Annotated in this window: 53 protein-coding genes and 5 tRNA genes (2 of these 58 running past the window's edge); 34 read left to right on the top strand and 24 right to left on the bottom strand. The window is 61.8% G+C overall.

Annotated elements, in window-relative coordinates:
* The 4 genes in view from ileS to ispH are tightly spaced (at most 16 nt apart) and all read left to right on the top strand, a layout consistent with a single transcriptional unit that may run on beyond the window.
* Positions 1–2674 carry the 3' portion of an isoleucine--tRNA ligase gene (gene ileS, locus IFT44_RS09775; RefSeq protein WP_122475329.1) on the top strand. The gene continues 158 nt to the left of window position 1, outside the view, so 2674 of the gene's 2832 nt are visible here — the last part of the coding sequence; its start codon lies off the left edge, out of view; it ends in the stop codon at positions 2672–2674.
* Positions 2667–3188, top strand: a complete 522-nt coding sequence (lspA, locus tag IFT44_RS09770; protein ID WP_122475327.1) for a signal peptidase II — start codon at positions 2667–2669, stop codon at positions 3186–3188. Before ileS ends, lspA begins: the two co-directional genes overlap by 8 nt.
* Positions 3181–3618 carry an FKBP-type peptidyl-prolyl cis-trans isomerase gene (gene fkpB / locus IFT44_RS09765; RefSeq protein WP_122475325.1) on the top strand — a complete coding sequence of 146 codons (438 nt, stop codon included), beginning with the start codon at positions 3181–3183 and terminating at the stop codon, positions 3616–3618. The genes lspA and fkpB overlap by 8 nt, the downstream gene beginning before the upstream one ends.
* A gap of 16 nt (positions 3619–3634) precedes the next feature.
* Positions 3635–4582: a 4-hydroxy-3-methylbut-2-enyl diphosphate reductase gene (ispH, locus tag IFT44_RS09760; protein WP_192175823.1), complete on the top strand. Its 948-nt coding sequence runs from the start codon at positions 3635–3637 to the stop codon at positions 4580–4582.
* On the opposite strand, the gene IFT44_RS09755 is transcribed toward ispH, so the two are convergent.
* Complete coding sequence (locus tag IFT44_RS09755) at positions 4575–5099, bottom strand: GspH/FimT family pseudopilin (protein WP_192175822.1); 525 nt, start codon at positions 5097–5099, stop codon at positions 4575–4577. The two genes, ispH and IFT44_RS09755, sit on opposite strands and share 8 nt — an antisense overlap.
* Before the next feature lie 123 nt (positions 5100–5222).
* On the opposite strand from IFT44_RS09755, the gene IFT44_RS09750 reads away from it, so the two are divergent.
* Genes IFT44_RS09750 through thiO form a run of 7 tightly spaced genes read left to right on the top strand, consistent with a single transcriptional unit; the run spans position 5223 to position 12025 of the window.
* Positions 5223–5693 (top strand): GspH/FimT family pseudopilin, encoded by a 471-nt coding sequence (locus tag IFT44_RS09750; protein ID WP_192175821.1) that lies wholly within the window; start codon positions 5223–5225, stop codon positions 5691–5693.
* Positions 5690–6169, top strand: coding sequence for a type IV pilus modification protein PilV (gene pilV, locus IFT44_RS09745; RefSeq protein WP_192175820.1), 480 nt, complete (start codon positions 5690–5692; stop codon positions 6167–6169). Before IFT44_RS09750 ends, pilV begins: the two co-directional genes overlap by 4 nt.
* Positions 6166–6894 carry a PilW family protein gene (locus IFT44_RS09740; protein WP_192048619.1) on the top strand — a complete coding sequence of 243 codons (729 nt, stop codon included), beginning with the start codon at positions 6166–6168 and terminating at the stop codon, positions 6892–6894. The genes pilV and IFT44_RS09740 overlap by 4 nt, the downstream gene beginning before the upstream one ends.
* Before the next feature lie 56 nt (positions 6895–6950).
* The gene (locus IFT44_RS09735; protein WP_244650930.1) at positions 6951–7421 is read left to right on the top strand and encodes a pilus assembly PilX family protein; all 471 of its coding nucleotides are present in this window, start codon (positions 6951–6953) and stop codon (positions 7419–7421) included.
* Positions 7405–10500 carry a pilus assembly protein gene (locus IFT44_RS09730; protein ID WP_192175819.1) on the top strand — a complete coding sequence of 1032 codons (3096 nt, stop codon included), beginning with the start codon at positions 7405–7407 and terminating at the stop codon, positions 10498–10500. Before IFT44_RS09735 ends, IFT44_RS09730 begins: the two co-directional genes overlap by 17 nt.
* A gap of 2 nt (positions 10501–10502) precedes the next feature.
* Complete coding sequence (locus tag IFT44_RS09725; RefSeq protein ID WP_274604400.1) at positions 10503–10904, top strand: type IV pilin protein; 402 nt, start codon at positions 10503–10505, stop codon at positions 10902–10904.
* A gap of 20 nt (positions 10905–10924) precedes the next feature.
* A complete protein-coding gene (gene thiO / locus IFT44_RS09720; protein ID WP_192175818.1) occupies positions 10925–12025 on the top strand; it encodes a glycine oxidase ThiO in 1101 nt (366 codons plus the stop codon).
* Between the two features lie 691 nt (positions 12026–12716).
* Here thiO and IFT44_RS09715 read toward each other — a convergent pair.
* From IFT44_RS09715 to IFT44_RS09700, 4 genes are all read right to left on the bottom strand, one after another.
* Positions 12717–14063: a sigma-54-dependent transcriptional regulator gene (locus tag IFT44_RS09715; RefSeq protein WP_192137706.1), complete on the bottom strand. Its 1347-nt coding sequence runs from the start codon at positions 14061–14063 to the stop codon at positions 12717–12719.
* 2 nt (positions 14064–14065) lie between these two features.
* Complete coding sequence (locus IFT44_RS09710; RefSeq protein ID WP_446730946.1) at positions 14066–15661, bottom strand: sensor histidine kinase; 1596 nt, start codon at positions 15659–15661, stop codon at positions 14066–14068.
* Entirely contained in the window at positions 15651–15884 is a 234-nt protein-coding gene (locus IFT44_RS09705; RefSeq protein ID WP_122475309.1) for a PP0621 family protein, read from the bottom strand. The genes IFT44_RS09710 and IFT44_RS09705 overlap by 11 nt, the downstream gene beginning before the upstream one ends.
* Positions 15885–15996: 112 nt before the next feature.
* Positions 15997–17019 carry an outer membrane protein assembly factor BamD gene (locus IFT44_RS09700; protein ID WP_185795218.1) on the bottom strand — a complete coding sequence of 341 codons (1023 nt, stop codon included), beginning with the start codon at positions 17017–17019 and terminating at the stop codon, positions 15997–15999.
* 150 nt (positions 17020–17169) lie between these two features.
* Between IFT44_RS09700 and rluD the strand changes: the two genes are divergently transcribed.
* The 7 genes from rluD (at position 17170) to IFT44_RS09665 (ending at position 22481) form a co-directional block, all read left to right on the top strand.
* Entirely contained in the window at positions 17170–18132 is a 963-nt protein-coding gene (rluD, locus tag IFT44_RS09695; protein ID WP_122475306.1) for a 23S rRNA pseudouridine(1911/1915/1917) synthase RluD, read from the top strand.
* Complete coding sequence (gene pgeF, locus IFT44_RS09690) at positions 18129–18866, top strand: peptidoglycan editing factor PgeF (RefSeq protein WP_192175817.1); 738 nt, start codon at positions 18129–18131, stop codon at positions 18864–18866. The genes rluD and pgeF overlap by 4 nt, the downstream gene beginning before the upstream one ends.
* 251 nt (positions 18867–19117) lie before the next feature.
* Positions 19118–21682, top strand: coding sequence for an ATP-dependent chaperone ClpB (gene clpB, locus IFT44_RS09685; RefSeq protein ID WP_122795378.1), 2565 nt, complete (start codon positions 19118–19120; stop codon positions 21680–21682).
* A 380-nt stretch (positions 21683–22062) separates the two neighbouring features.
* Positions 22063–22138: transfer RNA gene (locus IFT44_RS09680), tRNA-Asn, on the top strand.
* 10 nt (positions 22139–22148) lie between these two features.
* Positions 22149–22225, top strand: a tRNA-Pro gene (locus IFT44_RS09675).
* 5 nt (positions 22226–22230) lie between these two features.
* A tRNA-Lys gene (locus tag IFT44_RS09670) sits at positions 22231–22306 on the top strand.
* Positions 22307–22404: 98 nt separating this feature from the next.
* Positions 22405–22481: transfer RNA gene (locus tag IFT44_RS09665), tRNA-Pro, on the top strand.
* Between the two features lie 253 nt (positions 22482–22734).
* On the opposite strand, the gene IFT44_RS09660 is transcribed toward IFT44_RS09665, so the two are convergent.
* Both IFT44_RS09660 and IFT44_RS09655 read right to left on the bottom strand, forming a co-directional pair.
* On the bottom strand, positions 22735–24036 hold the full coding sequence (locus tag IFT44_RS09660; protein WP_122795377.1) for an NAD(P)/FAD-dependent oxidoreductase: 1302 nt from the start codon (positions 24034–24036) through the stop codon (positions 22735–22737).
* Positions 24037–24365: 329 nt separating this feature from the next.
* Positions 24366–24995 (bottom strand): DUF1780 domain-containing protein, encoded by a 630-nt coding sequence (locus IFT44_RS09655; protein WP_122475299.1) that lies wholly within the window; start codon positions 24993–24995, stop codon positions 24366–24368.
* 100 nt (positions 24996–25095) lie between these two features.
* Here IFT44_RS09655 and IFT44_RS09650 point away from each other — a divergent pair, with 100 nt between their 5' ends.
* Complete coding sequence (locus IFT44_RS09650) at positions 25096–25521, top strand: DUF3830 family protein (RefSeq protein ID WP_122795376.1); 426 nt, start codon at positions 25096–25098, stop codon at positions 25519–25521.
* Positions 25522–25710: 189 nt separating this feature from the next.
* Here the strand turns inward: IFT44_RS09650 and yacG are convergent, their stop codons facing one another.
* Genes yacG through pilB form a run of 5 tightly spaced genes read right to left on the bottom strand, consistent with a single transcriptional unit; the run spans position 25711 to position 30325 of the window.
* Positions 25711–25914, bottom strand: coding sequence for a DNA gyrase inhibitor YacG (gene yacG, locus IFT44_RS09645; protein WP_122715126.1), 204 nt, complete (start codon positions 25912–25914; stop codon positions 25711–25713).
* Positions 25911–26534, bottom strand: a complete 624-nt coding sequence (coaE, locus tag IFT44_RS09640) for a dephospho-CoA kinase (protein WP_122475295.1) — start codon at positions 26532–26534, stop codon at positions 25911–25913. Before coaE ends, yacG begins: the two co-directional genes overlap by 4 nt.
* Entirely contained in the window at positions 26531–27403 is an 873-nt protein-coding gene (locus IFT44_RS09635; protein WP_192175816.1) for a prepilin peptidase, read from the bottom strand. Before IFT44_RS09635 ends, coaE begins: the two co-directional genes overlap by 4 nt.
* Before the next feature lie 3 nt (positions 27404–27406).
* Positions 27407–28621 carry a type II secretion system F family protein gene (locus IFT44_RS09630; protein ID WP_192175815.1) on the bottom strand — a complete coding sequence of 405 codons (1215 nt, stop codon included), beginning with the start codon at positions 28619–28621 and terminating at the stop codon, positions 27407–27409.
* A 3-nt stretch (positions 28622–28624) separates the two neighbouring features.
* Positions 28625–30325: a type IV-A pilus assembly ATPase PilB gene (pilB, locus tag IFT44_RS09625; protein ID WP_192175814.1), complete on the bottom strand. Its 1701-nt coding sequence runs from the start codon at positions 30323–30325 to the stop codon at positions 28625–28627.
* A gap of 375 nt (positions 30326–30700) precedes the next feature.
* Between pilB and IFT44_RS09620 the strand changes: the two genes are divergently transcribed.
* Together IFT44_RS09620 and IFT44_RS09615 are read left to right on the top strand one after the other, a co-directional pair.
* Positions 30701–31123, top strand: a complete 423-nt coding sequence (locus tag IFT44_RS09620) for a pilin (protein ID WP_192175813.1) — start codon at positions 30701–30703, stop codon at positions 31121–31123.
* A gap of 74 nt (positions 31124–31197) precedes the next feature.
* Positions 31198–31273, top strand: a tRNA-Thr gene (locus IFT44_RS09615).
* 75 nt (positions 31274–31348) lie between these two features.
* Here IFT44_RS09615 and IFT44_RS09610 read toward each other — a convergent pair.
* Entirely contained in the window at positions 31349–31654 is a 306-nt protein-coding gene (locus tag IFT44_RS09610; protein WP_192175812.1) for a DUF1484 family protein, read from the bottom strand.
* Positions 31655–32125: 471 nt separating this feature from the next.
* On the opposite strand from IFT44_RS09610, the gene IFT44_RS09605 reads away from it, so the two are divergent.
* Entirely contained in the window at positions 32126–32536 is a 411-nt protein-coding gene (locus tag IFT44_RS09605) for a VOC family protein (protein WP_192175811.1), read from the top strand.
* On the opposite strand, the gene IFT44_RS09600 is transcribed toward IFT44_RS09605, so the two are convergent.
* On the bottom strand, positions 32533–33300 hold the full coding sequence (locus IFT44_RS09600) for a hypothetical protein (protein WP_192102637.1): 768 nt from the start codon (positions 33298–33300) through the stop codon (positions 32533–32535). The two genes, IFT44_RS09605 and IFT44_RS09600, sit on opposite strands and share 4 nt — an antisense overlap.
* A gap of 166 nt (positions 33301–33466) precedes the next feature.
* Between IFT44_RS09600 and IFT44_RS09595 the strand changes: the two genes are divergently transcribed.
* The gene (locus IFT44_RS09595; RefSeq protein ID WP_192175810.1) at positions 33467–33712 is read left to right on the top strand and encodes a hypothetical protein; all 246 of its coding nucleotides are present in this window, start codon (positions 33467–33469) and stop codon (positions 33710–33712) included.
* A gap of 55 nt (positions 33713–33767) precedes the next feature.
* Here IFT44_RS09595 and IFT44_RS09590 read toward each other — a convergent pair whose 3' ends face one another.
* Positions 33768–33947: a hypothetical protein gene (locus IFT44_RS09590; protein WP_122475279.1), complete on the bottom strand. Its 180-nt coding sequence runs from the start codon at positions 33945–33947 to the stop codon at positions 33768–33770.
* Positions 33948–34071: 124 nt separating this feature from the next.
* Between IFT44_RS09590 and IFT44_RS09585 the strand changes: the two genes are divergently transcribed.
* The 5 genes from IFT44_RS09585 (at position 34072) to IFT44_RS09565 (ending at position 37411) form a co-directional block, all read left to right on the top strand.
* Positions 34072–34290 (top strand): hypothetical protein, encoded by a 219-nt coding sequence (locus tag IFT44_RS09585; RefSeq protein ID WP_192058563.1) that lies wholly within the window; start codon positions 34072–34074, stop codon positions 34288–34290.
* Between the two features lie 260 nt (positions 34291–34550).
* Positions 34551–35150: a LemA family protein gene (locus tag IFT44_RS09580; RefSeq protein WP_122475276.1), complete on the top strand. Its 600-nt coding sequence runs from the start codon at positions 34551–34553 to the stop codon at positions 35148–35150.
* Complete coding sequence (locus IFT44_RS09575; protein WP_122475274.1) at positions 35147–35911, top strand: TPM domain-containing protein; 765 nt, start codon at positions 35147–35149, stop codon at positions 35909–35911. The genes IFT44_RS09580 and IFT44_RS09575 overlap by 4 nt, the downstream gene beginning before the upstream one ends.
* Positions 35912–35929: 18 nt before the next feature.
* Positions 35930–36547, top strand: a complete 618-nt coding sequence (locus tag IFT44_RS09570) for a TPM domain-containing protein (protein ID WP_192175809.1) — start codon at positions 35930–35932, stop codon at positions 36545–36547.
* Between the two features lie 90 nt (positions 36548–36637).
* Positions 36638–37411 (top strand): EAL domain-containing protein, encoded by a 774-nt coding sequence (locus tag IFT44_RS09565; RefSeq protein ID WP_122475272.1) that lies wholly within the window; start codon positions 36638–36640, stop codon positions 37409–37411.
* Between the two features lie 31 nt (positions 37412–37442).
* Here IFT44_RS09565 and IFT44_RS09560 read toward each other — a convergent pair whose 3' ends face one another.
* From IFT44_RS09560 to nadC, 5 genes are all read right to left on the bottom strand, one after another.
* Positions 37443–37799, bottom strand: a complete 357-nt coding sequence (locus tag IFT44_RS09560; protein WP_192054727.1) for a type II toxin-antitoxin system HicB family antitoxin — start codon at positions 37797–37799, stop codon at positions 37443–37445.
* Positions 37796–38047 carry a type II toxin-antitoxin system HicA family toxin gene (locus tag IFT44_RS09555; protein WP_122795362.1) on the bottom strand — a complete coding sequence of 84 codons (252 nt, stop codon included), beginning with the start codon at positions 38045–38047 and terminating at the stop codon, positions 37796–37798. Before IFT44_RS09555 ends, IFT44_RS09560 begins: the two co-directional genes overlap by 4 nt.
* A gap of 221 nt (positions 38048–38268) precedes the next feature.
* Positions 38269–38853: an SMI1/KNR4 family protein gene (locus tag IFT44_RS09550; protein ID WP_122475267.1), complete on the bottom strand. Its 585-nt coding sequence runs from the start codon at positions 38851–38853 to the stop codon at positions 38269–38271.
* Positions 38854–39032: 179 nt separating this feature from the next.
* On the bottom strand, positions 39033–39287 hold the full coding sequence (locus tag IFT44_RS09545) for a hypothetical protein (protein WP_122475266.1): 255 nt from the start codon (positions 39285–39287) through the stop codon (positions 39033–39035).
* A gap of 44 nt (positions 39288–39331) precedes the next feature.
* A complete protein-coding gene (gene nadC, locus IFT44_RS09540; RefSeq protein WP_192054725.1) occupies positions 39332–40180 on the bottom strand; it encodes a carboxylating nicotinate-nucleotide diphosphorylase in 849 nt (282 codons plus the stop codon).
* A gap of 276 nt (positions 40181–40456) precedes the next feature.
* On the opposite strand from nadC, the gene IFT44_RS09535 reads away from it, so the two are divergent.
* The 3 genes from IFT44_RS09535 (at position 40457) to ampE (ending at position 44169) form a co-directional block, all read left to right on the top strand.
* Positions 40457–42679, top strand: a complete 2223-nt coding sequence (locus tag IFT44_RS09535; protein ID WP_122475262.1) for a DUF1631 domain-containing protein — start codon at positions 40457–40459, stop codon at positions 42677–42679.
* Between the two features lie 93 nt (positions 42680–42772).
* Positions 42773–43336 carry a 1,6-anhydro-N-acetylmuramyl-L-alanine amidase AmpD gene (ampD, locus tag IFT44_RS09530; protein WP_192175808.1) on the top strand — a complete coding sequence of 188 codons (564 nt, stop codon included), beginning with the start codon at positions 42773–42775 and terminating at the stop codon, positions 43334–43336.
* Positions 43333–44169 carry a regulatory signaling modulator protein AmpE gene (ampE, locus tag IFT44_RS09525; RefSeq protein ID WP_122475259.1) on the top strand — a complete coding sequence of 279 codons (837 nt, stop codon included), beginning with the start codon at positions 43333–43335 and terminating at the stop codon, positions 44167–44169. Before ampD ends, ampE begins: the two co-directional genes overlap by 4 nt.
* Positions 44170–44274: 105 nt before the next feature.
* Here the strand turns inward: ampE and IFT44_RS09520 are convergent, their stop codons facing one another.
* Both IFT44_RS09520 and cra read right to left on the bottom strand, forming a co-directional pair.
* The gene (locus tag IFT44_RS09520) at positions 44275–45063 is read right to left on the bottom strand and encodes a TatD family hydrolase (protein WP_192054937.1); all 789 of its coding nucleotides are present in this window, start codon (positions 45061–45063) and stop codon (positions 44275–44277) included.
* A gap of 2 nt (positions 45064–45065) precedes the next feature.
* Complete coding sequence (gene cra, locus IFT44_RS09515; RefSeq protein ID WP_122475257.1) at positions 45066–46061, bottom strand: catabolite repressor/activator; 996 nt, start codon at positions 46059–46061, stop codon at positions 45066–45068.
* A 334-nt stretch (positions 46062–46395) separates the two neighbouring features.
* On the opposite strand from cra, the gene ptsP reads away from it, so the two are divergent.
* Genes ptsP through IFT44_RS09500 form a run of 3 tightly spaced genes read left to right on the top strand, consistent with a single transcriptional unit; the run spans position 46396 to position 51952 of the window.
* Entirely contained in the window at positions 46396–49269 is a 2874-nt protein-coding gene (gene ptsP, locus IFT44_RS09510; protein WP_192175807.1) for a phosphoenolpyruvate--protein phosphotransferase, read from the top strand.
* Positions 49269–50210 carry a 1-phosphofructokinase gene (pfkB, locus tag IFT44_RS09505; RefSeq protein WP_122475254.1) on the top strand — a complete coding sequence of 314 codons (942 nt, stop codon included), beginning with the start codon at positions 49269–49271 and terminating at the stop codon, positions 50208–50210. Before ptsP ends, pfkB begins: the two co-directional genes overlap by 1 nt.
* A gap of 11 nt (positions 50211–50221) precedes the next feature.
* Positions 50222–51952 (top strand): PTS fructose-like transporter subunit IIB, encoded by a 1731-nt coding sequence (locus tag IFT44_RS09500; RefSeq protein ID WP_122715150.1) that lies wholly within the window; start codon positions 50222–50224, stop codon positions 51950–51952.
* 276 nt (positions 51953–52228) lie between these two features.
* Here the strand turns inward: IFT44_RS09500 and IFT44_RS09495 are convergent, their stop codons facing one another.
* Both IFT44_RS09495 and IFT44_RS09490 read right to left on the bottom strand, forming a co-directional pair.
* A complete protein-coding gene (locus tag IFT44_RS09495; RefSeq protein ID WP_192054718.1) occupies positions 52229–54754 on the bottom strand; it encodes a PepSY domain-containing protein in 2526 nt (841 codons plus the stop codon).
* A gap of 159 nt (positions 54755–54913) precedes the next feature.
* Positions 54914–56345, bottom strand: the 3' portion of a protein-coding gene (locus IFT44_RS09490) for a TonB-dependent receptor (protein ID WP_192175806.1). It continues 878 nt past the right edge of the window; 1432 of the gene's 2310 nt are visible here — the last part of the coding sequence; its start codon lies beyond the right edge, outside the window; the stop codon is at positions 54914–54916.

Raw genomic sequence — 56345 nt, 5'->3', positions numbered from 1 at the left:
GCACGACGGTCCGCCCTATGCCAACGGCAATATCCACATCGGTCATGCGGTCAACAAGATCCTCAAGGACATGATCACCCGTTCCAAGACCCTGGCCGGCTTCGATGCGCCGTACGTGCCGGGCTGGGACTGTCATGGCCTGCCGATCGAGCACAAGGTCGAAGTCACCCACGGCAAGAACCTGGGCGGCGACAAGACCCGCGAACTGTGCCGCGCCTATGCCAGCGAGCAGATCGAAGGGCAGAAGGCCGAGTTCATCCGTTTGGGCGTGCTGGGCGACTGGGCCAACCCGTACAAGACCATGAGCTTCCCCAACGAGGCCGGCGAGATCCGTGCCCTGGCCGAAATGGTCCGCAACGGCTTCGTGTTCAAGGGCCTCAAGCCGGTGAACTGGTGCTTCGATTGCGGCTCGGCCCTGGCCGAGGCCGAGGTCGAGTACGCCGACAAGAAGTCGCCGACCATCGACGTCGCTTTCCCGATCGCCGACCAGCAGGCCCTGGCCGACGCCTTCGGCCTGCCCGGCCTGGAGAAGCCGGCCAGCATCGTGATCTGGACCACCACCCCGTGGACCATCCCGGCCAACCAGGCGCTCAACGTCCATCCAGAATTCACCTACGCCCTGGTCGACGTCGGTGATCGCCTGCTGGTGCTCGCCGAAGAACTGGTCGAGAGCTGCCTGGCGCGCTACAGCCTGCAAGGTACGGTGCTCGCCACTACCGTGGGTGCCAAGCTCGAGCTGATCAACTTCCGACATCCGTTCTATGACCGCCTGTCGCCGGTGTACCTGGCCGACTACGTCGAACTGGGCGCGGGCACCGGTGTGGTTCACTGCTCGCCTGCCTATGGCGTGGACGACTTCAACATCTGCAAGCAGTACGGCCTGACCAACGACGACATCATTGGCCCGGTGCAGAGCAATGGCGTGTATGTCGAATCGCTGCCGTTCTTCGGCGGCCAGTTCATCTTCAAGGCCAACCCGAACATCGTCGACAAGCTGACCGAAGTCGGTGCGTTGATGCACACCGAAGTGGTCAGTCACAGCTACATGCACTGCTGGCGGCACAAGACCCCGCTGATCTACCGCGCCACGGCGCAGTGGTTCGTCGGCATGGACAAGCCACCCGTCGAAGGCGATACCCTGCGCGAGCGCGCGGTGAAAGCCATCGAGGAAACCAAGTTCGTCCCGGCCTGGGGCCAGGCACGCCTGCACTCGATGATCGCCAACCGTCCCGACTGGTGCATCTCGCGCCAGCGCAACTGGGGCGTGCCGATTCCGTTCTTCCTCGACAAGGCCACCGGTGAGCTGCACCCACGCACCGTCGAGCTGATGGAAGAGGTGGCCAAGCGCGTCGAAGTCGAAGGCATCGAAGCCTGGTTCAAGATGGACGCCGCCGAGCTGCTGGGCGATGACGCCGCCAACTACGACAAGATCAGCGACACGCTGGACGTCTGGTTCGACTCGGGCACCACCCACTGGCACGTGCTGCGCGGCTCGCACCCGATGGGCCACGAAAGCGGCCCGCGTGCCGACCTGTACCTGGAAGGTTCGGACCAGCACCGCGGCTGGTTCCACTCTTCGCTGCTGACCGGCTGCGCCATCGACAACCATGCGCCGTATCGCGAGCTGCTGACCCACGGTTTCACCGTGGACGAAAACGGCCGCAAGATGTCCAAGTCGCTGGGCAACGTCATCGCCCCGCAGAAGGTCAACGACACCCTGGGTGCCGACATCATGCGGCTGTGGGTTTCGGCCACCGACTATTCGGGCGAAATGGCCGTGTCGGACACCATCCTGCAACGCAGTGCCGACGCCTACCGTCGCATCCGCAACACGGCGCGCTTCCTGCTCTCCAACCTCAGCGGCTTCAACCCGGCCACCGACCTGCTGCCGGCCGATCAGATGATCGCCCTGGACCGCTGGGCCGTCGACCGGGCGCTGCTGCTGCAACGCGAGCTGGAAGAGCACTACGGCGAATACCGCTTCTGGAACGTCTACTCCAAGGTGCACAACTTCTGCGTGCAGGAGCTGGGCGGCTTCTATCTGGACATCATCAAGGATCGCCAGTACACCACCGGCGCCAACAGCGTTGCCCGGCGTTCCTGCCAGACCGCGCTGTACCACATCAGCGAGGCGCTGGTGCGTTGGATCGCGCCGATCCTGGCGTTCACCGCCGACGAGCTGTGGCAGTACCTGCCGGGCGAGCGCAACGAATCGGTGATGCTCAACACCTGGTACCAGGGCCTGAGCGAGTTGCCCGAGGGCTTCGAGCTGGATCGCGCCTACTGGGAACGCGTGATGGCGGTGAAGACCGCAGTCAACAAGGAAATGGAAAACCTGCGCGCCGCCAAGGCCATCGGCGGCAACCTGCAGGCCGAAGTGACCCTGTACAGCGAAGACGCGCTGAACACCGACCTGGCCAAGCTTGGCAACGAGCTGCGCTTCGTGCTGATCACCTCGGGTGCCACCTTGGCACCATTCGCCCAGGCTCCGGCCGATGCGGTGGTCACCGAGGTCGCTGGACTGAAGCTCAAAGTGGTCAAGTCGAGTGGCGTGAAGTGCGCGCGTTGCTGGCACTTCCGTGACGACGTGGGCGTGGACCCCGAGCATCCGGAAATCTGTGGGCGCTGCGTCGACAACATCAGCGGTGACGGCGAGGTGCGCCACTATGCCTGATTCGTCGGCGTCCTTCGGTCGCTACGGCCACTTGAAGTGGCTGTGGCTCAGCGTGTTGGTGATGGTGCTGGACCAGGCCACCAAGTTCTATTTCGACGGCACCCTGCAGATGTACGAGCAGATAGTGGTCATTCCCGACCTGCTCAGCTGGACCCTGGCCTACAACACCGGCGCCGCCTTCAGCTTCCTGGCCGACAGTGGCGGCTGGCAGCGCTGGCTGTTCACCCTGATCGCCGTGGTGGTCAGCGTGGTGCTGGTGGTCTGGCTCAAGCGCCTGGGGCGCAGCGACACCTGGCTGGCGATAGCGCTGGCCCTGGTGCTGGGTGGCGCGGTCGGCAACCTGTTCGACCGTGTCGTGCTCGGCCATGTGGTCGACTTCATTCTGGTGCATTGGCAGGATCGCTGGCGGTTCCCGGCGTTCAACCTGGCCGACAGCGCCATCACCGTCGGTGCGATCATGCTGGCGTTGGATATGTTCAAGAGCAAGAAAACCGGAGAAGCGGTGAATGACTGAGCAGCGTATCAGGGAAAACACTGAAGTGACCTTGCACTTCGCCCTGCACCTGGAAAACGGCGACACCGTCGACAGTACGTTCGACAAGTCGCCAGCGACCTTCAAGGTCGGCGATGGCAACCTGTTGCCGGGTTTCGAAGCCGCCTTGTTCGGCTTCAAGGCCGGCGACCGACGGACCGTGAAGGTGCTGCCGGAAAACGCTTTCGGCCAGCCCAATCCGCAGAACGTGCAAGTCATGCCGGCCTCGCAGTTCGCGAACATGGAGCTGTCCGAAGGGTTGCTGGTGATCTTCAACGACGCGGCCAACACCGAGCTTCCGGGCGTGGTGAAAGCATTCGACGACAACGAAGTGACGGTAGACTTCAACCACCCGTTGGCAGGCAAGACCCTGACCTTCGAGGTGGAAATTCTTTCGGTCACCGCCCTTTAAGGGCACCGAGGCAAGCATGCAAATCAAACTCGCCAATCCCCGTGGCTTCTGCGCGGGTGTGGACCGAGCGATCGAGATCGTCAACCGCGCCCTGGAAGTCTTCGGCGCACCGATCTATGTCCGCCACGAAGTGGTGCACAACAAGTTCGTGGTCGAAGACCTGCGCAATCGCGGCGCTATCTTCGTCGACGAACTCGACCAGGTGCCTGACGACGTCATCGTCATCTTCAGTGCCCACGGCGTTTCCCAGGCCGTGCGCCAGGAAGCGGCCGGGCGCGGCCTGAAGGTGTTCGATGCAACCTGCCCGCTGGTCACCAAGGTGCACATCGAAGTGGCTCGCTACAGCCGCGACGGCCGCGAGTGCATTCTCATCGGCCACGCCGGGCATCCGGAAGTCGAAGGCACCATGGGGCAGTACGATGCCAGCAACGGCGGCGCCATCTACCTGGTCGAAGACGAGAAAGACGTTGCCAGCCTGAACGTGATCAACCCTGAAAACCTTGCCTTCGTGACCCAGACGACCTTGTCCATGGATGACACCAGCCGGGTCATCGACGCGTTGCGCGCGCGCTTCCCCGCCATTGGCGGGCCGCGCAAGGACGACATCTGCTACGCCACGCAAAACCGCCAGGACGCCGTCAAGATCCTGGCCGACGAGTGCGACGTGGTACTGGTAGTGGGCAGCCCGAACAGCTCCAACTCCAACCGGCTGCGCGAGCTGGCCGAGCGCATGGCCACCCCGGCGTACCTGATCGACGGGGCGCAGGACATGCAGCAAGGCTGGTTCGACGGCGTGCAGCGTATCGGCATTACCGCTGGTGCCTCGGCGCCCGAGGTGCTGGTGCGCGGTGTCATCGAGCAACTGCACGCCTGGGGTGCGACCGGCGCCGACGAGTTGATCGGTCGGCCGGAGAACATCACGTTCTCGATGCCCAAGGAATTGCGGGTGAAGACGATTACTTGAGTGACTTGCGGCACTGATCGTCGCGATTGCGTACGTAGCTTTTGTCTAGCCTGAGCCTTCCGGCCCAGCTGAGGATAAGGCGCGTACGCGCCTTGTTGTTGCGATCGCACACGTAGAGCGTTCCGGGGTTGCCGGCGCCGCTTACTCCGGCAACAGCGCCGAACGTGTTGAAACGCACCTCCTTGCGTATCCATAGGTTTCCTTCGATCCTGATCGCGCCGTCCAACACGCGCTCGCGCAGGACAGTGCTCGAGCTGGAAGGCAGCCCGCGCCTGTCTGGCATTACCTTCCATCCCCAGCCCCACCCCTTGTCCGACGCGCGGACGACCATAGGGGTATGCCTCACAACCGCTTCGGTTCGGGCCATTTTCAGGGTCGCGACCAGCTCGCTGACGATCATCTGACGCCGCTGCTCCTGCAGCATCGTGCGGAAGGCGGGCACCGCGATCGCCGCCAATATCCCCGCCACTGCCAGCACCGCCACCAGCTCTACCAATGTCATTCCCTTGCTGTTCATGCCAACCCTCCCTGGGTTTCTGTGCAACAGGCGCTGATCCCTCTAGAACAACCGTATATCCTGTGCGCCCAGCGAACTGCGCGAGCGCTGGTTTATAGTCAGTGCTCCTGGGGGGGGCGTCCAATGCGGCATGGTTACAAGGGGTTTACGCTGGTCGAGCTGATGGTGACGATTGCGGTGTTGGCCATCCTGGTAACCGTGGGTATTCCCTCGTTCGTTGCCTTGATGAACAACACCAAAGCGGACACTGAGTCGACGGATTTGTATCGGGCACTCAACTATGCGCGGCTCGAGGCGATCAATAGGGGCATGAATGTGCGGGTCAGACCACAGACAGCGAACACCTGGACCAGCCAGCTGAATATCCAGTCGGTTGCCAATGGCGCCGTGGTCGATACGCTCAGGGTGATCGCCCCCATGGCCACCTCCGCCGTGGTACTTCCCAACGACCTGGCTTTTATCGAATACAGCAGTCTGGGCGCACTGGTGATGCCGGCCAGCAAGTTTGAGTTTGTCTACACGCGCGGAAGCTTCAGCAGGACTCTGGGCGTCTGTGCGAACGGTCGCATAGTGCCGACTGGGGCTTGTCCATGACTGGGCCTGCGAAACAGAAGGGTGCCAGCCTCATCGAGGTTCTGGTGTCGCTATTGGTGCTGGGCATCGGACTGCTTGGCGCGGCGGCCCTCCAGCTCAATGCCTTGAAGTTCACTGATAGCTCCACCTTGAGCAGCCAGGCCAGTTTCCTCGCCTATGACATGATGGATCGAATCCGTGCCAACCCCAATGCCAACTACGCGCTGTCCGCCCTGAGTGCCGCGCCGACCAGTGCCGGTGGTTCCACTCGCAATCAGGATCTGGTCGACTTCGCCGCCAACGTCACCGCGCTCGGGGGAGCAGATGCCGCAACCAGCAGCATCGACGTCAATGGTCGGTTGGTGACGATCACCATCAGATGGTCCGATGCTCGTGCAGCGGGCGCGTCCAATGTTTCCAACGTAGCCGGCACCGATGCCGCCGTTCAGGAGTACAAGCTCGTCAGCCGCGTGGCAATGGACAAGGACATCAAATGAGACGGAGCATGGCCGGTATCGGTCTGATCGAGCTGATGGTGGCAATGACCCTGGGTCTGGTCATCACACTGGGCGTGACGCAGATATTCCTGACGGCGAAGAACACCTACCGCTCGCAAAGCGCGGCAGCCGCTATTCAGGAGGACGCGCGGTTCATACTGAGCAAGATGATTCAGGAAGTCCGTTCCGTGGGGATGTTTGGTTGCCTGGCCACGGTGCAGGACAGCAGTAAGGAGGGGGATTTCGCCGCTGCCTTCGCGACACCTATTACCGTTACCAGATCTTCGAATGGCAATGTGGTCCTGACGCTAGTGTACGCAGATGTCGGCGAGAATGGCCCGTTGCCCACTTGGCAGATTCGTTCGGATTGTAGGTTTAGCGCGACCGCGTACACCGGCGGACAGACGCCTGCATTGACGGCAGGGCAACTGACTTTCCCCATCCGCAGGGTGGTTTACTCCTACAGCAGTAACTCGATCAATGTCGGCCCAAAGGCTGATAGCGTTTCTCCTTTGATCAACAATGTCAGCCAGTTCGATGTGACCTTCGGCATGGCCTCCAACGACGCCGACGAGTTTGCTTCCAGCTATGTGGCGACGCCTACCAACTTCGCCCTCATTCGCAGCGTGCGCATTGCTCTGAAGGTCACCGATGGCAATGCGACTGCATTGGCGAAGGAGCAGTCGTTCAGCATCGTGGCTTCCATTCGGAACCGTCTATTGTGAGGAGGCCTGCGTTGGGTTCAATTTCGATGAGGCGACGCCCTGGTCCACAGCGAGGCATGACGCTGATCATCGCGTTGGTATTTCTTCTGCTGCTGACATTGATCGGTATCTCGTCCATGCAAAACGCAACGCTGCAGGAAAAGATGGCTGGCAGTGTAAAGCTGCGCAACGAGTCCTTTCAAATGGCCGAAGCGGCGTTACGACTGGGTGAAAATGCGGTTGCAGCGTCGGGTTATACGTTGGCGGTCTGCGCCGATGTGACCCGGTGTGCGCCTCCTGTCCTGGCCAATACCGGTCTCCCCGCAGCAGGCAATGATGCCAGTTCCGGGGTGGTATGGACCGCTGCAGCCAGTGGTGGTCTGTACGGGGTTCAAAAACTGGGCATCACCAAAGACCCTGCCATTCTTGCTGCGAGTATTCCCGTGACGGAAAACGGCGTCTCATTCACGCTTTACAGAATCACGGGCGTCGGATTGCAGGGCACATCCCGTACAGTGCTGGAGACCCTCTATGCCAAGCAGCAATAAATCGATGCAGCGCCTGGCATGGTGGCGTAGCTGCCTGCTCGGTGCATTGGTGAGCAGCTATGTGGCGATGCCTGCGTATGGTTTTACGCCATCGAGTTCACCCTTGCTTAGCGCCGGCGCTGTGACCCCAAACGTGGTGCTGCTGGTGGACAACTCCGGGAGCATGAACAGTCTCATCAGATCGACTGCGTTCAATCAGTTGGACGCCCAGACAGCTGTTTACACCTGTAATGCAAACAACGACTGCCAATATGTAAACGCGCTGGACATGAGCAGCGAGAACGTTTTCTACAGCAGTTTCAACCAAGGCACCTGTACAAACAGGGGCCTGATCGGCTACAGGATGTTCTACAAATTCACTACGAACCGTCTTGTCTGCATGAAACTGCCTGATCCCGTCGGCTCGGGCAACACGCGTTACTCGGCCAACTATGTTTCCTACCTATACGACCAAGTTCCGGCCAGTAATCCAAACAGGGACTACACCGATGGTGTTGTCATTCCCAATGACTACCGAATCAACGTAGCTCGCAAGACGGCGGTCGACTTGGTAGGCGCCAATCGCAATCTTCGGATCGGTCTGGCGACGTTCAATCCGCCTGCTACCGGCAACCCTGGGCCGGGTGGCAACATTGCTCGAGCCGTCGCGGACATCTCGGCCACCTCGGACACGACCAAAGCCAACTACACCGCCTTGGTCAATGCCATCAATGGTTTGGGTGCTGTAGCAAACACGCCGCTGGCTGAAACCTACTATGAGGTTACGCGCTACTTTCGTGGCATGGCGCCATACTACAATTCATCGCCTTCAACCTATACCAGCCCCATTCAGTACCGCTGTCAAAAAAACTACGGCGTCGTGATCACCGACGGTCTGCCGACCTATGACCGTACCTTTCCCAAAGACGATCCCCTGGGCGGTAGCAACTTGCCCAACTGGGATGGGATCAGTGCGAACGACGGCAACAACATCAACGGCGACGGTGAGGGCGACACCCTCTACCTTGACGATATTGCCAAATTCGCCTATGACATCGACATGCGCTCGGGCGGTACCGACCTGGCTGGCAAAAGTTGGGACTCGAGTGATTTCGTCCAGCAGAACATGTTTACCTACACCGTGGGCTTTACGGCCAACAACGACATGCTTTCGGACGCTGCCGACTACGGCAAAGGCCAGTATTACCAAGCCACCGATGCTGCCGGACTAACGGCGGCACTGGGCTCCGCGCTCAATGCCATTTCTTCGGTCGCGGGCTCAGGTGGGGCGGGGGTTTCCAGTTCGGCAACGTTGACGACAGGCGCGCAGTATTACGAGACGTTCTACGACCCAACTGATTGGCGCGGCACGATCAAGGCGTTCAACTACAACGCCAATGGTACGGTCAACACCAGCAAGTACAACTGGAGTACCGACGATTTGATCAAGCCCGGTACGACATCGGTCTATCAATCCTGGAATACGGCCAGTAACGCCGCCGTCACGCTGGCCTTCGATAACTTCTCCACTGCACAGAAAGCATCGCTGAATGCCAATTTACCTCGCACCATTACAGGGGCTGACTTGGTAGAGTGGAGCAAGGGGACCAATAAAGCAGGATTGAAAACGCGCACGGTGCTGTTGGGCGATATCATCAACTCGCCGCTCGTCTATGCGTCCCCTACCGCCAATGCGGCCTCAGACTCAGTGGATGACAACAGCTATTCAACCTATTTGACCAACAAAGCCAAATCGATGAATCCCAACTTGCTGGTCAATACCAACGATGGGTTCGTCAATGTCATCAGCACCAGCGGTCGCCGGGTCTATGCGTACATGCCTTCGAGTGTACTGCCCAACCTGCATTACGTGGCCGACACCGATTATGTCAATGGCACGTCCCATACCTTTCTGGCCGATGGACAAATCACGGTAGCTGACGCGCCACAGGGCAAGACATGGAGAACCGTTGCTTTGGGCGGAGTCGGCGCCGGTGGCAAGGCGTTCTACGCTTTGCAGTTGTTCGACGACTCGGCAGGCAACACCATCAAGGCACTGTGGGAGATTCGTGCGCCCGATACCGCCGACACCAGCAATACTTTCAATGATCTGGGCTACGCCTATGCCAAACCGGAAGTGGGGAGATTGCAGGACGGTACCTGGGCGGCTTTCATCAGTAACGGATATGGCAGCGCTACGGGACGAGCGGCCCTCTATGTCGTGAACTTGAACACAGGGGCCTTTATCAGCAAACTCACAACACCCATCGTGAAGGCTGGAGAAACCGATAACGGTTTGTCTTCGGTCAAGTTGCGGCTGGACGCACAAGGCTATGTTCAGTATGCCTATGGCGGCGACCTCAAGGGACGGCTCTGGAAGTTTAACTTCACGACATCAACCAAAGGTGTCGATCCAACCACACCCTTGTTCACAGCCGCTGGCGAAGCCACACAACCGATCACCGCCCAACCCGTCATAGGCAACTACACCAACGGCCGCAAGTTGATTTTCTTCGGTACCGGAAAGCTCAACGAGTCGGCCGATAAAACCACCAAGAGCCCGCAAGCCTTTTACGCCATCCTGGACAGTGATGCTTCCACGACCAACTACACCCAATCGCAGTTGCAGCAGCAGACCATTACCAACATCACGGGGCAAACTGTTTACACCAGCCAGAACAGCGTCGACTACACGTCTCGTATGGGCTGGTACATGCCGCTCACCTATCAGGGCATCAATGCCGGTGAGCGCGTGATTTACGCTGCGCGTTTGATCGAGGGTCGTATCTATTTCAGTACCGCCATTCTGGATACTACGGATCCTTGCTCCAGCTCCGGTTCGGGCAAAATCATGGAGGTGGATGCCGCTACTGGTAAAATGCTCACCAACTTTGCAGTGTTTGGAAGTACGACCTCGATCAGTGGCTATACCATCAGTGGCGGATTACCCAATTTCTCTGCCTTCGTAGGCAGCGATAGCAACAGCACCGACTCACCCAGTCAAACCATCACGGTGCAGGATTCCAATGGTAACCTTTTCACCTATATCGAGCCCGGCGCCGTACAGAATCGGCGGATCATGTGGCGACAACGACAGTGAGCATGCCTATGGAAAAGCAGCAGGGTTTTACCTTGATAGAATTGATGATCGTAGTCGCCATCGTCGGCATCCTTGCCGCCATCGCCTACCCCAGCTACACCGAGTACGTGAAGCGCACGCACCGGGTGGAGATCGGCCAGGTGCTGGCCGAAGGTGCGCAGAATTTCGAGAGGGGGTTCACACGGACCGGCAGCTACGCCAACGTGCCCGACGTGGCGGGCAATGCCTGGTACAACATCGTGACGGCAAAGGACGCCACAACGTTCAGCCTGACGGCCGCGCCGAAGCCCGGCAGCATGATGGTCGGTGACAAGTGCGGCAGTTTCGTCATCAATCAAACCGGCGCGCGGACCAACACCGGCATGGCTGCCGGCAACACCTCTGCCACCTGCTGGGGCCGCTGAGCCTTCTTTGGAATCGTTTCATGTCTGACCATGTGTTGGTTGTCGGCGGCGGCGTAATGGGCCTGCTGACGGCCTACAATCTTGCTGCCCATGTGGGTCGCATTACCCTGATCGACCGCAGCGCGGTCGGCCAGGAGTCTTCCTGGGCCGGCGGTGGCATCGTTTCACCGCTGTATCCCTGGCGCTACAGCCCGGCGGTTACGGCGTTGGCGCATTGGTCGCAGGATTTCTATCCGCGCCTGGGGCAGCGCCTGGCCGTTGATACAGGCATCGACCCGCAGGTGTACACCACCGGTTTGTACTGGCTGGACCTGGACGATGAAGCCGAGGCGCTTGCCTGGGCACGGGCCAATGGTCGGCCGCTGGCGGCAGTGGATATTTCAGCTACCTACGAGGCCGTGCCGGTGCTGGGGCCCGGGTTCGGGCGTGCGATCCATATGGCCGATGTCGCCAATGTGCGCAATCCACGCTTGATCAAGGCTTTGAAAGCGGCCTTGTCGGCGCTGCCCAACGTGACGGTGCGCGAGCAGTGTGAAGTGCAGGGTTTTTTGCTCGATGGCCAGCGGGTGGTCGGCGTGCATTCAGCGCAGGGGGAGGTGCTGGCCGACGAGGTGGTGCTGACCGCGGGTGCCTGGAGCGGTGAGTTGTTGCAGACCCTGGGCATCGACTTGCCGGTGGAGCCGGTTAAGGGGCAGATGATCCTGTTCAAATGCGCAGCCGATTTTTTGCCGAGCATGGTACTGGCCAAGGGGCGCTATGCCATTCCCCGCCGCGATGGGCATGTATTGATCGGCAGCACGCTGGAGCATGCGGGCTTCGACAAGACGCCAACGGTAGAGGCGCTGAACAGCTTGCAGGCCTCGGCGGTCGATCTGCTGCCGGCCCTGGCCGAGGCCACGCCGGTGCAACAGTGGGCTGGGTTGCGTCCGGGGTCGCCGGAGGGGGTACCGTTCATTGGTGCGCTGCCGCGGCATCCGGGTTTGTGGTTGAACTGCGGTCATTACCGCAACGGGCTGGTGCTGGCGCCGGCTTCGTGTCGTCTGCTGGCCGACCTGCTGCTGGGTCGCGAAGCCGTGATCGATCCAGCCCCCTACGCGCCGCAAAACCGAATCCCCTTGTAGCAGCGGCTCAAGCCGCGTCCGGCCTCACCGCGTTCATTCAGGCACACCGCGTACACCGCCGACGCGGCTTGCGCCGCTGCTACAGGGATCGCGTCGTCCTGTAGCAGCGGCGCGAGCCGCGTCCGGCCCCACCGCGCTCATTCAGGCACACCGCGCACACCGCCGACGCGGCTTGCGCCGCTACGGGGATCGCGTTGTCTTGTAGCAGCGGCGCGAGCCGCGTCCGGCCTCGCCGTGTTCATTCAGGCACACCGCATGCACCGCCGACGCGGCTTGCGCCGCTGCTACGGGGATCGCGTTGTCTTGTAGCAGCGGCGCGAGCCGCGTCCGGCCTCGCCGCGTTCATTCAGGCACACCGCATACACCGCCGACGCGGCTTGCGCCGCTGCTACAGGGATCGCGTTGTCTTGTAGCAGCGGCGCGAGCCGCGTCCGGCCCCGCCGTGTTCATTCAGGCTCACCGCGTACACCGCCGACGCGGCTTGCGCCGCTGCTACAGGAATCGCGTTGTCCTGTAGCAGCGGCGCAAGCCGCGTCCGGCCCGGCCGCGGTCATTCGGGCATACCGCGAGCACCGCCGACGCTTCTGTTCGGGCACACCGCGTGCATCACCGATGCGTTCAATCACGCGCACCACACAAACCCTGTAGCAGCGGCGCGAGCCGCGTCCGGGTTTGACGCGGTGGCACGGAATCAATCCAGGCCCAGCTTTTTCAGGCGGTAGCGCATCGAGCGGAACGACATGTTCAACCGCTGCGCCGCTGCCGTGCGGTTCCAGCGGGTTTCTTCCAGCGCTTGCAGGATGAGCTTGCGCTCGACGCTTTCCAGGTAGTCTTCCAGGTTGTCGACCTGGGCCAGGCTAGGTTCGCCGGACTCCACGCTGACTGCCGTTTCGCTCAGGCGCAGGTCGCTCGCTTCGATGCGATCGTCTTCGCACAGGGTGTAGGCCCGTTCGAGCATGTTTTCCAGTTCGCGCACGTTGCCCGGAAAGCGGTAGCCCTTGAGGGTTTCCAGTGCCGCTGGGGTCAACTGCGCGGGCGGCAGGCCACTGCCCTGCGCCAGGCGTGCCAGCACGCTGGCAGCCAGCAGCGGAATGTCTTCACGGCGCTCGCGCAGGCAGGGCACGCGAAGCTCGATCACGTTGAGTCGGTAGTAGAGGTCCTGGCGAAAACGCTGCGCCGCCACCTCGGCTGCGAGGTCCTTGTGGGTCGCGCTGAGAATGCGCACATCGACCACGTTTTCGGTCTGCCCACCCACGGCGCGCACGGCCTTTTCCTGGATGGCGCGCAGCAGCTTCACCTGCATGGTCAACGGCAGGTCGGCCACTTCGTCGAGAAACAGCGTGCCGCCATTGGCTGCCTGAAACAGCCCCGGCTTGTCTTCGGTGGCACCGGTGAAGCTGCCCTTGCGATGGCCGAAGAATTCGCTCTCCATCAGCTCGGCGGGGATGGCCCCGCAGTTGACCGGAATGAACGGCCGATCCGCCCGCGGGCCCTGTTCGTGAATCAGCCGGGCGACCAGCTCCTTGCCGCTGCCCGACTCACCGCTGATGTAGACCGGCGCCTGACTGCGTGCCAGCCGGCCGATCTGCTTGCGCAGCCCCAGCATGGGTGGCGAGTCGCCAAGCAGGCGCTGGTCGATGCTCGGTTCCTTGCCGACCGGGGCGGGCGCCGGCATGCGCAGCGCGGTGCCGACCAGCTCGCGCAGGCGCGGCAGGTCGACCGGCTTGGTGAGGAAATCGAAGGCACCGGCCTTGAGCGCATTGATGGCGGTGTCCAGGCTGCCGAACGCGGTGATCATCGCCACCGGCACATGCGGGTAGCGCTGCTGGATGAACTGCACCAGCTCAAGACCGGTGCCGTCGGGCAGGCGCATGTCGGTCAGGCACAGGTCGAACGATTCGCGACCCAGCCATTCGCGGGCCTCGTTGACGTCGCGTGCGCTGCGGGTTTCCAGTTTCATGCGGCCGAGGGTGATCTCCAACAGTTCGCGGATGTCCGGCTCGTCATCCACGATCAGAATTTTTTGCCTGGCGCTCATAGTCATCCCTGTTTGCGCGGGTGGGCGAAGGTGATGCGCATGCAGCTGCCCCCTTTTTCACGTGCTCTGTAGTCTAGGTGGGCCTGGTTGCTTTCGCACAGCTCGCGGGAAATATACAGGCCCAGCCCGGTGCCGTTGCTTTCGGTGGTGAAGAAAGGCTCGAACATGTGCTGCAACTGATCGGCGGCAAAGCCCGGCCCATCGTCCAGCACCTCGAGGATCGGCAGGCCGTCGGTCGGCTCCACGAAAAGATTCAACCAGACCTGCGCGCGACCCTGTTGCTGGGCGCTGTAGCGCAGGCCGTTTTCCACCAGATTGTTCAATACCTGGGTCAGCTGGTTGGCATCCATGCGGGTTTCCAGGGTGCCGTCGCTGACATACATGTGCAGTTGCTGGCCCGGGCGCGCGGTGGTGCGAAAGTCACTGACGAAGTTTTCCAGCCACGCCTTGAGGTCCAGCGGGTGCGGTGCGCTGGGGCGCCGGCGCGACAGCTGCAGCACGTTCTCGATGATCAGGTTCATGCGCTTGCATTGATCCTGAATGATCTGCGTCAGACGCCGGTCGGCTACCGGCAGGTCTTCGGATTCCTGCAGCAATTGCCCGGCATGGCTGATGGCGCCCAGCGGGTTGCGGATCTCGTGGGCGATACTGGCCGTGAGGCGGCCGAGCGCGGCCAGCTTGAGTTGCTGGGCCTGCTGCGCGATCTGCGACAGGTCTTCGAGAAACACCAGGGTCTGCTGCTGTTCACCGCCGCGACGCAGGGCAATGAAGCTGGCCTGGATCGACGGCCCGGTAGGGGAGAACTTGAGGCTTTTCACGCGCAGGGCAGGGTTGGTCTGCCACTGCAGCAACCGTTCGATCAGGTCGGGTGAGTGGACGGCGATCAGCTCACCATTGAGTGTCATGCGGCCAAAAAGCCCCAAGGCGCCCTGGTTGGCCAGTTGCACCCGCAGTTCGGTGTCCAGCACCAGGATGCCGGTGCGCATGCGCTGCAGAATCAGCGCGTTCAGGGCTTCCAGACTGGTGACGTCGCTGGCGCGCTGCTCGGCCAGGTTCTCACTGGTGCGCAGCAGGCGACTGAGGCCTTGAACCACGAACCACACGGCGAAGCAGAGCACACCCAGAGTGCTGGCCTGCAGGTAGTCGTTGGCGGCAGTGGGGCGCGAGATGCTCAGGTAGAACGTCAGGTAGATGATGCCGATGGTGGCCAGCGCGGCGATCAACAGGCCCAGGCGGTTGCGCAGCAGCAGATTGCCCATGGCCACCGAGGCGATCATCAGGTTGCCGATACCGCTGGGTGTACCGCCGCCGGCGTAGAACAGGCCCGCGAGCATGATCACGTCGGCAGTGGCCAGGCTGAACACCGGCAAGACCCGACGCGGGTTGCCCATCAGCACCACGACCAGGATGTTGAGGATCAGGTACAGCCAGCTGCCGGCGCGAAACAGTTCGCCATCGGCCACTTCCAGCAGGCGGTTGTCCATGTTGCTGGAAATCAGCAGGACCAGCGACAGGCCGATGGTCAAGCGGTAGAGGTGGTACAGGCGCAGCATCCGCTGCGCCTGGGCGCCGCCGAGAAACTGCGCTTCAGCGGGCACCGTTGCCGGGCCCTTGCTCCAGGTGCGGCTTGCTGCAATACCAGTGGCTGTCGCGGCGCAGCGCGCTGTCTTCTGGCAGATGCACGCCGCACTGGGCGCATCGAACCATGCTCAGCGATGCCGGCTTGTCATCCTGGCGAGGCGCGCGCGCCGGGTTCTTGAATTTGCGCCACAGCCAAATGGCGGCGAACACGACGGCGATCCAGAAAATCAGGCGAATCATGGGATGGTCAGCTTTGCCAGGGGAGATGGCGCAGTGTAGGAGCGCGCCCGATGCGGAGCAAGCGGCGAAAAAAAAGGGGCCGTCAGGCCCCTTTTTTCAATGCAACCCAGCTTCAGTCGAACAGACCGAAGGTGGCGTAGCTGAACCATGAACGGCTCTTGCCTTCTTCGGCGTTTGGCTGCTGCTGGTCGGCGGTGCCGCCGTCTTCAGGTGGCAGCAGTTCTTTCGGAATGGCGTCGCGCGCTTCCTGATACTGACGCTGCACATCCTGGTTGGCGCGGGTTTCGCCCGGCGGCAGCGGGTCGGTGTTGTTGCCGATCCAGCCCAGGGTAGCCTTGGAGATCCATGAGCGGTTGTCGGCTTCGTCCTGCTGGGGCACGAACTTGCCGTCTTCCAGGCTCGGGTGATCCGGGTAGTTGGTTTTCAGGGTGTCGAGGCTGGTCGCGGCCAGGTCATCCAGGTGCAGACGCATGTAGGCTTCGGTCATCACCGCCAGGCCGTCGCCGACGGACGGCGTTTCCTGGAAGTTTTCCACCACGTAGCGGCCACGGTTGGCAGCAGCGACGTAGGCCTGACGGGTCAGGTAGTAGTCAGCCACGTGGATCTCGTAGGACGCCAGCAGGTTGCGCAGGTAGATCATGCGCTGCTTGGCATCGGGCGCGTAGCGGCTGTTGGGGTAGCGGCTGGTGAGCTGGGCGAACTCGTTGTAGGAGTCGCGGGCAGCACCCGGGTCACGCTTGGTCATGTCCAGCGGCAGGAAGCGCGCCACCAGGCCACGGTCCTGGTCGAACGAGGTCAGGCCCTTGAGGTAATAGGCATAGTCGACGTTCGGGTGCTGCGGGTGCAGGCGAATGAAACGCTCGGCAGCCGACTTCGCCGCTTCCGGCTCGGAGTTCTTGTAGTTGGCGTAGATCAGCTCGAGCTGCGCCTGGTCGGCATAGCGGCCGAACGGATAACGCGACTCCAGCGCCTTGAGCTTGGCCGTGGCACTGGTGTAGCTATTGTTGTCCAGGTCGGCCTGCGCCTGCTGGTACAGCTCGACTTCGCTGAGGTTTTCATCGACCACTTCCTTGGTCGAAGAACAGGCCGCGGTGAATCCGAGGATGGCGATCAGCAGCAGGTGTTTCACTTGCATGGCGGCTAGCGTCCCTATAAACGGCCGCTGTCTCGGGCGTGGCCGTCCTGTTATGATGAGCACCCCGTGGAACCACCGGGGCAAAAGACGCCGTATTTAACCACAAGCGTGCAGCCGAAACCAAAGGCTGTGCCGCCGCCTAGTCCGAGCATGTCCGAGATCATACAACTTCGCGCAGAGGTACCGTCCGATTTGGGCGGACAACGCCTCGACCAAGTCGCCGCCCAATTATTCGCTGAGCACTCGCGCTCGCGCCTTTCCGCCTGGATAAAAGAGGGCCGCCTGACCGTGGACGGGGGCGTTCTGCGCCCGCGCGATACCGTGCATGGCGGTGCCCTGCTCGAGCTCAATGCCGAACAGGAAGCCCAAGGTGAATGGGTGGCCCAGGACATCGATCTGGACATCGTCTACGAAGACGACCAGATCCTTGTCATCAACAAGCCGGCCGGCCTGGTGGTCCATCCGGCCGCCGGCCACGCCGACGGCACGCTGCTCAACGCACTGCTGCACCACGTGCCGGACATCATCAACGTGCCGCGTGCCGGCATCGTCCACCGCCTGGACAAGGACACCACCGGTCTGATGGTGGTGGCCAAGACCATTCAGGCGCAGACGCAGCTGGTGACCCAACTGCAGAGCCGCTCGGTCAGCCGCATCTATGAATGCATCGTGATCGGCGTGGTTACCGCAGGCGGCAAGATCAACGCGCCGATCGGTCGGCACGGCCAGCAGCGCCAGCGCATGGCGGTGATGGAAGGCGGCAAGCAAGCCGTCAGCCACTATCGCGTGCTCGAGCGTTTCCGCTCCCACACCCATGTGCGGGTCAAGCTGGAAACCGGTCGGACCCACCAGATCCGCGTGCACATGTCGCACATCAACTTCCCGTTGGTGGGCGATCCGGCCTACGGCGGCCGCTTCCGCATTCCCCCTGCGGCCAGCGCCACCATGGTCGATGCGTTGAAAACCTTCCCGCGCCAGGCCCTGCATGCGCGCTTCCTCGAGCTGGATCATCCGACGACCGGTGAGCGCATGGGCTGGGAATCGCCCTTGCCCGACGACTTCGTCTGGCTGCTGTCGCTGCTCAAGCAGGATCGCGAGGCCTTCATCGGGTGACCACGTTCGCGCAGGGCCTGCTGTTTCCCGACTGGCCGGCTCCGGCGTCGGTGAGGGCCTGCGTGACCACCCGTGAAGGCGGCGTCAGCCCGGCGCCGTATGCCAGTTTGAACCTGGGCGCGCATGTGGGCGACGATCCACAGTGCGTGGTGCAGAACCGCCTGCGTCTGACTGCCCACTTCGGTATCCTGCCGGCCTGGCTGAGCCAGGTGCATGGGATCCGTGTGGTCGAGGCCGACCCGAGCCGCGTGCTCGAGGCGGATGCGAGCTGGACCACCACCCCCGGCATTGCCTGTACCGCCATGACTGCCGATTGCCTGCCTGCGTTGTTCTGCAACCAGGCAGGTACCCGCGTGGCAGCGGCCCACGCCGGGTGGCGCGGGTTGGCGGCCGGGGTGCTGGAAGCCACTGTCGATGGTTTCCAGCAACCGCCCGGGCAACTGATGGCCTGGCTGGGGCCAGCCATCGGTCCGCGTCGGTTCGAGGTCGGCGCCGAGGTGCGTGAGGCGTTCATGGTCACCCACCCGCAAGCGGGTGAGGCATTCGTGCCAGGTGCTGCGCCTGGCAAGTTCCTGGCTGATATCTATGCCTTGGCGCGGATTCGCCTCGCTGCGGTGGGGGTGACGGCGGTGTATGGCGGGGGGATGTGTACCGTGGAAGATGAGCGGTTCTTTTCCTATCGTCGCGCGTCGGTCACCGGGCGCTTCGCTTCACTGGTGTGGCTGGAACCCTAGCTTCGCAGCCGATGGCCCCTTCGCGGGCAGAGCCCGGCTCCCACACTGGGCTCGCTGAGAGGCCATCAATCTGCATTTGTGGGAGCGGGGCTCTGCCCGCGAAGAGGCCGGCACTGACACAACCTATCTAGATCTGCAACCCCCGTCCTTGAATCTTCACCAACACCCCCCATCTAACTGTCATCCCCGGCAGGTTTTCTTCATCAGGTGTGTCCATCGCTCCGGCCTGCCCCTTTTCAGGAAGGTGACTCATGCGTATAGACCGTTTGACCAGCAAGCTTCAACTCGCGTTATCCGACGCACAATCCCTGGCCGTTGGCATGGACCATCCGGCCATCGAACCGGCGCATCTGATGCAGGCGCAGCTCGACCAGCAGGGCGGTTCGATCCGTCCGTTGCTCATGCAGGTGGGCTTCGACGTCAACAGCCTGCGCAAGGCGCTGAGCAAAGAGCTCGACCAGCTGCCGAAAATCCAGAACCCGACCGGCGACGTCAACATGTCCCAGGACCTGGCGCGCCTGCTCAACCAGGCCGACCGGCTGGCGCAGCAGAAGGGCGATCAGTTCATCTCCAGCGAACTGGTGCTGCTGGCGGCCATGGACGACAACAGCAAACTGGGCAAGCTGCTGTTGGGCCAGGGCGTCAGCAAGAAGGCGCTGGAAAATGCCATCAGCAACCTGCGCGGTGGCGAGGCGGTCAACGACCCCAACGCCGAGGAGTCGCGCAAGGCCCTGGAAAAATACACCGTCGACCTGACCAAGCGCGCCGAGGAAGGCAAGCTCGACCCGGTGATCGGCCGTGACGACGAGATCCGTCGGACCATCCAGGTGCTGCAGCGCCGCACCAAGAACAACCCGGTACTGATCGGTGAGCCCGGTGTGGGCAAGACTGCCATCGCCGAAGGCCTGGCCCAGCGCATCATCAATGGCGAAGTCCCCGATGGCTTGCGCGGCAAACGCCTGCTCAGCCTGGACATGGGCGCGCTGATCGCCGGCGCCAAGTTTCGCGGCGAGTTCGAGGAGCGCCTGAAATCGCTGCTCAATGAGCTGTCCAAGCAGGAAGGGCAGATCATTCTGTTCATCGACGAACTGCACACCATGGTCGGCGCCGGCAAAGGCGAAGGCTCGATGGATGCGGGCAATATGCTCAAGCCGGCACTGGCCCGTGGCGAGCTGCACTGCGTAGGTGCCACCACGCTCAACGAGTACCGCCAGTACATCGAGAAGGATGCCGCCCTGGAGCGGCGCTTCCAGAAGGTGCTGGTCGAGGAGCCGAGCGAGGAAGACACCATCGCCATCCTGCGTGGCCTCAAGGAGCGCTACGAGGTTCACCACAAGGTGGCCATCACTGACGGCGCGATCATCGCGGCAGCCAAACTCAGCCATCGCTATATCACTGACCGCCAGTTGCCCGACAAGGCCATCGACCTGATCGACGAGGCGGCCAGCCGCATCCGCATGGAGATCGACTCCAAGCCCGAAGTGCTCGACCGCCTGGAGCGCCGTCTGATCCAGCTCAAGGTCGAGTCCCAGGCCTTGAAGAAAGAGGATGACGAGGCCGCGATCAAACGTCTGGAAAAGCTGACCGAGGAAATCAACCGACTGGAGCGCGAATACGCCGACCTGGAAGAGATCTGGACCTCGGAAAAAGCCGAAGTGCAGGGGTCGGCGCAGATTCAGCAGAAGATCGAACAATCGCGGCAAGAACTGGAAGCAGCGCGTCGGCGCGGCGACTTGAGCCGTATGGCCGAGTTGCAGTACGGGGTCATCCCCGATCTGGAACGCAGCCTGCAGATGGTCGACCAGCACGGCAAAAGCGAGAACCAGTTGCTGCGCAGCAAGGTGACCGAGGAAGAAATCGCCGAGGTGGTTTCCAAGTGGACGGGGATTCCCGTGTCGAAGATGCTCGAAGGCGAGCGCGACAAGCTGCTGAAGATGGAGAGCCTGTTGCACCAGCGCGTGATCGGCCAGGAAGAGGCCGTGGTGGCGGTGTCCAACGCAGTGCGGCGCTCGCGTGCCGGATTGTCCGATCCCAACCGCCCCAGCGGCTCGTTCATGTTCCTCGGCCCGACCGGTGTGGGCAAGACCGAACTGTGCAAGGCGCTGGCCGAGTTTCTCTTCGATACCGAAGAAGCAATGGTGCGCATCGACATGTCCGAGTTCATGGAGAAGCATTCGGTCGCTCGCCTGATCGGTGCGCCACCCGGCTACGTTGGCTATGAAGAGGGCGGCTACCTGACCGAAGCGGTGCGTCGCAAACCGTACTCGGTGTTGCTGCTCGATGAAGTCGAAAAGGCTCACCCGGACGTGTTCAACGTGCTGTTGCAAGTGCTGGAAGATGGCCGTCTGACCGACAGTCACGGACGTACCGTGGACTTCCGCAACACCGTGATCGTCATGACTTCGAACCTGGGGTCGGCGCGCATCCAGGAGCTGGTCGGCGACCGCGAGGCGCAGCGCGCGGCGGTCATGGATGCGGTCACCAGCCATTTCCGGCCCGAGTTCGTCAATCGGATCGACGAGGTGGTGATCTTCGAGCCGCTGGCGCGCGACCAGATCGCCGGGATCACGCAGATCCAGCTGGCCCGCTTGCGCAGCCGTCTGGCCGAGCGCGACCTGAGCCTGGAGCTGAGCGATGAGGCGCTGGATAAGCTGATCGCGGTGGGCTACGACCCGGTGTATGGCGCGCGTCCGTTGAAGCGTGCGATCCAGCGCTGGATCGAGAACCCGCTGGCACAGCTGATTCTCTCGGGCAAATTCCTGCCAGGGACATCAGTGCAGGCGTCGGTGGTGGATGATGAGATTGTGTTTGCTTGAGTGATGAGTGGCGGTGAGGGCCTCTTCGCGGGCAGAGCCCGCTCCCGCGGGCGCTCACGTCATTGTGGGAGCGGGCTCTGCCCGCGAAGAGGCCCTCACTAACCCACCCCATTGATTTGCCGTTGCATTTTCGTTTCAAGGCTTGTAAAGTGCGCCCCGCTGTACGTCATCCCGCAGAGCCACTGGCTTCACCGGTTCTGAAAAAAAGTTGCAAATCAGTGTCTTGAAAGCAATTTAAAGGGTTGACAGAGGTTTTGAAAATTGTAGAATAGCGCGCCTCAGAGACATGAACGCAGCGATGCGAACGGGTCGAAGAGTTCAAGGCGGTAGTGATACAGGCTTGAAGCTGCAGCGGTTGTAGATGTACTGAAATTGATAGTTCCGTGATAGCTCAGTCGGTAGAGCAAATGACTGTTAATCATTGGGTCCCAGGTTCGAGTCCTGGTCACGGAGCCAAATTTCATATCGGGGTATAGCGCAGTCCGGTAGCGCGCCTGCTTTGGGAGCAGGATGTCAGGAGTTCGAATCCCCTTACCCCGACCATATTTGGGTCGTTAGCTCAGTTGGTAGAGCAGTTGGCTTTTAACCAATTGGTCGTAGGTTCGAATCCCACACGACCCACCATTTTTGATTCCGGTTCGCTGGATCGAATCTTAAAAAGCCCCACCGATTAACACCGGTGGGCAGCAGAAAAGGCGCCTTCCGGGGTGCCTTTTTTGTACCGGGGTATAGCGCAGTCCGGTAGCGCGCCTGCTTTGGGAGCAGGATGTCAGGAGTTCGAATCCCCTTACCCCGACCATATTCATGAAAAAAGGCGCCTGTCATGGGCGCCTTTTTTTGTTCCCAATTTAATACACCACCCCCTGTAGCAGCGGCGCAAGCCGCGTCCGACCACACCGCGTTGTATCAGGCGCGCCGCGTAGCCGGTAACGCGGCGTACCCCTGTAGCAGCGGCGCAAGCCGCGTCCGGCCACACCGCGAAGTGTCAAACACACCGCATCGCCAATGACGCGGCTTGCGCCGCTGCTACAGGGATTGCAGGCAACGATGGGTCAATGCAGCTTCAGTCGCGGCTCCGTGCCGCGTCCGATACGGCTGCCCAGCATCAACATGCCGGTGCGGAACAGGCCATACAGCGCCGCCTGGTGCATCCGGTACAGCGACACGTAGAACATCCGCGCCAGCCAGCCTTCGAGCATGACGCTGCCGGTCAGGTTGCCCATCAGGTTGCCCACCGCCGAGAAGTGCGAGAGGGAAATCAGCGAGCCGTAATCCTTGTAGGTGTACTCCGGCAGCGCCTTGCCTTCGATGCGCAGCTTCAGCGACTTGGCCAGCAACGAGGCCTGCTGGTGGGCTGCCTGCGCGCGCGGTGGCACGTTGCGGTCGGTGCCCGGCTGCGGGCACGCCGCACAGTCACCGAAGGCAAAGATGTCATCGTCACGGGTAGACTGCAGGGTAGGGCGTACCACCAACTGATTGATGCGGTTGGTTTCCAGGCCATCGATCTCCTTGAGAAAGCCAGGCGCACGAATACCCGCCGCCCACACCTTCAAACTGGCCGGAATCACCTGGCCGCTGCTGGTCAGCAGGCTTTCGGCAGTCACCTCGCTCACCGCAGCATTGGTCAGGACCGTCACGCCCAGCTTTTCCAAGGTCTGATGCACCGGCTGGCCGATGCGCTCGGGCAGCGCCGGCAGCACCCGTGGGCCGGCTTCGATCAAGGTGATGCGCATGTTCTCGGGTGCGATGCGGCCCAAGCCATAGGCAGCCAGCTCCTTGGCCGCGTTGTGCAACTCGGCCGCCAGCTCGACCCCGGTAGCACCGGCGCCAACGATAGCGACGCTGATCTGCGCACGGCTCTCGTCGTGCCCGGCATGGGCGCGCAGGTAGTGATTGAGCAGTTGCTGGTGGAAGCGCTCGGCCTGCTTGCGGGTATCGAGGAACAGGCAATGCTCCGCCGCGCCTTGCGTGCCGAAATCGTTGGTGGTGCTGCCCACCGCGATGACCAGCGTGTCATAGCCGATGCTGCGCGCCGGGACCAGCTCAAGGCCGGTTTCCGGATCGAGGGTGGCGCTCAATTGGATCTGCTTGGCCGCGCGATCCAGACCGCTCATGCGGCCAAGCTGAAACTCGAAATGATTCCACTTGGCCTGGGCCACATAGTTGAGCTCGTCTTCAGACGAATTCAGGGAGCCGGCGGCCACTTCATGCAGCAGTGGCTTCCAGATATGGGTCAGGTTGGCGTCCACCAGCGTGACGCTGGCCGTACCGCGCTTGCCCAGGGTTTTGCCCAGGCTGGTGGCCAGTTCCAGGCCGCCGGCGCCGCCGCCGACAATAACGATGCGATGTGTCATGGAAAGCTCTCATAAGGTTAACGAATTCGGGTGTCTGCGAGGGGTGGGCAAGCGCAAGGCAGCTCAGAGCTCCACACCTTCGAACAGATGGATCGACAAGCCCTGCTACGGCTGTCCCCAGGGCAAGGAGCAGGTGCTCGACTTGCAACCGAGGCGCGCACGAGTGACCGCCGATCAATGGGCGAGTGTCACGTGGCAGGGCAGGCGACCCTGAACAGGTAGACGTTTCAGACGCTGGCAAGGCTACAGGGTTCCTGACGGGCGGTGCGGGCGAGAGCGCTTTGTATCATCCGCACGGCCCCTGCGCCATGACTGGTAAAAGGGTGGGTTCACAAACTGATGCCCACATCGAAAACGATGCTGCGGCCCAGGTTGTTGCGCAGGAAATCCGGCGCATCCGGATGAGCGAACAAGACCCGGGCAAAGGTGGGTCCGACCAGCGACAGCGAGCGCCAGCCTTGGCGAAGAAACTCGGTAGGCGGCGGAAAATGGCTGTTCAAGTCCAGGGTTTCGCGCTTGAGGCTAGCGAAGGCAATGATGTCCAGCTCACCGAGGTCCAGCCCGCGTTCGCGGTAGTTGTGGGCTTTCTTGCGCAAGGTCGGTGCCAGCCGCTGCAGCAGCTCGGGGGCGCGGATGCGTTTGGGGCGTGCCTCGCGCCGGACCAGTTGGCTGAGGGAGAAAGCGCTGCGGCGGCGCTGCAACTCCTCGCGCCATTCATCGTTGAGCCTGCGCCCTTCGTCGAGCACGAAGAACACTTCGAAACTGGCTTCACGGAACAGCACGTCCGGCGGCTCCTGGCCGGCGGGGGTGAATTCATCGTCACGGTAGGCGATGTTCAGGCCCTGCAACAGGCGCTCGCACACCCAACGCTCGCGCTCCCACTTGCGCGCATTGGAGAGGAAGGCATTGGCCTGTTCGGCCTGGCTGGTGAGCAAACGCAGGTAGTCGGAGTCATCCATGGCCCTAGCTTAGCCCGCCTGTGCGACGAAAAGAATAACGGCCGACGCTTCAAAATATCTCGGCGATGGGTAAGGATGGGATTTTCCCAGGAGCTGCACCATGCCCAGCATCAAGATCACCTCCGGCGGCTACGAATTCTTGGCCGAAACCCATCCCGATGCACCGCAGACGGTGGATGCGTTTCTCAAGCTGCTGCCGTATCGGCAGAAGATCATCCATGTGCGCTGGAGTGGCGAGGCGTGCTGGGTGCCGCTGGGTGAATTCCAGTTGCTGCGCGGTGACGAGCCGGTCGGGTTCGAGAACCACACCAGCCACCCGTCGGTGGGGGACGTGTTGTTCTATCCGGGCCCGTACAGCGAGACGGAAATTCTGCTGGCCTACGGATCCTGCTGCTTCGCCAGCAAGATGGGGCAGTTGGCCGGCAACCATTTCCTTACCGTGGTTCAGGGCAAGGAAAACCTCCGCGCCTTGGGCGTGAAGACCTTGTGGGAAGGTGCGCAAGAGGTATTGTTCGAATTGGCGTGACCGCCCTGTAGATACCCTGTAGGAGCGGTCCCTGGCCGCGAACCATGCACCGCGGTATCCCAGACAATCCGCAGAGCCCCCTTCGCGGCCGATGACCGCTCCCACAGGTACCCGATATCCACTGTAGGAGCGGTCCGCGGCCGCGAACCAGGCACAGGTGCAAGCACTATCGCCTGGTGCCCGACCGCCTCAATGCCCGCGCGGTGGCAGGTCCTCGCTGAACAGGTCGTCCTCGGCATCCGGGCTCACCGGAATCTTGTGCTCCTCGGACGCCCAGGCCCCCAGGTCAATCAATTTGCAGCGATCGGAACAGAACGGCCTGTTCGCATTCGCTGCCGTCCATTCCACCGGCGCCCCGCAAGTCGGGCAATCAACGGTCAAGGGTTGGCTCATTCTCGGCCTCCACGCAAAGTCAGATAAAAAGCATGCAGCCGCTCGACTTCCGAGTGCAGCCAAGCCAGATCGCGGTCGTTGACCAGCACATCGTCCGCCAGCGCCAGCCGCTGCTCGCGGCTCGCCTGGGCTTTCAGAATCGCCTGGACCTGCTCGGGCGTGGTGTGATCGCGCAGCAAGGTCCGCGCAACCCGCACCGCCTCCGGTGCATCCACCACCAGCAAGCGCTGCGTGGTCCGGTACTGCCCCGACTCGACCATCAGCGGCGACACGAACACCGCATAGGGCGACGTCGCCGAAGCCAGCGACCGGGCGATTTCCTCGGCGATCAACGGATGCAGCAAAGCCTCGACCCAGCGCCGCTCTTGCGCATCCTCGAAGATCACCTTGCGCAACGCCCCACGGTCGAGGCTGCCATCGGCCTGCAACAGCGCCGCACCATAGCGCTGCACCAGCGCCGCCAGCGCTGGCCGCCCTGGCTCCACCACCCAGCGCGAAGCCTGATCGGCGTCCACCACGTGCACGCCCAACTCGGCAAAGCGTTGCGCTGCCGCGCTCTTGCCGCTGGCGATGCCACCGGTGAGGCCCAGCACCCAAGGTTTATCCACAGCTGTTGTCATCGGAACCCGGCAAACTGCATGTATGAAGTGGTTATTTGATCACCCCACAGCAATGCAATCCACCCCGCGATGGCCAGATAAGGCCCGAACGGGATCGGCGTACTGGTTTGCGCGTTGCGCATCCGCAGCATCAACACCCCCAGCACCGCTCCCACCAGCGACGACAACAGAATGGTCAGCGGCAATATCTGCCAGCCACCCCAAGCCCCGAGCATGGCCAGCAACTTGAAATCGCCGTAGCCCATGCCTTCCTTGCCGGTGATCAACTTGAACACCCAATACACCAGCCACAGGCTCAGATAACCCGCCACCGCGCCCCACAGCGCGTCGTAGAGATTGGTAAACAACCCCTGGCCATTGACGATCAACCCCAGCCACAGCAACGGCAGCACCAGCACATCCGGCAGCAATTGGTGATCGGCATCGATCAGACTCATCGCCAGCAAGCCCCAGGTCAGCAGCAAAAACGCACCGGCCTGCCAGCTCAAGCCGAAGTGATACACCACAAAGGCACTCAAGATGCCCGTGGCCAGTTCCACCAGCGGATAACGCAGGCTGATCTTCGCCCGACAACTGGCACACTTGCCCCGCAGCATCAGGTAGCTCACCACCGGAATGTTCTCCCAGGCGCGGATCTTGTGGGCACAGTGCGGGCATTCGGAGTGGGGCAGCAGCAGGTTGTACGCCGCGCCTTTGGGCTCCGGCGGCAGACCGAGCATTTCCCGGGACTGCGTGGTCCAGTCACGGTCGAGCATGATGGGCAGGCGGTGGATGAGGACGTTGAGGAAGCTGCCGATGATGAGGCCCAAGAGGAGGGCGCAGGCGGTCAGGGCCAACGTGGAGAAGGCTGATGGGTCGATTAATGGCATTTCTTAGACTGCGTTGCCGAGCTGAAAGATAGGAAGATACATTGCGATAACTAGGCCGCCTACTACTACGCCAAGAACCGACATAATCATGGGCTCCATGAGACTGGTAAGACTGTCTACCATGTTGTCCACGTCGGCTTCATAGATTGTAGCGACGCGATCGAGCATATCGTCCAGTGCGCCAGACTCTTCGCCGATGGCGGTCATCTGAATTGCCAAAGTGGGAAAAACGCCTGTGGAGCGCATGGAAAAATTCAGCTGCATACCGGTAGAAACATCAGCTTTAATACGATTTACGGCATTCTTGAAAACAACGTTGCCGGTGGCGCCTGAAACTGAATCCAATGCATCGACCAGCGGCACGCCTGCAGCGAACGTGGTGGAGAGCGTGCGCGCGTAACGGGCCACCGCTGACTTGTACAGAATCGCGCCCACGATTGGCACCTTGAGCAACCAGCGATCCACCGTGTCACGTAGCTTTTGGCTACGTTTCATCGCATGTTTGAAACCGAAGAACAAACATACGAAGCCCGCTAATAGGAGCAAGTACCACTCCTGAACCACGTCGGACAACCCCATCACCATCAGGGTGAACGCCGGAAGTTCGGCACCAAAGCCTTCGAAGATGGATTTGAACTGCGGTACTACTTTGATCAACAGAATCCCGGAAACAATGATGGCAACAACCACTACCGCAATAGGATAAGTCATCGCTTTCTTGATCTTGGCTTTCAACTGCTCAGTCTTTTCTTTGTAGGTGGCCACTCGGTCCAGCAAAGTTTCCAAAGCACCGGCTTGCTCACCTGCGTCTACCAGGTTGCAGTAGAGGTCGTCGAAATATTCCGGCTTCTTGCGCAGCGACGAAGCAAAGCTGTTACCGGCCGCCACTTCCTGTTTGATTTCGTCGACCAGCTTGCGCATGTTGGGGTTGTCGACACCTTCGGAAATGATGTCGAACGACTGTAGTAGAGGCACCCCGGCACGCATCATGGTCGACATCTGCCGAGTAAACAGGGCAATGTCCATAGGCTTGATACGCTTGCCCTTGCCGAACAGCGAAGTACCCTTCTTCTTGACCTTGCCCGGGTTGATCCCCTGCTTGCGCAACTGCGCCTTGATCAACGCCGGATTGTGGCCGCTCAGCTCCCCAGACATCTTGGTGCCTTTGCGGTCTATCCCTTCCCAGGCATAGACGTTGACCTTTGCTTTGACCGCCATTGCTTAATCCTTGGTGACTCGGTTGACTTCGGCAAGGCTGGTGACCCCTTGCATAACCTTGACCAGACCTGACGCTCGCAAATCGCTGAAACCTTCCTTGCGCATCTGTGCCGCAATTTCGATAGCGTTGTTGGCTTCCATGATCATCCGCTGCAACTCCTTGGTGACTTTCACCACCTCATAGATGCCCTGTCGACCGCGATAGCCGCCGTTGCACTGTTCGCACCCCACAGGCTCGTAGATCTTGAAAGTCCCTACCAGCTCAGGTGCGAAACCTTCCTCGATCTGCGCGTCACGGGGAATGTCCGCCTCTTTGCGGCAATGCGGGCACAGCTTCCTTGCCAGTCGCTGCGCAATGATCAGGCTCACCGATGTTGCAATATTGAAGCCAGCCACACCCATGTTCTGCAAACGAGTCAGCGTCTCTGCGGCGCTGTTGGTGTGCAGCGTAGAAAGCACGAGGTGGCCGGTCTGCGCCGCCTTGATGGCGATCTCGGCGGTTTCCAGGTCGCGGATCTCACCCACCATGATCACGTCAGGATCCTGACGCAGGAACGAACGCAGGGCCTGAGCGAAGTCGAGCCCTTGCCTGTTATTGACGTTGACCTGGTTAATACCCTCCATGTTGATTTCAACCGGGTCCTCGGCTGTGGAGATGTTGATGTCCACCGTATTCAGTATGTTGATGCCGGTGTAGAGCGACACGGTCTTGCCTGAGCCTGTGGGGCCGGTGACCAGAATCATCCCCTGTGGTTGCTTCAAGGCCTGGAGGTAGAGCTCTTTCTGATGCGGTTCATAACCCAGTGCATCGATACCCATCTGCGCACTCGACGGATCGAGAATACGCATCACGATCTTCTCGCCCCACAGCGTGGGAAGGGTGTTCACCCGAAAGTCGATGGCCTTGTTTTTCGAGATGCGCATCTTGATCCGGCCGTCCTGCGGCTTGCGCCGCTCGGAGATATCGAGACTGGCCATGACCTTGAGACGCGCCGCAATGCGGCCTGCCAGGTTAATCGGCGGACGAGCGATTTCGCGCAGCATGCCGTCAGTCCGGAACCGGACGCGATAGGCTTTTTCATAGGGTTCGAAGTGCAGGTCGGATGAACCGCCGCGGATAGCATCGAGCAGCATTTTGTTGACGAAACGCACGACAGGGGCGTCGTCGGCGTCTTGGCCTGCAATGGAGTCGTTCCTGTTGTCGGTGACGGTTTCAACGTCAAGTCCGTCCAGGTCTACATCGCTGAGCTCCTCAAGGCCGGTAGTGCCGCTTTCGAAAAACTTCTCGATGGCCTCGGTCAGCTTGTCATCCTCGACAAGAATCGCTTCGGTCGTCAGGCCTGTATTGAACTGGATGTCAGTGATGGCTTGATGGTTGGTAGGATCCGAGATCCCTACGAATAATTTATTGCCGCGTCGCCAGAGGGGAAGGGCGTGATGCTGGCGAACCAACTTTTCGCTGACCAGCCCGCGAGGCTGCCCTTCGCGGTCAACCACAGCCAAATCCAGAAACGAAATGCCGAACTGATCGGCGGCGATTTCAGCAATATCGCGGCTTTTTGCGAGCTTGTTCTGCACCAGGTAGTGAACAAGCGGGACACGGCTGCGTTGAGCCTGCTGATAGGCCTGCTGCGCAGTCTTGTCAGTCAGGAGTTCAGCAACGACCAATTGCTTGGCCAAGCCAGTGAGGGCGATATCGTTCATGTGGGCACCGAGTACGGACAGTCTGTGTTTTATAGCGTAGTCGGGCAGTGCTGCCAAATCGGATGCCCTTGTTCGAGATATGTGCCACCGCGTTTATGTGGCGAGTGCGGAGATCAAATGCCAAGATATCCCCTTATTAAGAATGGCCTTTCAAGGCGACCATGGAAACATAAAACAAAATGAAACGTGGAACGTGACAAAAATTGTCAGATATGGCGCAGATCGTCCATCTCAGTCTGGATTTCGAACGATTTTAGCCAAACAAATCGTAGCGGCAAAATTGGCATGGATCATGCTTTTACAAGATTACTGCAAGATGGGCTTTTGAAATATGCTCTCTGCACATCGAAAATTTTCGCACTGTGAGGAACCACTATGAACAAGTTGCAAAAGGGCTTTACGCTGATCGAACTGATGATTGTCGTGGCGATTATTGGTATCCTCGCAGCAGTTGCTTTGCCTGCCTATCAAGACTATACGGCGCGAGCAAAAGCTTCAGAGTTGATCTTGGCTGCAAGTAGTGCGCGGACATGTGTCACCGAAACGGTAGCTTCGAAAGGTGCTCTGGCCGGTCTTGCATCATGTGGTGGCGACAGTTTTGTGCCTACTAAATACGCGAAGGCGCTCACAGTTGCCGATACTACCGGGGTGATTACGGTAACTGGTGCAATCAAAGTTACAACCGGTACTGACACTACTGTTGTGATGACGCCTACTCCAAATACAGGCAAGACTGATATTGTTAGCTGGACCTGTGCCGGCACCCCTGCAAACTGGATGCCTGGTTCTTGTAAGTAATTGATCGGAATCATAGTAGGTGTGCTGAGCATTCTCCGTGCACCTACCATCTTGACTGTCATTTGGAGATATTCGCCGGTGTAGCTCAGTCGGTAGAGCAGCGCACTCGTAACGCGAAGGTCGTAGGTTCGATTCCTATCTCCGGCACCATCCAATCTCAGCCCAGATCCTAAGACCAGTTTCGTTAACCCTTAAACCCCCGCGCACGACCACACCTCCCTCCTGCTAAACCACACCCCCCATCCGCTCCAACGCCCCGTCAAGCTTCCCTTGAATAGGCTCCATCAAGCAGTAAAGGTGGTTGCACGAAATTTTCTCCGCCTCCGCATCGAACAGCAGCTGCAGTACCACCTCCAGCGCGCCGTTCACTTCGCTCAACGTACTGACGGATTTCTGCAATACGGCAACCCCATCCGCGAGCGCCGAAAGTCTTCCTCTGACGTCTTCACCGGAACCATTGGGACCGTCTGCCCCGAGCCAGTACTGCAGATCCGTTTGTATATGGGCAAGTCGGTTCGAACGCGTATTCATCGCGTGCCCTCGCTTGGCGATGGCAATGACATTTTCAAACTTGGCACAACGCTATGCCGACAAGGTCTCGGCCAGCTAATGGGGTATGAGCGGGCTACAAGCGCAAAAGTAGTTTTCATGAGGCGTTCCTCTATCGAGTAGACGCCGCCACGCTCGCGACCAAACGAGTGGGTGGCAGCTGTACGAAGGTTGGTCGACCGGCGATAAAGGAATCCGGCACACCCGAGGGTGTCCTGCGCACAGCCGCCATGACACGAGGCTGCCTGCGCAAAAAAAGCGCCTGCAGTCGTGATGGGGCGCTGTAGCGCCTTTATCTACTCGGGCGACCAAACCCGGTCGCTGATTTTGCAGCGACGAGGCGAATGTACGCGCGATAGGAATATAAAATCAAGGCAAGATGCTTGGCCGACATCGTTGGAAATGCTGTCATCCAGTCAGTCATCCACATGTGATCAGGCCTAGGGGTAGAGCATGTTCAGCCACATCCAAATCGGCGCCCGCGACCTACAAAAAATGGTCGCCTTCTACGACCAAATTTTCCAAGCCCTGGGCCTCATCCGCATGCCGGAAGAAAACGACGGGGGCCCAGCTGGCGCCGGCTGGCAGCGGCCCGATAAACCTTGGCCCCAGGTCTACGTCCAACTCCCGTTCAACGGCCTCCCGGCCACCTGGGGCAACGGCATGCAGGTCAGCTTTGCGGCGCAGTCGCAGCAGCAGGTGCGGGACGCGTGGCAGGCGGCGTTGGATAGCGGCGGTATGGACGAGGGGGCGCCGGGTTTGCGGCCGCAGTATTCAGAGGACTACTACGGCGCCTATTGCCGGGACCCTGAAGGCAACAAGTTATGTTTCGTTCATGCATCGGATATGGCCAGTTCAGCTTAACTCCGACGCAAGTTGGCCAGGCGGGCAACCCCAGCCGTCAACAGTACCGCCAGCAACACGCCTGTCGCCACGGCGGGCAGTATGCCTAGTTGCACTACCATCTCCTGCAAGCTGAGGTAGAAGCCGATCACGCCGACGGCGCCAATCGCGTTGCCTCTGACAATCGCCGCGAGTTCCTGGCGTCCGCCTTGCACATGCGCAAAAACGGCGAGCGGCCAGGCGATGATCGGAATGGGCGCCAGGTAGCCGCTTACCACGGGGCCCAACCACTGCGCCCCTGCGGTGATCAGTAGCAGCAGGAGGGTAGCGGTCAACATCCGCATGGGGATGATCCAGCTGGGTAACGCGACCGGGGGCGCCAGGGCTTTGCCATCGTTCGACGTCACCCGAATCAGCACGACCACCAAGCACAGGGTAATGGCAATGGAGGCAATGGGTGATCCCAGCCGGTTCATCAGTAGCGCTGTGGCAACATAGAACACCACGGCGGCCAGGCATCCGAGCACCACCGAAACATGGCGGGTCACCGCAAGATAGAACAGGTAGGTTGCCTGAATTGCCGCCACGCCGGCCAGTGCGCCGGGCACTGCCATTGCCACGAACCCCGGGCCTTGTTCGAGGCTGAGAAACAGCATCACCACGGCGGAGGTCACTGGAAGCCCGGACAGCAGCCCGCCAACGTGTGTACCCCAGCGTTTGGCAGCGATGGAGATGAACAGCATGAGCAGCGGCGTGATGAGTAGCTTGAGGTAGAAAACAGTCATGTACGTGCGTCGTTGTTTTTAGTCCATACGTTGTACATGATTCGACGTTGGGCTTTTATTCAATCGGCGCCGGGAATGGCGATTGTTTGCCTCGACCTGTATCGTTTTCGTCCTGTGTGCCGACAGCCTATAAGCCCGCCCCTGACTCTGGGCAAGGATGCCAACCGTGAAATACTTCTTCATCATTATGGCCAGCTACGCTTCGGTCTATCTGTGTGTATCGCCGTTGTTGGATGCACGCGTGCAAGACGTCATCGAAGGCCTGGAGATGCGCCGCCGGGCGGCGGATATCGAGGCCTACATCGAGCACGTGGTCCAGGCGCTGAATCGCAGCAAGCTTGAGTACGCCCTGTTCGGCGGCACGCTGATTGCGGCATTGGTCAGCGCCGGTGTGTGGTTGCTCGGCGATTAGGCGGGGCCGTTGAACGAGGCGTGCAGGTCGGCAACGTCCTGCACGCCTTGTTCGGTCACTCGGGCTGCTTGTCCTGTTCGCTGAATTCCACTGCCAGGGCAGCGGCTTCCACGTCACTGGTGCGTATGTGCAACTGTCCTTCGCTGTCCTGAACCTGAAACACCGGGTCCATGTCGTGTGTCCGGTACTGCTCGGGGATGTCATTGCCTTCGAGTTTCTTGACGGAGATGGCCATGGTTTTTCCTCCCAAAGAAGCTGTGACCGGCGCCCTCGGCCAAGGTGCAGTCCGAAGCGTTGCACAGGAACTTACCTTGCCTGCAATGCCTCGAATCTCTACCTATCATCAGAGGCTTCCTACCATGACCACACGCGATGAAATCCAGCCAAAAGCCCCGACCCTCGATGCCAGCGGCAAGCCGGTGAACGTGGTCGAACGCGACATCGAGCATGAAACGCCGGCCACCGAAGGCGTCGACAAGGTCATCACGCCTACCTCCATCAAGGAGAAAGAGCAGGACGCCGAGACCTTGCAGCGCAAGACCGCCGAGATCGAACGCAAGATCGCCGACGGTCGTTGATGTCGTGAAAAAGGAGAAAAGTGCAGCTAACCGTCCGTTCACATCCGTTTCACGCGGCATTTACATTCTTGGGCGTAATGTTGACCTTGCTCCTTCTTCAAGCCCGCTTTCCTCCCCGTCGGCGGGCTTTTCTTTGTCTGCGATTTGGCGTTTCGCCCAGCCAGGCCTGCTAACCTCACCTATTCAAGCGTCGACCCGAACCGGGCGTCGGCGCGTTGCAGTGGCCATGACCACTGCCTTCCAAGGAGCTTGACCCCACCATGACCATTTCCCTGCGCACACGGTTGTTGACCGTGCTGATGTTCACCACGCTGCTCAGTGGCTGCGGCGTCAATAACATTCCGCAATATGACGAACAGGTGAAATCGGCCTGGGCTCAGGTGGAGAACCAGTACCAGCGTCGTGCCGACCTGATCCCCAATCTGGTGGAAACGGTGAAGGGCTACGCCAAGCAGGAGCAGGACACCCTGACCCGAGTGATCGAGGCACGCGCCAAAGCCACGTCGATCCAGGTCGATGCCAACACGCTGGACGATCCGGCCAAGCTGCAGCAGTTCGATCAGGCCCAGCAGCAACTCAGCGGCGCCTTGAGCCGTTTGATGGTGACGGTCGAGCGTTATCCTGACCTGAAGTCGAACCAGAACTTCCTGGCGCTGCAATCGCAGCTTGAAGGCACCGAGAACCGTATTGCGGTAGCACGTCGCGACTTCATTGCCTCGGTCGAGAAGTACAACACCGAGATCCGTACCTTCCCCGGCAAGCTGTGGCAGATGACCATGTACCGTGATCAGAAGGTTCGCGAGAACTTCAAGGCCACGGCACCCAATGCCGAGCAAGCGCCGAGCGTGAAGTTCCAATGAAGCCATGGCGGTGCCTGCCGCTGTTGATGCTGCTGTGGGCTGCCACGGCCGGAGCGCTGGAGTTTCCGGCGCTCAGCGGTCGGGTGGTGGACCAGGCGGGCCTGCTCGACGGGCAGACCCGCAGCCAGCTCAGCCAGATGCTCGAGGCACACGAGCAGGCGACTTCCGAGCAGGTCGTGGTGGTGACCGTGCCGGACCTGCAGGGCACGGACATCGCCGATTACGGCTACCAGCTCGGGCGTGCCTGGGGCATTGGTCAGAAAGGCAAGGACAATGGCGCCTTGCTGATCGTCGCCAAGGCCGAGCGCAAGGTGCGCATCGAGGTCGGTTATGGCCTGGAAGGGCAACTGACCGATGCGCAGTCCTCCATCATCATCAATAACGTGATCGTGCCGTCGTTCCGCCAGGGCGATTTCGCTGGCGGCATTCGTGCGGGCGCGGCGGCCATGTTGCAGGTGCTGGGGGGCGACCCTCTGGCCGAGCCGCAGCGCAGCAATGCGCAGGACCAGGGCCAGGACCAGCAGCGTCTGCCATGGCCGGCGTTCCTGATTCTGATCATTATCGTGATCGTGATGATTCGCGGTGGTGGCGGAGGCGGGCGCGGTGGCCGAGGCGGCGGTGGTCGCTCGGTACTTACGGGTGCGGTGCTCGGCGGCCTGCTGGGTGGCGGTCGTGGCGGCGGTGGTTTCGGCGGCGGCGGTGGCGGTTTTGGTGGCGGTGGCGGCGGCTTCGGCGGCGGGGGTGCATCGGGTGGCTGGTAAATCGAGCAGGTACGCAGCATGACATTACTGGACGAAAGCGCGCAGAAGCGCGTGGCCACGGCGATTGCCGAGGCAGAACTGCACACCGACGCCGAGCTGGTCACGGTGCTTGCACCGCACTCGGACGACTACACCTACATTCCGTTGTTGTGGGCGGGGTTGATCGCATTGCTGGTGCCAGGTCTGATCAACTATTACCCCGGCTGGCTGAACGCTCATCACTTGCTGCTGGCGCAGTGGGCAACCTTCATCGTGCTGGGGCTGCTGTTTCGCATTCCGGCCCTGACCACGGCGTTGGTACCGCGCCGAGTGCGGCATTGGCGAGCGGCGAACATGGCGCGTCGGCAGTTTCTGGAGCGCAAATTGCATCACACCCAGGGCGGAACGGGGATGCTGATCTTCGTTTCGGAGGCAGAACGGTACGTGGAAATTCTGGTGGACGAGGGGATTTCCAGTCGCGTCGGGGATGACACCTGGAACGCGATCGTCGAAGCGTTCACTGCGCGGGTCAAGCGTGGTGAAACGATGGAAGGTTTCGTCGGCTGTATCCAGGCGTGTGGCGAGGTGTTGCGTGAGCACGTGCCGGTCACTCATCCTCGTAACGAGCTACCGGATCGGTTGGTCGTACTGGGCTGACCGTTCGGCCAATCAGACGGATCTAGCGAGGCTATGAGCTGTCGAAGTGGCAATGCGCTATCATTCGTTCTTTGCCCACGGAGCCTCGCTATGAGCCCGATCATTTTTCCCCAGCCGTTCAAGGCAGTGGGTTGTTCCGACTGTCGAAACCTGGATGCACTGGGTTTCGACTTCACCATGGCGTTCCAGCCGATTCTCGATGTGCGCAGTGGCAAGCCCTGGGCGTACGAGGCGCTGGTGCGCGGCATCAACGGCGAGTCCGCGTTCAGCATCCTGAGTATGGTGAACGATGGCAATCGCTACCGCTTCGACCAGGCCTGCCGAGTCAAGGCCATCGAATTGGCAACCCGTTGGGGTTTGCTCGACTTGCCCGACTGCCTGCTGAGCATCAATTTCCTGCCCAAAGCCGTCTATCGCGCCGAAACGTGCATTCGCGCAACGCTCGAGGCTGCCCGCGAATTCGGTTTTCCGTTGAATCGGCTGATGTTCGAAGTCACCGAAGGTGAGCGTGTGGATGATCCGGCGCATCTGCAGTCGATTTTCGCTGAATACGAGAAGCAGGGCTTCACTACGGCAATCGACGATTTCGGTTCGGGGTATTCGGGTTTGAACATGCTTGCGACGTTCCAGCCCAACGTGCTGAAAATCGACATGGCGCTGACTCGCGCCTTGGATCAAGACGCTGTGCGGCAAGCCATCGTGGCGGGGATCGTGCTGGTGGCCGGCAAGCTGAACATCACAGTGGTGGCCGAGGGCGTCGAAACCGTGGGTGAAAGCACGGCCTTGCAATCATTGGGTATCGATCTGCAGCAAGGCTACCTGTTCGCCCGTCCCGCCATCGGCGAGTTGCCGCTCAAGCGTTGACGCTCAAGCCTTGGAGTGTCTGGCAGGCTGATCAATCGGCACGGTTTGTCGACTCGTAATGCAGATAACTGGCGAGTGCCTGTTTGGTCAGGTCATTGAGCGTAATGCTTTGCCGATTTGCCGCGATGCTGGCCGCCAGATGCAGTTCGTGGCCAATGCGCACATTGAAGGAGCCCTTGCAGGAAATCTCCGGCGTGACCTTCAAATCCGCGCAGGTCTCCAGATAGTCATCCACTGCGGCCCGAAAAGCGGCGATCAATTGCGCAACGGTTTGCCCTTCATAGCTGATCAGCGCCCGAATGAACTGTGCTTTGCCATACAGGCAGTCGTCTTCCGGGCTTGCTTCGATCGATCCGAAGTAGCCGCGGTGTTGAAGCAGTTGGTTCATGGCAGCAAGCCTCCATTTTTCAATTGCGCGATGATCTGGCGGCGGATGTAGGGCTTGATTTCACTACCCGGATGAGGGCGATGAAGGCTGATCAACGCTGCGGGATTACCATTGTGGAACTTCACGCGGCTGCCGCTTCCCTGGACTGGCTGAAAGCCGAACCCTTGCAGCAGGCTCACCAGTTCAGGCCATGTGAACTCACTTTCCTGCGAGATCAGTTTGGCGACCAGCTTTCCATGCCTGGACATTACCACTCCTTTTGTGCAACTGAATTTAGTTGCTGTCCGTTTTCAAGTCAATGTGTGGTGCCCAGCTATGTGTAGCGCAGGGCCGGGTTTTCGGACAAATGGAAGTGATACGAAGGATGTGCGGGGGTGCGGGAAGGCCCTGAGGCCGAGGGGTAATACGAGTTGTAACTATCCATGCAATGACCGAGCTCATTCGTGGAATGAGCTCGGTCATTGGTGCATCAATCTTCGAGAATGAACGCGAACTTGTCGTCGATCAGCATCTTCAGGTAGTCGTCGAAGCTGTCGGCGATGACCACGTATTCGTCCGGGTCGTGGACGAAGCGGATGACCTGGCCTTTGGTGCCTTTGCCGGTCGGGTTGAAGTCGATGAACAGCGTGGACGTGCCGCCGTTGTTCATGCAGTGCGAGAAGCACAGGCGCTCGCCCAGGCTGACGTCGGCGTCGATGCGTCGATCGACCATTTCCGGGTTTTCCAGAAAGAAGTCGTCGTAGATGTCGGCGATGCTTTTGTCGTTGGCGGCGCGGTCTTCGAGGATCTGCTCGACCGAGCGCAGGTAGTACGGGTATTCGGCGATGTCCGAGCCCAGGATGAGCACCGAGACTTCACCTTTTTCGTACTTCTGCCAGTGCGTGCCGTTCACCTTGGCAAGCAGTTGCAGCAGGCTGTCCGGGCAGTCCGGGTAGACCTCTTTGAGAGCGTCCAGTTGGGTGGGCGAGGCGCCGGTGGCGAACGCGAGTTCGTCAAGGCTGGCGGCGGGCAGGGCGGCTTTGAGGCCTGAGTGGAACTGTTCGACGATGCTCAAGGCTGCTTCCTTACACGGGTTTTGTTTGAGCACCTTTGGGCGATTCGTGGCGGTGAGTCAAGGGAATTTACTGTTTGGGGGTATGTGGGGGGACTTGGAGGGGGTTGTTGGGCTGCTGGCCTCTTCGCGGGCAGAGCCCGCTCTCACAGAGCTCTGCTATCACAGAGGCCCGCGGGGTATCAGCGCCAGCGAACGGTGTAGTGGGCGGGCACGTCGCTCATCTGCGGCTGGAAATGGGTGTTGGAGATCACGTGGGTCTGTACCTCTCCGGCGGCGTCATGCAATTCGATCCGGTCGCCTGCGCCGGCATTGAGCGTTACTTCGTAGATCAACGCCTTGTTGGGCTCCAGGGACGAGTCGAAGGGGCCGAAGCGGGTGCCGTCGATGCGGATGATGTAGACCTGGTAAGCGCCTTGGGTGGATGTGCTGGTCACTGCGAAAACTCCATACCTTTGCTGGTCGATATCTATGTGGGCTGTCACAGGCTCAGGCGCATGGACAGGTCTACCGCTTTTACATCCTTGGTCAGGCTGCCGATCGAGATGTAGTCCACCCCTGTTTCGGCAATGCTGACCAGGGTCGAATCGTTGATGCCGCCACTGGCTTCGAGTTTGGCCTGGCCAGCATTGATGCTCACGGCTTCGCGCATGTCGGCGAGGCTGAGCTCGTCGAGCATGACGATGTCGGCACCCGCTGCCAGGGCTTCGCGCAACTCATCCAGGCTTTCGACTTCGATTTCCACCGGCTTGCCCGGCGCGATGCGCTGCGCCGCCGCTACTGCCTGAGCCACGCCACCGCAGGCGGCGATGTGGTTTTCCTTGATCAGGAAGGCATCGTACAGGCCGATCCGGTGGTTGTGGCAGCCACCGCAGGTCACCGCGTACTTTTGCGCCAGGCGCAGGCCCGGCACGGTCTTGCGCGTGTCCAGCAGCTTGACCTGGGTATGGCCGACACGCTCGGCGAAATACCGCGCGCGGGTGGCCACGGCCGACAGCAGTTGCAGAAAATTCAGCGCGCTGCGCTCACCGGTCAGCAGCGAGCGTGCCGGGCCTTCGAGGTGAAACAAGGGCTGGTTGGGCTGGGCCTGCTGCCCATCCACTACCTGCCAATGCACCGCCACGCGCGGGTCGAGCTGGCGAAACACGGCATCGACCCAGGCGCTGCCGGCAACGATGCAGGCATCGCGGGTGATGATGCTGGCCTTGGCCAGGCGCTCGGCCGGGATCAGTTGCGCAGTGATATCGCCGCTGCCCACGTCTTCGAACAACGCACGGCGCACGTTGGCTTCGATTTCAGCGGTCAGATCGGCAAGACGAAGATTGGACATGACGCGCTCCATCGGCAAAGTGGCCGGATTATAGGATACTGCAGCGCTTGGAGCGAAGCCCTGTAGCCCGCGCCTTCACGCACGGTAAAAAGCTGTGCATTTGGTCGGCTGCTGTGAGCTTTCGTACATATTTACGGTCAATCTCCTACTTAGCCCCGTGTTCGCTGAACTGCTTGCCACCTTGGTAGTCAGAGATCACTGTCGGTGAGGTCAGGTAAATGACGTCACGTGGTTGACAGGGATGTCGACGCTCTATTTCTCTTGGTGGGGGTCTTGATGGCGAACGATGGGAAAGTGGTTTCACTGAACAAGGCTGCCGCCGATCACGCGAGCCAGCCTGCCAGTGTGCGCCTGCCTGTCGTCCTGTTGCAGGTGCGCGACAAAGCCGCGCTGCAGCTCAAGCAGGCCCTGCAGGTGTTGTTCGATAACGCCGACGATACCCTGTTCGAAATGGCCGACCGGGCGTTGAACAACGTCGATCAGAATACCTTCTTCGAAGCCATGCGCGACCTGCGCCTCAAGCGCAAGAGCATCGAGCGCGGTTTCCTCGAGAAATTCTACGAGAGCTTCGTGCGCGTCGGTCAGTACGACACGGTCGAGGCCAGCGCGCCGCCGCCGCTGAGCTACGACAAGCTGGCGCTGGTACCCAACGACGAGTTGGAACGCACGGTGGCACTGGATGCGATGGTGGCCAAGGTCCTCAGCCGTGACAGTTTTGCCCTGGGCCAACTGACGACCCGCTTGAATGTGCTACTGACTCGCCGCCTGGACGATTCCACCAATCCGCTCGGGCCGGTCATGCTGTGCGACTATTTCCTCCAGGCCGGGCGCAGCCTGGGTGTGGAGATCAAGGTCAAGCTGATCATCCTCAAGCTGTTCGAGAAATACGTTCTTACCGATACCGATCAGCTGTACGCCGAGGCCAATCAACTGCTCATCGCGGCCGGCATCCTGCCCGAGCTCAAGGCCGCGCCTGCGCGTCGCGCCGCCGACCGCTCCAGCGACCGCCCGCGCCCCGCTGCCACCGAGCCGGAAACACGCGCCGAGGCGCCGAGCAAGTCCGCTCAGCGTGACGAGAATGTGCAGGAAGCGTTTGGCGCCCTGCAGGACTTGCTGCACGACCTGCGCGGCAGCATGGCGCCGAAGATGGAGCCGCCGAGCGAGGCCATGCCGATCTCGACCAGCGATCTGCTGCGCCTGCTGTCCCACTTGCAGCAGTACGTGCCCCAGCAGCCGCCGCAGAACGACTACGACCTGCGCCAGCAGCTGGAACAACTGCTTACCCGCGTCAGCGTCAAGAGCGGCAAGTTTCGGGTAGTCGGGGTGATGGACGAAGACGTCATCAACCTGATTGCCATGCTGTTCGAATTCATCCTCGACGATCGCAACCTGCCCGACTCGCTGAAAGCCCTGATCGCACGCCTGCAGATTCCCATGCTCAAGGTCGCGGTACTGGACAAGAGTTTTTTCAGCCGGGGTGCGCACCCGGCGCGGCGGCTGCTCAACGAAATCGCCTCGGCGGCGATGGGCTGGGGCAGCCGCGACGACTATCAGCGCGATGCGCTGTACCTGCGCATCGACCAGATCGTCCAGCGCCTGCTCAACGATTTCGTCGACGACACCTCGTTGTTTTCCGAGCTGCTGGTCGACTTCCTTGCGTTCAGCAATGACGAGCGTCGTCGCAGCGAGTTGCTCGAACAGCGTACCCGCGATGCCGAAGAGGGCCGCGCCCGTGCGGATCTGGCGCGGCATCTGGTCGAGAAAGAACTCAACAGCCGTCTGCTGGGGCGCAAGCTGCCGCAGGTGGTGGTCAATGTGCTGCAGGACGCCTGGAGCCGCGTATTGCTGCTGGTGTGCCTGAAACACGGGGCCAATTCGTCCGAGTGGCAGGCGGCCTTGTCCACGGTCGACGATCTGATCTGGAGCGTCGAACCTCACGACGACCCGGAAATGCGCATGCGTTTGCTGGAACTGGTGCCGGGCTTGCTCAAGTCCCTTCGCGACGGTCTTACCAGCACTGCGTTCGATCCGTTCGCCACCAGTGAATTCTTCAGTCAGCTGGAGGTGCTGCATGTGCAGGCGTTCCAGCGTGATCTGGCGAATGTCGAGGGGGTGATGCCTGGTGAGGAATCGCTGGTGCAGGTGGTCGAAGAGATCGTGCTGGCGTCCCCGGGCGAAGCTGCCGACAGCGAGGCCCAAGTACGCCTGGCCGACGATGATCCAGGCCTGCTGCAAGTCGACAAGCTGCGTGTCGGCAGTTGGGTGGAATTGCAGGAGAACGATGAGTTCAAGCTGCGCTGCAAGCTGACCGCGATCATCGAGACCTCGGGCAAGTACGTGTTCGTCAACCGCACCGGCATGAAGGTGCTTGAGAAGACCCGCATGGGCCTGGCGATCGAGTTCCGCCGCGGCACCGTGCGGGTGCTCGACGACACCTTGTTGTTCGATCGAGCCCTGGATTCGGTGGTCACCAACCTGCGCAAGCTCAAGGCACACTGATGAACCCGGCCACGCGCAGGCTGCCTTCCTGCGCGTGAGGGTTCATACTGGAGCGCCTTGATTGTCGGCAGGACTCCAGATGCGGTTGACCTCATGCGCTTGAACGGCCCGACGGGATGGTGCGACGGCGTTCGCCATTGCCCCTCGCCCAATTTCAACGAGCGTCCCGACGGCGAAGTCTCGCTGTTGGTCATCCATAACATCAGCTTGCCGCCCGCGCAGTTTGCCACGGGCAAGGTGCACGAGTTTTTCCAGAACCGTCTGGATTGCGGCGAGCATCCCTATTTCGAGGGAATTTCCCATCTGCGCGTGTCCGCGCATTTTCTGATCGAGCGTGACGGTGCGGTGACGCAATTCGTCTCCTGTCTGGATCGCGCCTGGCACGCCGGGGTGTCGTTGTTCGATGGCCGCGAAAACTGTAATGATTTTTCTGTAGGCATCGAACTGGAAGGCACTGATGATCAACCCTTCGCCGATGCCCAATATACAGCGCTCGTCACCTTGACCCGGCTGTTGCTCGAGCGTTTTGCGGCATTGAGCGTGGAGCGCATCTGCGGTCACAGCGACATTGCCCCGGGCCGCAAGACCGACCCCGGCCCCTGTTTCGACTGGGTACGTTACCGTGCCGCATTGCTGAATGAAGAGGATGCACGATGATTTTTCTGGTGCTGCTGCTGGTCCTGCTGGCCGAGAAGTTTTCCGGGCTGCGCCAGCGCGTGCAACGTGACGGTTTTTTCCTGGGTGAACTTCATCGGCTCGAAGCCCGGCCGGGGCTGGCGCGCGAGCCGTGGCTGGTGCTGGGCATCGGCGTGGCGCTGCCGGCGCTGCTGCTGGCGTTCGTGCTGTATGCGCTGCAGCCGGTGGCGTATGGCTTGCTGGCGCTGCCGGTGCATTTGCTGGTGCTGATCTACAGCCTGGGTCGCGGTGACATCACGGTTGGCCTGGGGCCGTTTCGCGATGCCTGGCGCCGTGAAGACACCCAGGCGGCGGTGCATGTGGCCGAACGCGACATGGGCGTCATCGCCGACAACGGCGGCAGCCTGCTGCAAAGGGTGCAGGGGCACCTGTTGTGGGAAGCCTATCAAAGCTTTTTCGCGGTGATTTTCTGGTACGCCGCCTTGGGTCCGGTGGCGGCGCTGGTCTATCGGCTGGTGGCCCTGGTGGCCGAGCAGTCTCGGCATCCGGCGATAGCCCTGCGGGCGCAGCGGCTGCGTCATGCTCTGGACTGGCTGCCGGTACGTTTGCTTGCGGCCAGCTTTGCGCTGGTGGGCAACTTCGTGGCGGTCAGCCGGGTGATGCTGCACGAGGTGCTCAGCTGGGAAATTACCGCAGCGGCGCTGATCGATCGCGTCGGGCGAGTGGCCGGTGATGTTCCGGCGCCAGTGGTAGGGCAGGTAGGAGTGGAGACGTTGGACAGCCTGTGGCAGATGGTCGTGCGCGCAGGGGTGTTGTGGTATGCGGTTTTGGCGGTGTGTTCGGTGTTGGCGTGATGTTGCAGGTTCATCGCGTTGACCCCGGACGCGGCTTACGCCGCTGCTACAGGGAGCACTGGTGCTTCTTCCCCTGTGTAGCAGCGGCGCGAGCCGCGTCCGGGGTCACTGCGCATCCGCCCAACCAAACACTGCATTGGCGTTCCGGGTGCTGGCCGCTGCCAGGGTCGTGGCATCGGTGCCCATGATGCGCGCCAATGCCTCGGCGATGTCCGGCAGATGCTCCGGGCTGTTGCGTACACCCGGATACATCGCAGGCGCCATGTCCGGCGAATCGGTTTCCAGAACGATGGCCTCCAGCGGCAAACGCGGCAGTACCTTGTGCATGCGCAGCGCCTGCGGCCAGGTCGGCGCGCCACCCAGGCCCAGCTTGAAGCCCAGCTTCAAATACTCCCGTGCCTCTTCCCAACTGCCGGCGAATGCATGAATGACCCCTGCGCGGGGCAGCTTGAAGCGCTTCAAGGTCGCGATCACTGCCGCATGGCTGTGCCGCACGTGCAGCAACACCGGTAGCTCGAACGCCACGGCCAGGTCCAACTGCGCTTCGAACAACGCCTGCTGCCGATCGCGATCCAGGTCCTTGAGGTAGTAATCCAGGCCGAACTCGCCGATTGCACACAGCTTCGGGTGTCCGTGCAAACGCTCAAGCCACGCGCGCAAGGCAGTCACATGCTCGGGCCGGTGCTCTTCGAGAAACACGGGGTGCAGGCCCAAGGCCGCATACACCCGCTCGTCCGCCACCGCCAGGTCCCACACCCGCTGCCAGTTGGCTTGATGCACACCCAGCACCACCACCCGCTCCACACCACGCGCTGCGGCGGTATCCAGCACACGCGCGCGATCGGCATCGAAGTCGGGAAAATCCAGGTGAGTATGGGTGTCGATCAAGCGCACCATCAGGCCTCGTGAATCCTCTGTTTGAAGGTCCGGGCCAAGGCATTCACGCCGGGCTCGTAGTGCTTTTGTTCCACAGCGGCCAGTGCCAGCTCCAGCGCCTTGCTGGCGATCATGTTGTGCTGTTGGGCCATGGCGTTGACCGGCAGCGGCAGGAAGTCCAGCAACTGGGTGTCGCCGAACGTGCCCAGGTGCATTGCCTGGGAATCCAGCGGCCGCTCCTGCAGCACATCGAACACGCCCTGCAGCAGCACGTAGGAGGTGGTCACCAGCGCGTCGGGAAGGTGGCCGAGCTTGTCGAGCAAGGCTTGCATGGAATGCTGGCCACCTTCGCGACTGAAGTACTCGCTGTGCTCGACCAGCACCGTGCCATCGAAATCGGCCAGCGCAGTATTGAAGCCCTCGGTTCGCGCCTGGCTGATGCTCAGTTCCGGCCGTGCGCCGATCAAGGCGATGTGTCGAGGCTTGGGCAGCAGCAGGCTCTGGGTCAATTGCAGGCTGGCGTTGCGGTCATCGCTGATCACCGAGCAGAACTGCGCCGGGTCCATCATCCGGTCGATGGCGATCACGGGTGTGCCCTTGGCCTGCAATTCACGGTAGCTGTCGTCGCTGGCCGGCAGGCAACTGGCAACGAACAGCGCGTCGCAACGTCGGGCACGAAACAGCTGCAGCAGTTGCAGCTCGCTGGCCGCATCGTCGTCGGAGCTGGCGATCAGCAGCTGGTAACCATGGGCGCGGGCACCTTGCTCGAGCAGCTTGGCGATGCGCGCGTAGCTGGGGTTTTCCAGGTCCGGCAGGATGAAGCCCAGGGTACGCGTGTGCCGACTGCGCAGCCCGGCTGCCTGGGGGTTGGGGGTGAAGCCCTGTTCCTGGACGATGGCCTCGACGCGCGCCACCGTCGCCTTGCTGATGCGCTGTTGAGCGGCCTTGCCATTGATGACGTAACTGGCAGTGGTGACCGAGACGCCAGCCAGGCGAGCAATATCGCTGAGTTTCAACCGTTGATTCCTTAGTGTCGTCGCGCCCATGCCGAGGCATTGAAGCGCGCTCATTCATCGTTTGTCGGGTGGCGCCAGGCTAAGTTCAGGCAACGTAACCGACAGGTTGGACTTCAATCATCGAAGATTATCGAGTAACGTGCGCTGCATTCTAGATTAAACGTTTCAGCCTGCGTGTTTCCTGCCGTAAAACATCTCTTGTCGAGGTCTCAACCTTACCCTCGGCAACGCAGGCCGGACCTACCGGAAGTACAGAGCGCGCACCTCGATGCTCTATGCTCACACTTCACAACAATACCTCAGCGCGCTGCCGCCGCTGTAAAGGAGAGAGGCAATGCTGGAGCTCACTATAGAGCAGATATCCATGGGCCAGAGCGCCGTGGATAAACCCGCCGCCCTGCAATTGCTCGCCGACAAGCTGGTTGCCGATGGCCTGGTGGCCGAAGGTTACCTGGCCGGCCTGCAAGCGCGTGAAGCTCAAGGCTCGACCTTTCTGGGCCAAGGCATCGCCATTCCCCACGGCACGCCCGATACCCGTGACCTGGTGTTCACCACCGGCGTGCGCCTGCTGCAATTTCCCGAAGGCGTGGATTGGGGTGACGGCCAGAAGGTCTACCTGGCCATCGGCATCGCCGCCAAGTCCGACGAACACCTGCGCCTGCTGCAACTGCTGACCCGCGCGCTGGGTGAAACCGACCTGGGTGAAGCGCTGCGCCAGGCCACCGATGCACCCGCGTTGCTGAAGCTGCTGCAAGGGGCGCCGCAGGAATTGGCGCTGGATGCGCAGATGATCGGCTTGAGCGTGATGGCCGAAGACTTCGAGGAACTGGTCTGGCGTGGTGCGCGTCTGCTGCGTCAGGCCGACTGCGTCAGCAATGGTTTTGCCGCGCTGCTTCAGCAGGTCGAAGCCCTGCCGCTGGGCGATGGCTTGTGGTGGCTGCACAGCGAGCAGACCGTGAAGCGTCCGGGCCTGGCCTTCGTGACCCCCGACAAACCCCTGCGCTACCTGGGCCAGCCGCTGACCGGGCTGTTCTGCCTGGCCAGCCTGGGCGAAGCTCACCAGGCCTTGCTCGAACGCCTGTGCGCGTTGCTCATCGAAGGCCGCGGCAACGAATTGGGTGCTGCCACCAGCACCCGCGCCGTGCTCGAAGCGCTGGGCGGCGAGCTGCCTGCCGATTGGCCCAGCGCACGCATCGTGCTGGCCAACGCACATGGCCTGCACGCGCGGCCGGCGAAGATTCTGGCGCAGCTGGCCAAGAGCTTCGAAGGCGAGATTCGCTTGCGGGTGGTCGAGTCCGGCGGTCTCGCGGTGTCTGCCAAGAGCCTGAGCAAGTTGCTCAGCCTGGGTGCGCAGCGCGGTCAGACCCTGGAACTGGTCGCCGAGCCGACCATTGCCGGCGACGCCTTGCCGGCGTTGCTGGCGGCCATCGAGGAGGGCCTGGGCGAGGAAGTGGAACCGCTGCCGAGCGTCACCGAGGCTGCGCCTGCGCCGCCCGCTGTGACCAAGGCGGTCAAGCTCAAGCCACAGGCGCCAGGCACAGGCGCGCAGGTCCAGGGTGTCGCCGCGGCCCCTGGGATCGCCATGGGCCCGGCGCACATCCAGGTGCTGCACGATTTCGACTTTCCCCAGCGTGGCGAGTCCGTGGCGCTGGAGCGTGAACGCTTGCAGGCCGCCCTCGGCCAGGTCCGGCAGGACATCGACGGGTTGATCCAGCGCGCCCAGGCACAAGCCATCCGCGAGATTTTCGTCACTCACCAGGAAATGCTCGACGACCCGGCCCTGACCGATGAAGTCGCTGCCCGCCTGCAGCAGGGCGAAAGCGCTGCCGCGGCCTGGAACACGGTGATCGAAGCGGCCGCGGTGCAGCAGGAATCGCTGCAGGATGCGCTGCTGGCCGAACGCGCAGCGGATCTGCGCGACATCGGCCGTCGCGTGCTGGCGCAGCTGTGCGGCGTGCCTACCCTGGAAGAACCCAAGCAGGCCTATATTCTGGTGATGGACGAGGTCGGCCCATCCGACGTCGCCCGTCTGGACCCGGCGCGCGTGGCCGGGATTCTGACCGCCCGCGGTGGCGCCACTGCGCACAGCGCCATCGTTGCGCGTGCCCTCGGCATTCCTGCCGTGGTGGGCGCAGGCGAGGCGGTGTTGCAGATTGCCGCCGGCACCGCATTGTTGATCGACGGCCAGCGCGGCCTGCTGACCGTGGCCCCGGCGCCAGAGGTGCTGGAACAGGCACTGGCCGACCGTGACCGTCGCGAGCAGCGCCTGCAGGCGGCTGCCGAGCGACGCATGGAAAGCGCCGTGACCCTCGACGGGCACGCGGTGGAAGTGTTCGCCAACATCGGCGAAAGCGCCGGTGTCGCCAAGGCCGTGGAGCAGGGCGCCGAAGGCGTTGGCCTGCTGCGCACCGAGCTGATTTTCATGGCCCATTCGCAAGCCCCGGACGAGGCGGTGCAGGAAGCCGAGTACCGCCGCGTGCTCGATGGCCTGCAAGGTCGGCCGTTGGTGGTGCGCACGCTCGATGTGGGCGGCGACAAGCCCTTGCCGTACTGGCCGATCGACAAGGAAGAGAACCCGTTTCTGGGGGTGCGCGGCATTCGCCTGACCCTGCAGCGTCCCGACGTGATGGAAGGCCAGCTGCGCGCACTGCTGCGCGCTGCCGACAACCGTCCGTTGCGGATCATGTTTCCCATGGTCGGCAGCCTCGAAGAGTGGCGCCAGGCCAAGGACATGACCGAGCGCGTGCGCCGCGAGATCCCGGTCAAGGACCTGCAGCTGGGCATCATGATCGAGGTGCCGTCGGCGGCATTGCTGGCACCGGTGTTGGCCCGCGAGGTCGACTTCTTCAGCATCGGCACCAACGACCTGACCCAGTACACGCTGGCCATCGACCGCGGTCACCCGACCCTCTCGGCCCAGGCCGATGGCCTGCACCCCGCGGTCCTGCAACTGATCGACATTACCGTGCGTGCGGCGCACGACTACGGCAAGTGGGTCGGCGTGTGCGGCGAACTGGCGGCCGATCCGCTGGCGGTGCCGTTGCTGGTCGGCCTGGGTGTGGATGAATTGAGTGTCTCGGCGCGCAGCATCGCCGAGGTCAAGGCGGGGGTGCGCGAGCTGACGCTCAGCCACGCGCAACAATTGGCCCGGCATGCGCTCGGGCTGGGCACCGCTGCGCAGGTACGTGCCCTGGTGGAGAAATCTTGATGGCACGCATCCTGACCCTGACGCTCAATCCGGCGTTGGACCTGACCGTGGAAATCGACGGGCTGGAACTGGGCGAAGTCAATCGCAGCAATGCCTTGCACCGACACGCCGCCGGCAAGGGCCTCAACGTTGCTCAGGTGTTGGCCGACCTCGGCCATCAGGTCACCGTGAGCGGCTTTCTGGGCGAGGCCAACCCGCAACCGTTCGAGGCCTTGTTCGCTCAACGCGGTTTCACCGATGCGTTCATTCGCGTACCGGGCGAAACGCGCAGCAACATCAAGCTGGCCGAACGCAATGGCCGGGTCACCGACCTCAATGGTCCGGGCCCGGTGGTCGACGACCAGGCTCAGGCCGCTCTGCTGGCACGCCTGCACGACATTGCACCGGGTCACGATGCTGTCGTGGTGGCCGGCAGCCTGCCGCGTGGGGTGAGCCCTGAATGGTTTCAGGCACTGCTCGAACAGCTTGCGCACATGGGCTTGAAGGTGGCACTCGATACCAGCGGGGCTGCCTTGCGTGCGGGCTTGAAGACGCGTCCATGGCTGATCAAGCCCAACACCCACGAGCTGACCGAGGTGCTCGGCAGTTCCGTGGAAACGCCGGTCGAGCAAGCGGCTGCGGCGCAGCACCTGTTGGCCGACGGCGTCGCCAATGTGGTGATCTCGCAGGGTGAACGCGGCGTCAATTGGTTCGCGGCCGACCTCGCCTTGCAGGCCTTGCCGCCCACCGTCGAGGTCGCCAGCACCGTGGGTGCCGGAGACTCTCTGCTGGCCGGGCTGGTGCACGGTCTGCTCAGCGAGCAGGCGCCGGAACACAGCCTGCGCACGGCCACGGCGATCGCCGCCATGGCGGTGACGCAGATCGGCTTCGGAATCAGTGATGCCGCGCACCTGGCGCGGCTTGAAAGCGGCGTCAGCGTACGTCCGCTGACAGAACAATAAGAGGGTTGAAGATGAAACTAGCTATTGTCACCGCGTGCCCCAGCGGGCGGGTGTCCAGCGTCTTGAGCGCACGTCTGCTCGACGCTGCGGCCCGTCGCCAGGGCTGGACCACCTTCGTTGAAGTGTTCGACCCGCAACACCCGGAACTGCGTCTGAGCGCAGCCGATATCGAGAACGCGGATTGGGTGCTGGTGGTCAACACCGGCGCCATGGACCTGAGCCGTTTCGTCGGCAAGCGTCTGTTCCAGAGCAGCCCGGCCCATGCCCTGCAGGATGTTGACGGCTTCCTGCGCCAGGCCGCCGATCAGGCCAAGCCCTATGCCGCCGCTCCGGCAGCTGCCGCGGCAGCGTCGCGTGCGCCACGGCTGGTGGCGGTCACCGCATGCCCGACCGGGGTGGCGCACACGTTCATGGCCGCCGAGGCTTTGCAGCAAGGCGCCAAGCAGTTGGGTTATGAGCTGCAGGTCGAAACCCAGGGTTCGGTGGGCGCGCGCAATCCGTTGAGCGTGCAGGCCATCGACGAAGCCGACGTGGTGCTGCTGGCCGCCGACATCGAAGTGGCTACCGAGCGTTTTGCCGGTAAGAAGATCTATCGCTGCGGTACCGGTATCGCCTTGAAACAGGCCCAGGCCACGCTGAACAAGGCCTTGGCCGAAGGTGAAGTGGAGTCCACCGGCAGCGCTGCCGGTGCGCCCAAGAAGCAGGAAAAGACCGGCGTCTACAAGCACCTGTTGACCGGTGTGTCGTTCATGCTGCCGATGGTGGTGGCGGGCGGTTTGCTGATCGCGCTGTCGTTCGTGTTCGGTATCGAGGCGTTCAAGGAGCCGGGCACCTTGCCAGCGGCGTTGATGCAGATCGGTGGCGAGGCGGCATTCAAGCTGATGGTGCCGTTGCTGGCGGGCTACATCGCTTACTCCATCGCTGACCGTCCGGGACTTGCGCCGGGCATGATCGGTGGTTTGCTGGCGAGCACCCTGGGTGCGGGCTTCATTGGCGGTATCGCGGCCGGTTTCATTGCCGGTTACGCCGCCAAGGCGATCAACCGCTATGCGCGCCTGCCGGCGAGCCTGGAAGCGCTCAAGCCGATCCTGATCATTCCGCTGCTGGCCAGCCTGTTCACCGGCCTGGTGATGATCTACGTAGTGGGCAAACCGGTGGCCGGCATGCTCGCTGGGCTGACCACCTTCCTCGACAGCATGGGTACTACCAATGCGTTGCTGCTGGGCGTGCTGCTGGGGGCGATGATGTGCGTCGACCTGGGCGGGCCGATCAACAAGGCGGCGTACGCGTTTTCGGTGGGGCTGCTGGCCTCGCAGAGCTACGCGCCGATGGCCGCGACCATGGCGGCCGGCATGGTGCCGCCGATTGGCTTGGGCCTGGCCACCTTCCTGGCTCGACGCAAGTTTGCCCAGACCGAGCGTGAGGCTGGCAAAGCGGCATTGGTGCTGGGGCTGTGCTTCATTTCCGAAGGCGCCATACCGTTCGCTGCCAAGGATCCGCTGCGGGTGATCCCGGCGAGCCTGGTCGGTGGCGCGTTGACCGGCGCATTGTCGATGTACTTCGGCTGCAAGCTGATGGCGCCGCACGGTGGGCTGTTCGTGTTGTTGATTCCCAACGCGATCAACCATGCCTTGCTGTATCTGCTGGCCATCGTTGCCGGGGCCTTGCTGACTGCGGTGGTGTATGCAGTGATCAAGAAGCCGGAAGTCCAGGAAATTGCCGTAGAGCCGGTCAAGGCCTGATCCCGTAGCAGCGGCGCAAGCCGCGTCCGGCCTCACCGTGGTGAGCCAGATACACCGCATGCACCGCCGACGCGGCTCGCGCCGCTGCTACAGAGGGCGCGTGCGGTTTCATCGCGGTGAGGTTGATACACCGCATGTACCGCCGACGCGGCTTGCGCCGCTGCTACAGAGGGGGCGATCAGGCTGGATGCGGTGTGCGGTTTCATCGCGGTGAGGCTGACACATCGTAACCCCTGTAGCAGCGGCGCGAGCCGCGTCGGCGGTACACGCGATGGGTCAATAGACGTCGCGTCGGTAGCGGCCGGTTTCGATCAGGTCGTCCAGGCGTTCCCGGCCCAGCAATTGGGCCAGCACTTCATCCACGCCGCTCGCCATGCCCTGCAGGCTGCCGCAGACATAGATCACCGCGCCATCCTCCACCCACTGCAGCAACACCTCACCGGCCTCGCGCAACCGATCCTGCACGTACACCTTGTGCGCCTGATCACGCGAGAACGCCAGATCCAGCCGCGCCAGATCACCACTGGCCAGCCACCCCAGCAACTCATCCGCGCACAGGAAATCATGGGTTCGGTTACGTTCGCCGAACAGTAACCAATTGCGCCGCTGACCTTGTTCGATGCGGCCCTTGAGCAAGCTGCGCAAGCCAGCCAGACCGGTGCCGTTGCCCAGCAGAATCACCGGCACCGGCTCCTGCGGTAGATGAAAGCCGGCGTTGCGCCGCAAGCGCAGGCTGACCGCGCCGTGCACCTGGGCGTGTTCGGTCAGCCATCCCGACCCCAGCCCCAGGCTGCCGTCGGCGTGGCGCTCCTGGCGCACGATCAGTTCCAGCCGGCCGTCGCTGGGCAGCGAAGCAATGGAATACTCACGTGCAGCGATGGGGATCAGCGCATCCACCAGCGCCTGTGCATGCAAACCTACCAGGTGCCCGCGACTGGCCGGCAGTTGCCGACTGGCCAGCGCCTGACCCAGCGGCTCCTGCAAGCCATCGACCTCAACCAGCGCAGACGCCTGCAGCCCCAGCCCGGACAACCACTGGTCGATGGCCGCGCAGCCGTTGCGTGGCAGCACGTCGACCAGATCGCCAGCCTGCCAGTGGGCCTCGCCATCATTGTGCAAGGCAATGCGATAGACCGCTGCGCCTTCACTCCCCGGATTCAGCAGCTGGCGTTCGAGCAAGGTCCACGGGCTGAACGCCGGTGCCTGCCACACGGCCTGGGCGACGCCCCCGGTCAGCCCGCTCAATTGCTGCTGCCAGTGCTGCAAGGCCGCCGGGTCGGCGTTGTCGACCTCGATCGAGGCAAACAGCGGCTGGGCGCCACGCTCATCGAGCCATTGGTCCAGACGATGAGCGAAGCCGCAGAACTGCTGGTATTGCCGGTCACCCAGCGCCAGCACTGCGTAGCGCAAGCCGGGCAGGGCACAGGCACTGCCCAGCACCTTGCGCTCGAAGCCGCGCGCGGTGTCGGGTGCCTCGCCGTCGCCGAACGTGCTGACCACGAACAACGCCTTGTCGGCGTGCCGCAGCTGCGCTTCATCCACCTCGCCCAAGGCGCGGACACGCACGTTCTGACCGGCCGACTGCAGTTGCCCGGCGGTTTGCCACGCCAGTTGCTCGGCGAAACCGCTCTGGCTGGCGAACCCGATCAACCAACCGGCCGATGTCTCGTCCTGCTGGTGCAAGGCGCCGCGGGCCAGGCGTACCTGGCGCTTCTTGCGACGCCGATCCAGATACAGCAGCCAGCCCGTGATGAGGAACAACGGCATCGTCAGGCTCGCCAGCATCATCAGGATACGACCGACCAGGCCGAAATAACTGCCCACATGCAGGGCGTAGATGCTGGTCAGCAGTTGCGCTTTCAGCGACTTGTCCTCATAGCGCTGGATGTCCTTGACCTGACCGGTGGCCGGGTCGAGGCTGAGCAGGCCGAAGGCCCGATCATGGGGCGAATCCGTACGCAGGTAGAACACCGTTGCCGGCAGGCCGACATTGCCCGGAATACGCATGTTGACCACGCTCAATTGTGGACCGACCGCGCCCTGGATGCTGGCCCACAGCGCGTCGTAATCCACCGTGGGCGCCACATCGGCAGAAGACGCGGTGCGCCGCTCGATGCGCTGGGCGGCAGGGTTGTCGGAGAGCATTCTGTTCACCGCGTTGCCGAACCACTGGTAAGACCAGGTCAGGCCGGTCAAGGCCGCCAGCAGATAGAACAGCAGGCACCAGGTGCCGAACACCGCATGCAGGTCCCAATTGAAGGCGCGACCCTTCTTGGCCCAGTCCAGGGTCAGCCAGGTGCGCCATTGCAGCGCCTTGCGCGGCCAGCGCAGATACAGGCCGGAAAGACAGAAGAACACCAGCATCAAGGTGCAGGCTGCGGTGATCTGCCGGCCCGTCGCGCCCATGGCCAGGAAGCGATGCAGATCCAGCATCAAGTCGAAGAAGCCTTCGCCGACCACCGCGCCCTGCAACTCCCCGGTGTACGGATCGAAATAGGCCGAAGGCCCTCGACGTTGCCCTGGCGGCGGGGTGAACGACACCCGTGCGGCGCTGCCTTCGACCAGGTCCACACGCAATGCGGCAACCTTGCTGCCCTGCCGCTGCTCGAGGATTTCCACCAGTTGCGCAGCAGGGAGGATGCCGCCATCGCGAATCTGCACGTTCAGGGTTTGCGGATTGAGCGCGCGCAGGATTTCATCCTCGAACGAGTAGCTGGCCCCGGTGATGCCCATCAGGGCCAGCACCAGGCCGCCGGTGATGCCGAAAAACCAGTGCAACTGGAAGAGGACGTTCTTGAACACGAATCACCTTGAGCGGGCCGATCGAAAGGAGGGCAGACGGCATTATGCAGCACTGGCTGAGAATCAGTCTCAGGCGCACCGATTCTGATCATTGCCGTTGCGACGTGAAACGCCCCGCGTCGTCGAAACGGGCGGGGCGCAGCAACCGACGCGCAGTGGCTAGAAGTGGAAGTTGGTGCTCAACAGCGCCGTGCGTCCCGCCGCCTGGTTGGCGAAGTGGGTGCTGAAAGCCTTGTCGTAGTAGGTCTTGTCGGCCAGGTTCTGCACGTTCAGCTGCACGTCGAAATGCTTGCTGATCTTGTAGCTGGCCATGGCATCCAGGCGCACGTAGCTGTCGACCATGGTGGTGTTGGCGACATTGCCGAACACGTCGTCGACATAGAAGGCGCCGCCGCCGATGGTCAGTTTGGGCGTCAGGTTATAGGTGGTCCACAGGCTGGCGCTGTTGTTCGGCGTGTTGGGCATCTGGTTGCCGTCGTTGGCCGCGCCCAGCGGGCCGTTGTCGACCACGCGCGCCTGCAGGTAGCTGTAGCCGGCGAACACCTGCCATTGCTCGGTAAGCTTGCCGGACGCCGACAGCTCCAGGCCATCGACTCGGGTCTTGCCGGCGTTCTCGTAGGCAAAGGTGCTGGTCTGCACGCGGGTGTTTTCTTTCTCGGTGCGGAACAGTGCGGCGGTCAGCGACAGACGCTGGTCGAGCAGGTCCCACTTGGTGCCGACTTCGTAGTTGGTGGTTTCTTCGGGCTCCAGGTCACTGCTCAGCAGGTTGCCTGCGCGATCCGGTGCTCCGCCCAGCGGGTTGCCTTCTATGCCTTCGCCCACCAGCGAACCGGGTGGGGTGGCCGAGGTGGCGTAGGAAACATACACGCTGCCGTTCTCGGCAGGCTTCCACACCAGCCCCAGTTGGCCGGTGACGAACTCGCTGGTGTCCTTGCCCTTGGCCGTGGTGGCACCGGCGGCGGTGAAGGTGCGGTAGTCGGTTTCGAAGTGGTCGTAGCGCAGGCCGGCGTTCACCTGCCACTGCGGGCTCAGCTCCAGCGTGTCGAACACGTAGATCGCCCGCGTCTTGCTGGACGTGTCGGTGCCGGCGTAGTTGCGCGCAATGGCGCCGCTCCACGGGTCATCCGGATTGGGGTTGGCCAGCGACGTGCAGTTGTAGCCGCTGGAAACGATGCTGCCCGGTGTGCAGTTGGTGCTGGCGCCGGCGGTGCGCGGCGTGGTGTCGGTGTTGACGGTGTAGGAACTGCGGTCACTGTCTTCGCGGCTGAATTCGATGCCGGTGGAGAAGCTGTTCTTCAACCCGCCGACGTAGAAGTCACCGAACAGATCGGTCTGGTTGGTGGTGGTCGCGGTGTTGCCGACGCGACTGTTGGCGCGGCGCCAGACACTGCCGTTGTTGACATTGCGCTGGCTGTCGTCGGGCTGGGTGAGGATGTAGTCCTGCATGGTGTTGCCATGGCGCAGGGTGTTCTTCACGGTCAACGCGTCGGTGAGGTCGTGCTCGATGGCGAAGGTGGCGATGTCGCTGCGGGTCTTGCGGAAGTCACGGTCGCTCAGGCCATAGAAGTTGCTGCGGCTGCCACCGTCCTCA

It is taken from the genome of Pseudomonas sp. CFBP 13710, assembly GCF_014842235.1.
GTDB lineage: Bacteria > Pseudomonadota > Gammaproteobacteria > Pseudomonadales > Pseudomonadaceae > Aquipseudomonas > Aquipseudomonas baltica.
Note: the sequence above shows the minus strand (reverse complement) of the source record. Positions and strands in the feature narration are given on the sequence as shown.

Coding starts and splice junctions, on each gene's coding strand:
- IFT44_RS09600 (WP_192102637.1), bottom strand. CDS start 33,300: ATGACTGTTTTCTACCTCAAGCTACTCATCACGCCGCTGCTCATGCTG.
- IFT44_RS09535 (WP_122475262.1), top strand. CDS start 40,457: ATGGCGAACGATGGGAAAGTGGTTTCACTGAACAAGGCTGCCGCCGAT.
- clpB (WP_122795378.1), top strand. CDS start 19,118: ATGCGTATAGACCGTTTGACCAGCAAGCTTCAACTCGCGTTATCCGAC.
- IFT44_RS09725 (WP_274604400.1), top strand. CDS start 10,503: ATGCCTATGGAAAAGCAGCAGGGTTTTACCTTGATAGAATTGATGATC.
- IFT44_RS09655 (WP_122475299.1), bottom strand. CDS start 24,995: ATGGATGACTCCGACTACCTGCGTTTGCTCACCAGCCAGGCCGAACAG.
- IFT44_RS09605 (WP_192175811.1), top strand. CDS start 32,126: ATGTTCAGCCACATCCAAATCGGCGCCCGCGACCTACAAAAAATGGTC.
- fkpB (WP_122475325.1), top strand. CDS start 3,181: ATGACTGAGCAGCGTATCAGGGAAAACACTGAAGTGACCTTGCACTTC.
- pfkB (WP_122475254.1), top strand. CDS start 49,269: ATGGCACGCATCCTGACCCTGACGCTCAATCCGGCGTTGGACCTGACC.
- ampD (WP_192175808.1), top strand. CDS start 42,773: ATGCGCTTGAACGGCCCGACGGGATGGTGCGACGGCGTTCGCCATTGC.
- IFT44_RS09750 (WP_192175821.1), top strand. CDS start 5,223: ATGCGGCATGGTTACAAGGGGTTTACGCTGGTCGAGCTGATGGTGACG.
- IFT44_RS09500 (WP_122715150.1), top strand. CDS start 50,222: ATGAAACTAGCTATTGTCACCGCGTGCCCCAGCGGGCGGGTGTCCAGC.
- IFT44_RS09630 (WP_192175815.1), bottom strand. CDS start 28,621: ATGGCGGTCAAAGCAAAGGTCAACGTCTATGCCTGGGAAGGGATAGAC.
- IFT44_RS09700 (WP_185795218.1), bottom strand. CDS start 17,019: ATGCAAGTGAAACACCTGCTGCTGATCGCCATCCTCGGATTCACCGCG.
- ispH (WP_192175823.1), top strand. CDS start 3,635: ATGCAAATCAAACTCGCCAATCCCCGTGGCTTCTGCGCGGGTGTGGAC.
- IFT44_RS09755 (WP_192175822.1), bottom strand. CDS start 5,099: ATGAACAGCAAGGGAATGACATTGGTAGAGCTGGTGGCGGTGCTGGCA.
- IFT44_RS09585 (WP_192058563.1), top strand. CDS start 34,072: ATGACCACACGCGATGAAATCCAGCCAAAAGCCCCGACCCTCGATGCC.
- lspA (WP_122475327.1), top strand. CDS start 2,667: ATGCCTGATTCGTCGGCGTCCTTCGGTCGCTACGGCCACTTGAAGTGG.
- IFT44_RS09580 (WP_122475276.1), top strand. CDS start 34,551: ATGACCATTTCCCTGCGCACACGGTTGTTGACCGTGCTGATGTTCACC.
- IFT44_RS09575 (WP_122475274.1), top strand. CDS start 35,147: ATGAAGCCATGGCGGTGCCTGCCGCTGTTGATGCTGCTGTGGGCTGCC.
- IFT44_RS09610 (WP_192175812.1), bottom strand. CDS start 31,654: ATGAATACGCGTTCGAACCGACTTGCCCATATACAAACGGATCTGCAG.
- IFT44_RS09555 (WP_122795362.1), bottom strand. CDS start 38,047: ATGTCCAGGCATGGAAAGCTGGTCGCCAAACTGATCTCGCAGGAAAGT.
- IFT44_RS09620 (WP_192175813.1), top strand. CDS start 30,701: ATGAACAAGTTGCAAAAGGGCTTTACGCTGATCGAACTGATGATTGTC.
- ptsP (WP_192175807.1), top strand. CDS start 46,396: ATGCTGGAGCTCACTATAGAGCAGATATCCATGGGCCAGAGCGCCGTG.
- IFT44_RS09715 (WP_192137706.1), bottom strand. CDS start 14,063: ATGAGCGCCAGGCAAAAAATTCTGATCGTGGATGACGAGCCGGACATC.
- nadC (WP_192054725.1), bottom strand. CDS start 40,180: ATGTCCAATCTTCGTCTTGCCGATCTGACCGCTGAAATCGAAGCCAAC.
- ampE (WP_122475259.1), top strand. CDS start 43,333: ATGATTTTTCTGGTGCTGCTGCTGGTCCTGCTGGCCGAGAAGTTTTCC.
- IFT44_RS09635 (WP_192175816.1), bottom strand. CDS start 27,403: ATGCCATTAATCGACCCATCAGCCTTCTCCACGTTGGCCCTGACCGCC.
- IFT44_RS09570 (WP_192175809.1), top strand. CDS start 35,930: ATGACATTACTGGACGAAAGCGCGCAGAAGCGCGTGGCCACGGCGATT.
- coaE (WP_122475295.1), bottom strand. CDS start 26,534: ATGACAACAGCTGTGGATAAACCTTGGGTGCTGGGCCTCACCGGTGGC.
- IFT44_RS09735 (WP_244650930.1), top strand. CDS start 6,951: ATGACGCTGATCATCGCGTTGGTATTTCTTCTGCTGCTGACATTGATC.
- pilV (WP_192175820.1), top strand. CDS start 5,690: ATGACTGGGCCTGCGAAACAGAAGGGTGCCAGCCTCATCGAGGTTCTG.
- IFT44_RS09565 (WP_122475272.1), top strand. CDS start 36,638: ATGAGCCCGATCATTTTTCCCCAGCCGTTCAAGGCAGTGGGTTGTTCC.
- pilB (WP_192175814.1), bottom strand. CDS start 30,325: ATGAACGATATCGCCCTCACTGGCTTGGCCAAGCAATTGGTCGTTGCT.
- IFT44_RS09730 (WP_192175819.1), top strand. CDS start 7,405: ATGCCAAGCAGCAATAAATCGATGCAGCGCCTGGCATGGTGGCGTAGC.
- IFT44_RS09660 (WP_122795377.1), bottom strand. CDS start 24,036: ATGACACATCGCATCGTTATTGTCGGCGGCGGCGCCGGCGGCCTGGAA.
- IFT44_RS09705 (WP_122475309.1), bottom strand. CDS start 15,884: ATGATTCGCCTGATTTTCTGGATCGCCGTCGTGTTCGCCGCCATTTGG.
- rluD (WP_122475306.1), top strand. CDS start 17,170: ATGTCCGAGATCATACAACTTCGCGCAGAGGTACCGTCCGATTTGGGC.
- yacG (WP_122715126.1), bottom strand. CDS start 25,914: ATGAGCCAACCCTTGACCGTTGATTGCCCGACTTGCGGGGCGCCGGTG.
- IFT44_RS09560 (WP_192054727.1), bottom strand. CDS start 37,799: ATGAACCAACTGCTTCAACACCGCGGCTACTTCGGATCGATCGAAGCA.
- IFT44_RS09650 (WP_122795376.1), top strand. CDS start 25,096: ATGCCCAGCATCAAGATCACCTCCGGCGGCTACGAATTCTTGGCCGAA.
- thiO (WP_192175818.1), top strand. CDS start 10,925: ATGTCTGACCATGTGTTGGTTGTCGGCGGCGGCGTAATGGGCCTGCTG.
- IFT44_RS09740 (WP_192048619.1), top strand. CDS start 6,166: ATGAGACGGAGCATGGCCGGTATCGGTCTGATCGAGCTGATGGTGGCA.
- IFT44_RS09590 (WP_122475279.1), bottom strand. CDS start 33,947: ATGGCCATCTCCGTCAAGAAACTCGAAGGCAATGACATCCCCGAGCAG.